The following is a 56,769-nucleotide window of genomic DNA, read 5'->3' as shown; positions in this document are numbered from 1 at the left end:
CGCCCGGAGGGCGGGTCCGGCGGCGTCTGGTGCGTGCGATCGCAAGGCGGAGGGTCGCCCCGATACTGGTGGTATCGGGGTGATCCCGACAACGCCGCGAGTGTGCGTGCCAGGCGTCGCCGGACAGGCGGGACTTTCGCAACACGCCCCAGGTCCCATGAGCCGTCCGCCGCCGCACGGGTACCGGCTTCCGCCGCCGTCACCGCCGCAGCAGCGTCACCACCGCCGCCCCGCCGAGCCCGATGTTGTGGGCGAGGCCGACCCGGGCGTCCGGCACCTGCCGGGCGCCCGCCTCGCCGCGGAGCTGCCCGACCAGTTCGGCGACCTGCGCGAGGCCCGTGGCGCCGAGCGGGTGGCCCTTGGAGATGAGGCCGCCCGAGGGGTTCACGACCCAGCGTCCGCCGTACGTCGTCGCGCCGCCCTCGACGAGCTTCCCCGACTCCCCGGCCGCGCACATGCCGAGCGCCTCGTAGGTGAGGAGCTCGTTGACGGAGAAGCAGTCGTGCAGCTCGATGACGTCCACGTCCTCGATGCCGAGCCCGGAGCTCTCGTACACCCGGCGGGCCGCCTCCCGTGACATCGGCTGTCCGACGACGTCGATGCACGATCCCGAGGCGAAGGACTCCGCGGTGTCGGTGGTCATGGCCTGCGCGGCGATCTCCACGGCCCGGCCGGCGAGGCCGTGCCGCCGGACGAACCGCTCGGAGACGACGACGGCCGCGGCCGAACCGTCCGACGTCGGCGAGCACTGGAGCTTGGTGAGCGGCCGGTGCACGGTCCGCGCGGCCAGGACCTCGTCGACGGTGTACTCGTCCCGGAACTGCGCGTACGGGTTGGCCGCCGAGTGCCGGTGGTTCTTGGCGCCGACGGCCGCGAGCTGCGCCTCGGTCGTGCCGTACCGCTCCATGTGCTCGCGGGCCGCGTTCCCGAAGATCTGCGCGGTCGGCGGGGTCGCCCCGAAGCCGTGCCGGGCGGCCATGACGCCGTAGTGGCGGGCCACGGGGGAGGCGGCGAGGTCTCCCCCGCCGCTGCCGCCGCCCAGGGCGCCGCGCGTCATCTTCTCGAAGCCGAGCGCGAGCACGCAGTCGTTGAGGCCGCCCTCGACGAACTGCCGCGCCAGCATCAGCGCGGTCGCCCCGGTCGCGCAGTTGTTGTCGACGTTGTAGACGGGGACGCCGGTCAGGCCCAGTTCGTAGACGGCGCGCTGCCCGGCCGTCGACGGCTGGAGGCAGTGGCCGACGGGAACCTGCTCGACCTGGTCGTACGAGATACCGGCGTCCGCGAGGGCCGCGGTGCCCGCCTCCTTCGCCATGTCCCAGTACTGCCGGTCGTGCGTCTCGGGCTTCTCGAACTTCGTCATGCCGACTCCGACGACGTAGCTCTTCATGAGGCACGTACTCCTTCGGTCGCGGGGGACGTCGAGGAACCGCCCCGCCTCGCCGGTGACAGCTGCCGGGGCGGGCGCCAGAGTAGAACACGTTTCAATCTGACGGAAGGTCAGGTGCGGGAGGGGCGGGGGCGGGCGCGGTGATGCCCCGGTCAACAAAGGGTCAAGAGTTCGCCTCGTACGACGCCTGTCGGAATAGTCGCCCGAGGTGACAAGTTCGAGCTACACGTAACTACCGCCCCCCGCTCCACCTCGCGCCCTTCGGAGGCCCCACGCAATGTCGATGACGACGGCCCAACCACGCGGCACCCGCGGAGTCGTCCCCGTACTCGCCTTCTCCGGCATCGTCGTCGCGGTGATGCAGACCCTGCTCGTGCCGGTCATCAAGGACCTGCCGGCCCTGCTGGACACCGCGCCGTCGAACGCCACCTGGGTCATGACCTCGACCTTGCTCGCGGGCGCCGTCGCCACGCCGATCATGGGCCGTCTCGGCGATCTCTTCGGCAAGCGGAAGATGCTGCTCTCCAGCCTCGCCGTGATGGTCGTCGGCTCGCTGGTCTGCGGTTTCACCGACGACCTGCTGATCATGATCGTGGGCCGCGCCCTCCAGGGCTTCGCCATGGGCGCCATTCCGCTCGGCATCGGCCTGATGCGGGACGAGCTGCCCCGCGAGAAGCTCGGCTCGGCGATGGCCCTGATGAGCTCCTCCATCGGCGTCGGCGGCGGTCTCGCGCTGCCGCTCGCCGCGCTCACCGCGCAGCACGCCGACTGGCACGCCCTGTTCTTCGGCTCCGCGGGCCTCGGCGTCCTCTCGATGCTGCTGACCGTGGCCTTCGTCCCGGAGAGCCCCATGCGCGCGGAGGGCACCTTCGACGTGCTCGGCGCGCTCGGCCTCTCCGCGGGGCTCGTGCTGTTCCTGCTGCCGATCACCAAGGGCAGTGACTGGGGCTGGTCGTCGGGGACCACGCTGGGCCTCTTCACCGCCGCCGCCGTCGTGCTCGTCCTGTGGGGCGTGATGGAGCTGCGCGTGAAGGCGCCGCTGGTGGACCTGCGCACCACGGCCCGCCGCGCGGTGCTCTTCACCAACCTCGCCTCGATCATGGTCGGCGTCGCCTTCTACGCCGTCTCGCTCGTCCTGCCCCAGCTCCTCCAGCTCCCCACGGCGACCGGCTACGGCCTCGGCCAGTCGATGGTCGTCGCGGGCCTGTGCGTGATGCCGCTCGGCCTGACGATGATGTTCACGGCCCCCGTCTACGCCCGCCTGTCCGCGAAGTACGGCCCGAAGACCACCCTGATCCTCGGCATGCTGATCATCGCGGTCGGCTACGGCGCCGGTCTCGGCCTGATGAGCGCCGCCTGGCAGACCATCGTCATCGCCGTCGTCCTCGGCGCGGGCATCGGCCTCGCCTACTCCTCGCTGCCCGCGCTCATCATCGGCTCGGTCGACGCCTCCGAGACGGGCGCGGCCAACGGCCTGAACACCCTGATGCGCTCGATCGGCACCTCCGTCTCCAGCGCCGTGATCGGCATGGTCCTCGCCAACACCGCCGACCACGTCGGCGGCGTCGCCGTGCCGACCATGCACGGCTTCCGGGTCTCGTTCCTCATCGCCACCGGCGCGGTCGTCATCGGCCTGGCCTTCGCCCTGCTGCTGCCCTCCGCGCGCCGCCCCGCCACGACGCAGCTGCGGGCGAGCAGCGAGGAGGACGCCAACCTGGAGCGCGCGACCAGGGCCCTGGCCGGCTTCCACGGCCGGGTGCACGGCGCGGACGGCGCGCCGCTGGCCCGCGCCAAGGTCACGCTGATCGACCGCCGCGGCAAGCAGGCGGGCGCCGCCCTCACCGACACCGACGGCCGCTACGCCCTCGACGTGCCCGGCGACGGCTCCTACGTCCTCGCCGCCACCGCTTCGGGACACGCGCCGCACGCCTCGGCCGCCGCACACCCGGGCGGCGAACGCCCCGTACGGGTCGACCTGGCCCTCGCGGGCTCGTCCGACGACAGCGACGTACCGGCCTGACCGCCGCGCCTTCCGCGCACCCCCGTCACCCCGGTGGCGGGGGCGCCGTGCATCATGGGGCGCCCGACACCCCGTACGACCTGGAGGAAGCCCCATGGCCGACGTGCCTGACCCGGCCGGGACGGCCGCCGTGCCCGAGCCGGAGATCCTCGCCGCCTTCGAGGCCGCCAAGGGCTTCATGCCCCGCACCGAGGGGCTCGCGCTGTACGCGGCGGCGACGGAGGCCGCCGCGCTCGGCCTGCCGCTCCTGGAAGTCGGCACCTACTGCGGACGCTCCACGATCCTGCTCGCCGACGCCGCCCGCCGGGCGGGGACGACCGCGATCACCGTGGACCACCACCGCGGCAGTGAGGAGCAGCAGCCGGGCTGGGAGTACCACGACCCCGAGACGGTGGACCCCGAGGTCGGCCTGATGGACACGCTGCCCACGTTCCGCCGGACCCTGCGCGGGGCGGGCCTGGAGGATCACGTGATCGCCGTGGTGGGCCGCTCGCCGCAGGTGGCGAAGGTCTGGGGCGGCGCGCTCGGCCTGGTCTTCATCGACGGGGGCCACACCGACGAGCACGCCACGGCCGACTACGAGGGCTGGGCGCCGCACGTGGCCGAGGGCGGACTGCTCGTCATCCACGACGTCTTCCCCGACCCGGTCGACATCATGACCGGGCAGGCTCCCTACCGCGTGTATCTCAGGGCCCTGGAGTCCGGGGCGTTCACCGAGGTCGCGGGGGTCGACTCGCTGCGCGTGCTGCGGCGAACGGGAGCGGGGACCCGACCGCGCGGATAGGCTCGCCCTCGTGTCGTACGTAGGTCCGGAATTCGATCCCACCCCGCCCCCCAAGCGCGGCGTCGGCCGCCCGCTCACCGTGGCGGTGGCCGCCCTTGTGCCCACCTGCCTGGCCGGGTGGCTCGTCTACCAGGCGACGAGCGGCCCCGGTGGCGATGACCCGGCGCGGTCGCTGCCCGCGTCACCGAGCGCGTCCACCGGGCAGAGCGCCCCCTCCGAGCCCGGCTCGGCCAAGCCCTCGGCGTCCGGCAAGGACGGCAAGGACGGCAGAGATGACAAGGGCGACGAGAAGGACGGGGAGGGCAGGGGCGACGGCGACGATTCGACCACGGAGCCGCCCGCGCGCCGCCCCGCCGCGAACGGCCCCCTCAAGGGCAAGACGGTCGTCATCGACCCCGGCCACAACCCCGGCAACTTCCGTCACACGACGGAGATCAACCGCAAGGTGGACATCGGGACGAACAGCAAGGAGTGCGACACCACCGGCACGTCGACCAACGACGGTTACACGGAGGCCGAGTTCACCCTGGACCTCGCCCACCGGCTGCGGGCCCTGCTCGAAAAGCAGGGCGCCACGGTGAAGTTGACGCAGGACGGCGACCGGCCCTGGGGGCCCTGCGTCGACGAGCGCGCCAGGATCGGCAACAAGGCCGGGGCCGACGCCGTGGTCTCCCTGCACGCCGACGGCTCGGGAGCGGGCAACCGCGGCTACCACGTGATCATGCCGGGCAAGGTGAGGTCGGGTGCGGCCGACACCTCCGCGATCGTGATCCCCTCCAAGGAGTTGGGCGAGCGCATCGCCGGAAAGTTCGTCGAGGTGACGGGCAGCGCCCCCTCCAACTACATCGGCGACGGCACGGGACTCGACACCCGCACGGACCTCGGCGGCCTCAACCTCTCCACCGTCCCCAAGGTCTTCGTCGAGTGCGGCAACATGCGGGACGCGAAGGACTCGGCGCTCCTCAAGAGCGGCGCATGGCGGCAGAAGGCGGCGCGGGGCATCTCCGAGGGGATCGAGGGATTCCTGCGGGGGTGATGCGTGAACGTCTTCCTTCTGTAATGTGGACGTCTTTATCCCGAGCAGACACCCCACACGTCCGGACGATATTGTCCCTCCTACGATGAGGGGCCACCCCCGCGCTTCGCGCCCCGCGACACGACCGCGAACACGGCGACAGCGACGCCTCCACTGACGAGACGACTGACGAAGGACCTGAAGTGAATTTCCGCTCCCTCACTCGAGGCGACGGCGTGGTGATCGGAGCAGCGGTGTTGCTCTTCATCGCGTCGTTCCTCGACACCCTTGACGTCGACGGCGTCGACAGCGACAAGCTGCCGAACGCCTGGGAAAACGGCAACCTCCTGCTCAGCGTGTACCTGCTCGGCATCATCGCCGCCGTGCTCGTCGTCGTGGGCCGCGCGCTGCCGCAGCAGCGCAAGGTCGCGGGCCTGGACCTCGGTCAGGTCGGTGTCGCCTTCGCCATCGCCTCCGCCTGGAGCGCGCTCGGCGCGATCTTCGACGCCGACCAGTCGTTCGGCTTCGTGTTCAACAGCGAGTTCGGCGGCGGTTCGGACAAGATCGACGCCGGCGTCGGCCTCATCCTCGGCCTGATCGGCGCGCTGGTCCTGGCCGCCGGCGCGATCGCCGGTCTGGTCGTCCCCGCCCTCAAGGCCCCCCTCATGGGCGCCCCCCGTCCGGCCGCCCCCGGCCCCTACGGCGGTCAGCCGCAGGGTGGCTACGGCTACCCGGGCGCCGGCGCGGGCCAGCCGCAGCCGGGCTCGCCCTACGGCGCCCAGCCGGGCCAGCCGCAGGGCGGCCAGTCCTTCGGCGGGCAGCCGCAGCCGCAGGCCGGGCAGACCCCGCCGCCCGCGCAGGCACAGCCCGCGGGGGACTTCTCGCCGTTCTGGTTCGCCGTGCCGGTGCCGCGTCCGCTGTACGCGGAGGACGGCTCGCCCACGCCGATCGCCGAACTGGCCCCCGGCACCTGGTACCTCGCCGTCGAGCAGCGCGGCCCCGGCCTGGTGGCCCAGACGCAGGACGGCCGCCGCGGCGTCCTCCAGGACACCACGGGCATCCAGCGCGGCTGATCCGCGCCCGGCGGTCCCGCGGCCCCTCGCCCTTCCGGGCGGGGGGCCGTTGTCGTACAGTCGGCCCGGCCAGTGGCTGACGCCCCGTCAGGCACGCTCCGGCGACCGGGAGGGCGTATGCGGCTCGGGCTCGCACTCGGCTACTGGGGGCGCGGCCCCGACCCCGGCCACCTCGCCCTCGCCCAGGAGGCCGAGCGGCTCGGCTACGACTCGGTGTGGACCGCCGAGGCCTGGGGCTCGGACGCCTTCACACCGCTGACCTGGATCGCCGCCCACACCTCACGCATCAGGCTCGGCACCGCCGTCGCGCAGATGGCGGCCCGCTCCCCCACCGCCACCGCCATGCACGCGCTCACCCTCGACCACCTCTCCGGCGGGCGGATGATGCTCGGCCTCGGCCTCTCGGGGCCGCAGGTCGTGGAGGGCTGGTACGGGCGGCCCTTCCCGACGTCGCCGCTCACCGCGACCCGGGAGTACGTCGAGGTCATACGGCAGGTCCTGCGCCGCGAGGGCCCGGTGGAGGTGCGGGGCCGCTTCCATCCGCATCCCTACGCGGGTGACGACGGCACCGGTCTCGGCAAGCCGCTCAAGCCGATCACCCATCCGCTCCGGGCCGGCCTGCCGGTCCTGCTCGGCGCGGAGGGGCCGAGGAACGTCGAGCAGACGACGCGGATCGCGGACGGCTGGCTGCCGCTGTACTGGTCGCCGCTGCGCACGGACGTGTACGGGGCCTCCCTCGCCGGGCTGCGGGAGGGTTTCACCGTCGCCCCGATGGCCCGCGCGAGGATCTGCGACGACGTCGCCGAAGGGCTGCTCCCCGTCAAGGCGATGCTGGGCTTCTACATCGGCGGCATGGGGCACGCCGCCCGCAACTTCCACGCCGATCTCATGGCGCGCATGGGGTACGAGGAAGAGGCGCGGCGCGTCCAGGAGCTGTTCCTGGCGGGCCGCAGGGAGGAGGCCGTCCTCGCCGTGCCGGACGCCTTCGCCGACGATGTCTCCCTGGTCGGTCCGCGCGCGCGGGTCGCCGAGCGCCTCGCCGCGTGGCGCGAGGGGCCGGTCACCGACCTGCTGGTCCTCGCCCCCGACCCGCACACCCTGCGCGTCCTCGCCGAGCTGAACTCCTGAGAGCGCCCGGTCAGCCGTTGCCGAGTTCGCCGGCGGACGGCACCTTGTCCTTGACCTCGGCCCCGGCGTCCTTGCCCGCGCCCTTCACGGAGTTGATGATGCCGTCGAAGTCCTTCACGATCGAGTCCGTCGAGTCCCCCTTGCGGAGCTTGGACGGCAGGTCCTTCAGCTTCTCGATGCCCTCGGACAGCGGCGCCACGGCCTTGGAGAGGGCCGGGTCGCCCTTGGCGTTCTTCGTCGCGGCCTTCAGCCTGTTGTACGTGAACGCGCCCGCGAGGCCCGCCTTGATGAGGGCGAACTTGCGGCCGTCGGCGCCCTTCTTGAACTTGCCCGCGCGCCACGGCTTCACGATCCACTGGTAGGTGGCCCCGGCGGCGAGCCCCGCGTTGGCGACGAAGCGGGTCTTGGCGAACTTCTGCTTCTCGGCGCTGCTGCTCTCGGACGGCGCCGACGCCTTCGTCTCCTTGGCGTCGTCGTTGCCGCAGGCCGTCGCTCCGACGAGCAGACTGCAGCACAGGGTGAGTGAGACTCCGGCATTGCGGACGGGTACGGAGCTGAGCACGGCAGCGGCCTCCAGAGGTGAGCGGTCCTCCGGGCAGCGTCACCCCGGCCCCCGGGCCCCGCCACCCGGGCGGGCCCGTACGGGTTCTCGGAGGGCGCGCTGTTTCAACGCGCGCATCGCAGGTAAACGGTTGCCATGTCCCCAGTGCGACGCTCAAGTGGAAGCACCGCAGCGAACATCGTCATGGTCATCGCGGACGTCATGGCCCTCATCCTCGGGCTGTGGATCCTGATGTACCTCCTGGACGCCAATCGCGCGAACGAGCTCGTCCAGTTCATCCACGACGTGGCCCGATTCCTCGCCGGCTGGTCCCACGACCTGTTCACCTTCGACGAGACCTGGGCCAGGGTCGTCGCGGGCTACGGCCTCGCGGCGGTCGTGTACCTGCTCATCGGCCACGCGCTCGCGGGCCGTCTGCGCCGCTACTGACCCACCGGCGCCACGGACCCGCCGAGGCTACGGAGTGCTCCGGCAGCACTCCGGGGCCAGGCCGTTCGGCAGCCGCTCCCCGGAGAAGACGGCGCAGGTCGCCTCGTCACCGCCGAGCGCTGCCACCGCGAGGAGCAGCGAGCCCGCCGTCCAGGTGGTCAGCTCCTCGGGCCAGCGGGCCCGGTCCTCGAAGACGTAGCCCGTCCAGTACAGGCCGCTCTCCGGATCGCGCAGGTGCTGGATGGACTGGAGGATCTCCAGGGCGCGGTCGGACTCCCCGAGCACCCACAGGGCGAGGGCGAGTTCGGCGCTCTCGCCCCCGGTGACCCAGGGGTTGGGCACGACGCAGCGCACCCCGAGGCCCGGCACGACGAAGCGGTCCCAGCCCTCCTCGATCCGCTCCTTGGCCTCCGGTCCCGTCAGCGCGCCGCCGAGGACCGGGTAGTACCAGTCCATGGAGTAGCGGGCCTTGTCGAGGAAGCGCTCGGGGTGGCGGCGGATCGCGTGGGCGAGGGCGCCGGTGGCCAGCTCCCAGTCGGGCTGCGGCTCCTCGCGCTGCTCGGCGATGGCGAGGGCGCAGCGCAGCGCCTGGTGGATCGAGGACGAGCCGGTGAGCAGCGCGTCGGTGACGGGCGTGCCGTCCGCCTCCCGCTTCCAGCCGATCTGCCCGCCGGGCTGCTGGAGGGCGAGGACGAACTCGACGGCGGCGACGACGACGGGCCACATGCGGTCGACGAAGGCGTCGTCGCCGGTGGCGAGGTAGTGGTGCCAGACGCCGACCGCGATGTAGGCGCAGAAGTTGGTCTCACGGCCGTGGTCGGTGACGTCGTGCGGGTCCCCGTCGGCGTACGCGGCGTACCAGGAGCCGTCGGCGTTCTGGTGCCTGGCGAGCCAGTCGTAGGCGCGCTCGGCCGCCGCGTGTTCGCCTGCCGCGTCGAGCGCCATGGCGGCCTCGGTGTGGTCCCAGGGGTCGAGGTGGTGGCCGCGGAACCAGGGGATGGCGCCGTCCTCGCGCTGGACGGCGAGGATGCCGCGTACCGTCGCCGTGGCCTGTTCGGCCGTCAGGACGCCGGGCAGGACGAGGTGTTCGGTCCGCTCCGGGCTCGTCACTTGGTGTCCGCCGCGGCGTCGTCGGCGGCGTCGGCCGAGAGGCCGGCCGCGGCCTTCGGCAGGTGCGGCTTGGTCGCGTACGCCACGAAGCTCTTGCCGACGACGGGGTTGAGGAGCTGCTCGGCCACACGGGTCGCCAGCGGCTTCTTCATGATGTCCCAGACGAGCAGCTTGTGGTAGGCGCGCACGGGCAGCGCCTTGTCGTTGTCGACGCCGAACGCGCACTTCAGCCACCAGTAGGGCGAGTGCAGCGCGTGCGCGTGGTGCGTGCCGTACGGCTTGAGGCCCGCCTCGCGCATCCTGCCGAGGAGTTCGTCCGCCTTGTAGATGCGGATGTGGCCGCCCTCGACCTCGTGGTAGGCGTCACTGAGCGCCCAGCAGACCTTCTCGGGGCCGTAGCGCGGGACGGTGACGGCGATGCGGCCGCCGGGCTTGAGGACCCGGACCATCTCGGCGAGTACGCCCTTGTCGTCGGGGATGTGCTCCATGACCTCGGAGATGATCACGACGTCGAAGGACGCGTCGGGGAAGGGCAGGTTGAGCGCGTCGCCCTCCATCGCGGTGGCCGTGGCTCCCGCCGGGGCCTCGCCCGCCTCCTTCATCGCGGCGAACCACTTGGCGACCTCGCGGATCTCCTCGCCGTTCTGGTCGAGGGCCACCACCCGCGCCCCGCGCCGGTAGCACTCGAAGGCGTGCCGGCCCGCGCCGCAGCCCAGGTCGAGGACGCGGTCGCCCGCGGCGAGCGGGAAGCGGGTGAAGTCGACGGTCAGCATCAGCGATGGCTCCCGGAGTACGTCGCGGTGGCCGCGGGGCGGCCGGGGTTCGTGGCGGCGGATCGGCTCATGGCCTCGCGGTAGCGCTCCGCCGTGCCCTTGGCTGCCTGCGCCCAGGTGAACTTGCGCAGGACCCTCTGGCGGCCCGCCGCGCCGAGGCGGGCCCGCAGCTCCGCGTCGCCGAGCAGCCGGTCGAGTCCGGCGGCGAGCGCGCCCGCGTCGCCGGGCGGCACCGCGAGGCAGGTCTCGCCGTCGTCCCCCGCGACCTCGGGGATCGCGCCGCCGGTGGTGGCGAGGAGCGGAGTGCCGGTCGCCATGGCCTCCGCCGCGGGGAGCGAGAACCCCTCGTACAGCGAGGGCACGCAGGCGACCTGCGCGGAGCGGACGAGGTCGACGAGTTCGGCGTCGGTGATGCCCTTGACGAACTCGACGCAGCCTTCGAGGCCGTAGCGCTCGATGGCCTGGGCGACGGGGCCGTCCTCGGCGCGCTTGCCGACGACGACGAGGTGGGCGCCGGGGTGCTCGGTGCGCGTCTTGGCGAGCGCTTCGACGAGGTGGACGAGGCCCTTGAGCGGGACGTCGGCGCTGGAGGTCGTCACGATGCGGCCGGGCACCTCGGGCACGGCCGGGTCGGGCGAGAAGAGACCGGTGTCGGCGCCGATGTGGACGACGTCGATGCGGTCCTCACGGACGCCGAGGTGGTCGATGATCTCCTGCCGCGAGGTGCCCGAGACGGTGAGGACGGAGGGCAGCCGGCGCGCCACGCGCTTCTGCATGCGCGTGAAGGCGTACCAGCGGCGGACGGAGAGGCGGCGCTTGAGGTCGGGCGCGGCGTCCAGTTCGAGCTGCCGGTCGACGGTGATGGGGTGGTGGATCGTGGTGACGAGCGGCGCGCCCAGGTCGCCGAGGAGGCCGTAGCCGAGGGTCTGGTTGTCGTGCACCACGTCGAAGTCGCCGCGCCGGGCCCGCAGATGGCGCCTGGCGCGCAGGCTGAAGGTGACGGGCTCGGGGAAGCCGCCGGTCCACATGGTCGCCACTTCGAGGGCGTCGATCCAGTCGCGGTACTCGTCGCGCTTCGGGGTGCGGAAGGGGTCGGGCGAGCGGTAGAGGTCCAGGCTCGGCAGTTCGGTGAGCCTCGGGTTCTCCCGGCCCGCGCCCTCGTCCAGGACGGGGTAGGGCTGGGCGCCGATGACCTCGACGCTGTGGCCGAGCCGTGCCAGCTCACGTGAGAGGTGGCGTACGTAGACGCCCTGGCCGCCGCAGAACGGGTTCCCCTTGTACGTCAGGAGGGCGATGCGCAGCGGTCGGTCGCCGTCAACGCCGGAGCCCTTGCGGGGGCCCGCTTCCATGGCCTCAGCGGTCACTCTCGGCCCCCTTCTCCGTGCAGTTGTCCGCGAGATTACGCCGGGACTGTAATCTAGAACAAGTTACAGACTTGATCGTCGGGTGATCGACGGAAGATCGCTGATCGAACTTCGAATCTACCGGCAGGTAGCCGGGGGTGCAGGGCCCGGATCAGGTGATTCGCGCCACGACCGGCTCCCTGCCATGCTGTGCGATCTCGCGAGGCGATTTCCGGAGGGGGGCATCCATATGACAGCGGAAGCCAGAGTGGCGGACCCCGCGACGCCGCCCCTGACCGAGCGCCAGGAGGCGCGCCGCCGCCGCATCCTGCACGCGAGCGCGCAACTGGCCGGCCGGGGCGGCTTCGACGCCGTGCAGATGCGGGAGGTCGCCGAGGCGGCGGGCGTCGCCCTCGGCACGCTGTACCGCTACTTCCCCTCCAAGGTCCATCTGCTGGTCGCCACCATGCAGGACCAGCTCCAGCGCATGCACGGCACGCTCAGGAAGCGCCCGCCCGCCGGGGAGACGCCCGCGGAGCGCGTCGCGGAGACGCTGATGCGGGCCTTCCGCGCGCTCCAGCGCGAGCCGCACCTGGCGGACGCGATGGTGCGGGCCCTCACCTTCGCCGACCGGTCGGTCAGCCCGGAGGTCGACACCGTCTCCCGGCTCACCACGGCGATCATCCTGGACGCGATGGCCCTGCCGGAGCCGCCGAGCGCGCGCCAGCTCTCCGCCGTGCGGGTGATCGAGCACACCTGGCACTCGGCACTGATCACCTGGCTCTCGGGGCGGGCCTCGATCGCCCAGGTCAAGATCGACATCGAGACGGTCTGCCGGCTCATCGACCTGACGGCCGAGCCCAGGCCGTAAGGGCCCGTCTCACGGCCCCGGCCGGGGCGGCGGCGCGGGCGCTCAGTCCTCCGGCGGGCGCTCAGTCCTCCGGCGGGAACACGGTCTCGCCGCTCTGGGCGAGCGTGATCGTGATCGCCTCCACGGGGCAGCTCTCCGCCGCCTCCAGGATCTTCTCGTCGGCGTCGGACTCGGGCGCCGCGGCGTGCGACTGCCGGGCGGTGTCGAGGACGAAGCCGCCGGGCGCGGTGAGGACGCACATGCCCGAGCCGACGCAGAGGGAGCGGTCGACCTCGACGTGCCAGCGGTCGCCCATCAGGCACCCGCCCCCGGGCCCGCCGCGTCGGCCGCCGGTGTGTACGCCGGGGGGAGGTGGATCATCTTGTGCTCGAAGTACTCGCCGTACCCCTCGGGCCCGAACTCCCGCCCCAGGCCGGAGTCCTTGTAGCCGCCGAAGGGACCGAGCATGTCGAGGCTGAAGGTGTTCACGGAGTACGTGCCGGTGCGCACCCGGCGGGCGACGTCGATGCCGCGCTCGACGTCCGCCGTCCAGACGCTGCCGCTGAGCCCGTAGTCGGAGTCGTCGGCGATCCGCACGGCCTCGTCCTCGTCGCCGTACGGCAGCAGGCAGATGACGGGCCCGAAGATCTCCTCGCGGGCGACGCGCATCGAGTTGTCGACGCCGCCGAGAAGGGTCGGCTCGACGTACCAGCCCCGGTCGAGCCCCGCGGGACGGCCGCCGCCCGCGAGGACCTTCGCGCCCTCCTCCTGGCCGATGCGGATGTAGTCGAGGGAGCGCCGCTGCTGGCGCTCGGCGACCAGCGGGCCGAGTTCGGTCGCGGGGTCCATGGGGTCGCCGACGGTGAGTCCGGAGGCGGCGGCGGCGAAGGCCTCGGCGAACTCGTCGTAGCGGGTGCGGGGCACCAGGATGCGGGTCTGGGCCACGCACGCCTGGCCGTTGATCATCCAGGCGAAGGGGGTGATGCCCGCGACGGCGCTCGCCGCGTCGGCGTCGGGCAGCACGATCGCGGCGGACTTGCCGCCGAGTTCCAGGGTGACGCGCGTGAGGTTGCGGGCGGCGACCTCCATGACGCGCTTGCCGGCCGCGACGGAGCCGGTGAAGGACACCTTGTCGACGCCGGGGTGCCCGACGAGGTACTCGCTGACCTCGCGGTCGGCGCAGACGACCGAGAGCACGCCGGCGGGCAGGCCCGCCTCCGCGGCGATCTCCGCGAGGACGTACGCGTCGAGGGGCGCTTCCGGCGACGTCTTGAGGATCACCGGGCAGCCGGCGAGCAGCGCGGGCGCGAGCTTGGCGGCGGCGGTGAACTGCGGGACGTTCCACGGCACGACGGCCGCGACGACGCCCACGGGCTCGCGGCGGACGAGGAGCCTGCCGAGCACCCCGTCGCGCGGCTCCTCGTAGGGGAAGTCGCGGGCGACGGTGAGCGCCGCGTCCCAGACCATCATGGCGGCGAGGGCCTGCACCATCACGCTTGAGGTGTACGGGGTGCCGTTCTCGGAGCTGATGATGCGGGCGATCTCCTCGTGCCGCACCGCGAAGCCGTCCTTGATCCTGGTGACGACCTCGATCCGCTCGTCCACGGTCATGCGCGGCCAGGGCCCTTCGTCGAACGCCTTGCGCGCGGTGGCGACGGCGCGGTCCACGTCGGCGGGGGCCGCGTGCGGGACGCGGGCGAAGACCTGGCCGGTGTGCGGCGAGACGACGTCGATGACGCCCTTGCCGAGCGGGTCGACCAGCTCCCCGCCGATGACCAGCTGTCCGTGTTCCACGAGCTCCGTCATGGCTGACTGCCTCCTGCGGGGCGGCTGCGGGGTGGCTGCGCGTCGGTACCTGACTGCCTATCAGAACTGATACCAGTTCTACTTGCAGGAGTCCACGGGGAGCGCGCGGCCACCGACGGCCCCCAACGCCCGTGCCGGTCGGCCGACTTGGGCAACGACTGAAACCGGTTCTCGTTATAGTGGCGGTGGCCGCATCGCGGACCGCGAGCGGCACGGAGCGAGCAGAGACGAGGGCGCCCATGACGCGGGTGAGCGGCGCACGGCCGAGCGGTCCGCCCGTGACCGGGCACGGCGGAGGCGTCTGGAGCATCAAGGTCCCGATCCCCGACAACCCCCTCGGCTTCACCCTCGTCCACCTCCTGGACACCGACGGCGGCCCCGTCCTGATCGACACCGGCTGGGACGACCCCGCGTCCTGGTCCACCCTCACCGCGGGGCTCGGCGCGTGCGGCGCCGCCGTCGAGGACGTGACCGGGGTCGTCATCACCCACCACCACCCCGACCACCACGGCCTCTCCGCGCGGGTCCGCGAGGTCTCCGGGGCCTGGATCGCCCTGCACGAGGCGGACGCGGCCGTGGTGCGCCGCACCCGCTCCACCCCCGCCGAGCACTGGTACGGCTACATGGCCGCGAAGCTCACCGCCGCCGGCGCCCCCGCCGAGCACGTCGCCCCACTGCTCCGCGCCGCCGCCGACGGCCGCCCCCGCCGGCTGCCCGGCCTCCGCCCCGCGCTCCCCGACCGGACCATCACCCCCGGCGAGCTCCTGGACCTGCCGGGAAGGAGGCTGCGCGCGATCTGGACCCCGGGACACACCCCCGGCCACGTCTGCCTCCACCTGGAGGAGGACCACCCGGCGGGGCTCCCCGGCAACGGCCGCCTCTTCTCCGGCGACCACCTGCTGCCCGGCATCACCCCGCACATCGGCCTCTACGAGGACCCGGACGACGACACCGTCACCGACCCCCTCTCCGACTACCTGGACTCCCTGGAGCGGGTCGCCCGCCTCGGCCCCGCCGAGGTGCTCCCCGCCCACCAGCACGCCTTCACCGGCGCCCCGGCCCGCGTCCGCGAACTCCTCGCCCACCACGAGGACCGCCTGGCCGGGCTGCTGGCCCTGCTCCGCGAGCCGCTCACTCCCTGGCGGCTCGCGGAGCGCATGGAGTGGAACCGGCCGTGGGCGGAGATCCCCGCCGGCAGCCGCGGCATCGCGGTCTCGGAGGCGGAGGCGCACGTGCGGCGCCTGGTCGGGCTCGGGCGCGTGGAGGCGGTGGCGGGGAGCGATCCGGTCACCTACGTGGCGGTGTGACCGGAAGGGGCACGGCCCCGGCCGGTAGAGTGGGCGGGTCGTCCTCACGTCCGCGCGAGGGGAAGCCGGTGCGAATCCGGCGCTGAGCCCGTGTCGTGACCCCGGTGGCTCTGCCCCTCTGCCCCGCAGCCGTCAGCCACGGGGTCCGTGGTGAGCCGGAATGCCCGGCGCGGAGCGTGACCGGCTCGCTTCACCGGACCCCGGTGAGCGGCACCGTCGAGGTATACGGAGCCGGAGCCGCCCGGAGGCCGTGCTCGCACGGCGCCGCGCCGCCCCGCTCCCCGCAGGGAGAGGCAACCCGCCGCATCATGAACGTTCGCCGCAGCGCAGCGGTCCTGGCCGCCGTGGCCGTGTTCGGCTCGGCCGCCGCACCGGCGGCCTTCGCGGACGACCCGAAGCCGTCGCCGTCGGCCGCGCTCCCCTCGGGCCTCTACGGCAAGACCGACCCGAAGTTCGACGGCGTCTTCCGCCAGTCGTACGCCCTGCTCGCCCAGCACACCGCGGGCGTCGAGCCCGCTCCCAAGGCCGTCGGCTGGCTGACCGGCCAGCAGTGCGCGAGCGGCGGCTTCGCGGCGTACCGCGCGGACGCCGGCCGGCCGTGCGACGCCAAGACGCCCGTGGACAGCAACTCCACCGCCGCCGCCGTCCAGGCCCTCGCCGCGCTCGCGAAGAAGGACAAGAGCCTGGCGGCGACGGTCGACAAGAGCGTCGGCTGGCTGAAGTCCGTGCAGAACAAGGACGGCGGCTGGGGCTACAACCCCGGCCTGCCCTCCGACGCCAACTCCACCGGCATCGCCGTCGGCGCGCTCGCCGCCGCGGGCGAGAACCCCGCGGGCGTGCGGAAGTCCGGCAAGTCCGCCTACGACGCGCTGCCGAAGCTCGCCATGGACTGCGGCAAGGGCGACGGCGCCTTCGGCCTCGCCGACGCCAAGTCCGGCAAGCTCTCCCCGAACGCCGACGCCACCGCCGCCGGTGTGCTCGGCAGCCTCGGCAGGGGCCTCGTCGTGGAGCCCGCGAAGAAGGCCGCTTCCGGCACCCCGGAGTGCGCGGAGCCGGACTCCGCGTCGCAGGCCGCGAGCAACGGCACGGCCTACCTCCTGAAGACCCTCGGCGAGACCGACGACCACCTGATGTCCTCGATGCCGGGCGCCGACGACCAGCCCGACCAGGGCAACACCGCCGACTCCGTGCTCGCGCTCGCCGCCGCCGGGCAGCGGGAGCAGGCCCGCAAGTCCGCCGAGTGGCTCGCGGAGAACTCCGCGGACTGGGCGGAGCAGTCGGGACCCGCCGCCTACGCCCAGCTGGTCCTCGCCGCGCACGCCGCGGGCATGGACCCGCGGGACTTCGGCGGCGCGAACCTGGTCGAGCAGCTCAACGCCCAGGGCCCGGCGCCCAGGACCGCGTCCGCGTCACCGTCCGCGGCCGACGCGGACGAGGAGAAGGACGACGACGGCGGCGTCAGCATCTGGTGGATCATCGGCGTCGGCATGGTCGCCGGCATCGGCATCGGCTTCCTGTACAGCGGCAACCGCAAGAAGCAGCCGTGACGCGGGGCCGTTCCCGGCGCGGGCGCCCGGCGGCCGTGGCGCTCGTCGCCGCCCTGCTCGGCCTCCTCGCCGCCGCGCCCGCCTCGGCCGCCGGCTACCGCTACTGGTCGTTCTGGGACCGCGACGGCGACGCGTGGACGTACGCGACCCAGGGCCCGGGCACCGCCCGGCCCGACGACGGTGATGTGCAGGGGTTCCGCTTCGCGGTCTCCGAGGACTCGAAGGACGCCGCCCGGCCGCGCGGCCCCGCCCGCTTCCGGGACATCTGCGCGGACACGCCCGCCGAGGACGGCCGCAAGCGCGTCGCCCTCGTCATCGACTACGGCCGCGCGCAGGACGCCCCCGGCGGCGAGCAGCCGCCAGGGCGGCGGACCGCCTGCGCGCACGTCGCCGCGGACGCCACCAGCGCCGAGGCGCTGGCCTCGGTCGCGAAGCCGCTGCGCTACGACAGCAAGGCGCTGCTCTGCGCCATCGACGGCTACCCGAGGACGGGCTGCGGCGAGCAGGTCTCCGGCGACGGCGGACGGAAGAAGTCCGCGGCGGACACCGCCGCCGACTCCGAGGCCGGTTCGGACGACGGCGGGCCCTCCGTGGGCCTGATCGCCGGGGTCGCCGCCGTGGCGCTGCTGGGCGGCGCCGCGCTCTGGCAGACCCGGCGCCGCCGCGGCTGACGCGGCACCGGACACGGACGGCACCATGACGCACCACGGCAGCGGCGCGCCCGGCCGCATCGGGCGCCGCCTCGCCCCCGAGGCGCACCGGAGCAACGCGTTGCACCCGGGCGCCTGGTGGGTGTGGGCCCTCGGCCTCGGCACCGCCGCGTCCCGCACGACCAACCCGCTCCTGATCGGCCTGCTGATCGGCGTCGCGGGGTACGTCGTGGCGGCGCGCAGGACGTCCGCGCCCTGGGCGAAGTCGTACGGCGCCTTCGTGAAGCTGGGCCTGGTCGTGATCGGCATCCGCCTGGTCTTCGCGGTGGTGCTCGGTTCGCCGGTCCCCGGCACGCACACCGTCGTGACGCTCCCCGAGGTCCCGCTGCCCGACTGGGCCAGGGGCGTGCGGATCGGCGGCCGGGTGACGGCGGAGGGCCTGCTCTTCGCGCTCTACGACGGGATCAGGCTGGCGGGCCTGCTGATCTGCGTCGGCGCCGCCAACGCCCTGGCCAGCCCGTCCCGGCTGCTCAAGTCGCTGCCGGGCGCGCTGTACGAGGCGGGGGTCGCCGTCGTCGTGGCGATGACCTTCGCGCCGAACCTCATCTCCGACGTGCGGCGGCTGCGGGCCGCCCGCCGCCTGCGTGGACGCCCCGACCGCGGGGTGCGGGGGCTGCTCCAGGTCGGGCTCCCGGTCCTCGAAGGCGCCCTTGAGCGGTCGGTCGCGCTGGCCGCCGCGATGGACGCGCGGGGGTTCGGGCGCAGCGCCGCCGTCTCCCGCCGGGTGCGCGGGGCGACGGCCGTGCTGACCCTCGGCGGCCTGATGGGCGTGTGCGTCGGTACGTACGGGCTGCTCACCGCGGAGGGCGCCTCCTACGGGCTGCCCGTCCTGGCCTGCGGTCTGCTCGCGGCCCTCGCCGGGCTGCGGCTCGGCGGTCGCCGCTCGGTGCGCACCCGCTACCGGCCCGACCGCTGGGGCGTGCGCGCCTGGCTGGTCGCCGGGTCCGGCCTCACCGTGGCGGCCCTGACGGTCTGGGCTGCCGCCTCCGACCCGGCGGCCCTGAACCCCGGCGTCGTACCGCTTCTCGCGCCGACGCTGCCGCTGTGGCCCGCGGCGGCGGCCCTGATCGGCCTCCTGCCGGGCTTCGTGGCCCCCGTCCCCACGGGCGAACAGGCCCCCGCGCCGCCCCGCGGAAAGCCCCCCGTCCAGCTCCGCAAGCCGCCCCCGCCCCTTCCCGAGGAGACCTCATGATCCGCTTCGAGGACGTCTCGGTGACGTACGAGGGAGCCGCGGGGCCCACCGTGCGGGGCGTCGATCTCGCCGTGCCCGAGGGCGAGCTGGTGCTGCTGGTCGGCCCGTCCGGGGTCGGCAAGTCGACGCTGCTCGGCACCGTGAGCGGCCTGGTGCCGCACTTCACCGGCGGCACACTGCGCGGCCGGGTGACCGTGGCGGGCCGCGACACCCGTACCCACAAGCCCCGCGAACTCGCCGACGTCGTCGGCACCGTCGGCCAGGACCCCCTCGCGCACTTCGTGACGGACACGGTCGAGGACGAGCTGGCGTACGGCATGGAGTCGCTCGGCCTCGCCCCCGACGTGATGCGCCGCAGGGTCGAGGAGACGCTGGACCTCCTCGGCCTCGCCGGCCTGCGCGACCGGCCCATCGCCACGCTCTCCGGCGGCCAGCGGCAGCGGGTCGCGATCGGCTCGGTCCTCACCCCGCACCCCCGCGTCCTCGTCCTCGACGAGCCGACCTCCGCGCTCGACCCGGCCGCCGCCGAAGAGGTCCTCGCGGTGCTCCAGCGGCTCGTGCACGACCTCGGCACGACGGTCCTGATGGCCGAGCACCGCCTTGAGCGGGTCGTGCAGTACGCGGACCAGGTGCTGCTGCTCGCGGCGCCCGGCGAGCCGCCGGTGCTCGGCGACCCGGCGGAGCTGATGGCCCGCTCGCCCGTCTACCCCCCGGTGGTGGCGCTGGGCCGCCTCGCGGGCTGGTCGCCGCTGCCGCTGACCGTGCGGGACGCGCGGCGCCGTGCGGGCGCGCTGCGGGACCGGCTCGCGGACGTGCCGTGCCGGGAGGAGGCGGCTGCCCGGCGGCCGGAGCGTGCCGAGCGCAGGAGCCGCTGGACGCGCCGGGACCGCACCGCCGAGGGGGCGCCCGCCGAGGCGGCACCGGCGGCTTCGGTGGCAGCTCTCGCCGTCCGGCGCGGGCGGGTCGAGGCGCTGCGCCGCGTCGACCTGACCGTCACGCCCGGCGAGACCGTCGCCCTGATGGGCCGCAACGGCGCGGGGAAGTCGACCCTGCTCGCCACCCTGGTCGGCCTGCTCGAACCCACGTCGGGCACGGTCCGCGTCGGCGGCGCCGTCCCCCACCGCACCGCCCCGCGCCAACTGATCGGGCACGTCGGCCTCGTCCCCCAGGAGCCGCGCGACCTCCTCTACGCGGACACCGTCGCCGCCGAGTGCACGGCGGCCGACCGTGACGCGGACGCGGCGCCGGGGACCTGCCGCGCCCTGGTGGGCGAGCTGCTGCCCGGCATCGCGGACGACACCCACCCCCGCGACCTCTCCGAGGGCCAGCGCCTCGCGCTCGCCCTGGCGGTCATCCTGACCGCGCGCCCGCCGCTGCTCCTGCTCGACGAGCCGACCCGCGGCCTCGACTACGCGGCCAAGGCCCGGCTCGTCGCGATCCTGCGCTCGCTCGCGGCCGAGGGGCACGCGATCGTCCTCGCCACGCACGACGTGGAACTCGCCGCGGAGATCGCCCACCGCGTGGTGATCCTCGCGGACGGCGAGGTCGTCGCGGACGGGCCGACCCCGCGGGTCGTGGTCTCCTCCCCCTCCTTCGCGCCGCAGGTGACCAAGATCCTGGCGCCGCGGGAGTGGCTGACGGTGGCGCAGGTGCGCGAGGCGCTGACCGTGGCGGAGGGCACGCCGTGAGCACTCCTCCCGCGCGGGGCCGGTCCCGCCCCATCCGTCTCGGCGGCCGCTCGGTCGCCGCGCTCGTGCTGGTCAGCGCCGTGGGCGTGGCCGCCTTCGGATGGCCGCTCCTCGCGGACGGCGGGTCGGGCCTCGCCGACCACGCGCAGGACGCGCCCTGGCTGTTCGCGGCGCTGCTGCCGCTGCTGCTCGCCGTGGCCGTGGCGACCATCGCGGACGTCGGCCTGGACGCCAAGGCCATCGCGATGCTGGGCGTCCTCGCCGCCGCGGGCGCCGCGCTGCGGCCGCTGGGCGCGGGCACGGCGGGCATCGAGCCGATGTTCTTCCTGATGGTGCTGAGCGGCCGGGTGCTCGGGCCCGGCTTCGGGTTCGTGCTGGGTGCGGTGTCGATGTTCGCGTCGGCGCTGCTCACCGGCGGGGTGGGGCCGTGGATGCCGTTCCAGATGCTGTCGATGGGCTGGGTCTGCATGGGCGCGGGCCTGCTGCCGGGCCCCGACCGGCTGCGGGGCCGGGGCGAGCTGTGGATGCTGGCGGCGTACGGGGCGGTGTCGTCGGTCGCCTACGGCACGGCGATGAACCTCCAGGGCTGGCCCTACCTCGGCGGCCTCGCCACCGGCGTCTCCTTCGTCCCCGGCGACCCGCTGCCGGACAACCTGGGCCGCTTCCTCGCGTACTGCCTGGCCACGTCGATGGGCTGGGACCTGCCGCGGGCGGTCGTCACGGTCCTGCTGAGCCTCGCGCTCGGACCGGCGGTGCTCAAGGCCCTGCGGCGGGCCACGCGGCGGGCGGCCTTCGAGGCACCGGTCACCTTCGAGGCGCCCGGTCCGTAGGCGCATCCGCACGCTCGGTCATCCCGGGGCGGTGAATTCGTGAGGCGGCCCACAGGACGTTGGTCCTCTACGAGGCGGGGCCGTAGCGCGCGGCGTTGACGCGGACGCCTCAAAACTGCGCCTGACCTGGCGATGGAGACCCAGCTCACACACGGCAGAAAGCCACTGATTCCGGCGTCCACTAGTAAAGGGGGCCATTGCGGCAGGGCGGCACCCCTGTTTCTCTGGGTGAGTCGCAAGGCACCGATCCCTCACCAAGGGCCCCCGGTCGCCGCCCCACCCCGCGTGCCCCCGCACTCCACGGCACGCACCGCGACCCCCCGTCCCCCACCGGAAGGTCCTCCGTGCCCGCCTCGCTCGTCCGCCGCATCGCTTCCCCGAAGAAGGCCCTCACCGGCGGCCTCGTCGCCGCTGCCGCGTCCGGCATGGTCTTCGCCGCGGCCCCCGCCCAGGCAGCCACCCCGACCGTCACGAAGACCCCGGCCCCGGCCGCCGCTCCCGCCGCCGCGCCGGCGTCCGCGAAGGCCATCGCGAAGCAGAAGATCAAGGACCCCGCGCAGTTCGCGGCCTTCGACAAGATCGTCTCGCACGAGAGCGGCTGGAACCCCAGCGCGACGAACTCCTCCTCGGGCGCGTACGGCCTGGTCCAGGCCCTCCCCGGCTCCAAGATGGCGTCGGCGGGCGCGGACTGGAAGACCAACCCCGAGACGCAGATCGAGTGGGGCCTCACGTACATGAACGACCGCTACGGCAGCCCGGCCGGCGCGTGGGCGCACTGGCAGGCGAACGGCTGGTACTGACGCGCTGCCGCTGTGCCCGAGCGGTGAGAGGCGGCACCCCTGGGCGGGGTGCCGCCTCTGCCTGCTGCCACCCGCAGAGCCAGGCAGCCGCCCGGCGCACCCACAAAAGCCCGCCCGGCACACCACAGAAGCCCGTCCGGCGCGCCACAGAAGCCCGTCCGGCGCTTGAGGACGAACCCGGCGGAGCCGGTGATGACGGGGCGCGAAGCCACCCTCAAGAACCCGCCCGTCGCACCCATAAGAGCCCGTCCGGCGCTTGAGGACGAACACGGCGGAGCCGGTGATGACAGGGCGCGAAGCCACCCTCAAGAACCCGCCCGTCGCACCCACAAAAGCCCGTCCGGCGTTTGAGGACGAACCCGGCGGAGCCGGTGATGACGGGGCGCGAAGCCACCCTCAAGGACCCGCCCGTCGCACCCATGAGAGCCCGTCCGGCGCTTGAGGACGAACTCGGCGGAGCCGGTGACGGCGGCACACGGAGCCAGGCAGGGGGAGAGCCCTCCGCCCACTACAGCCGCTGCAAGATCGTCCCCGTAGCCACCGCACCCCCCGCACACATCGTGACCAGCGCGAACTCCTTGTCGCGCCGCTCAAGCTCATGCAGGGCCGTCGTGATGAGCCGCGCCCCGGTCGCCCCGACGGGGTGGCCGAGGGCGATCGCGCCCCCGTTGACGTTCACCTTCTCCAGGTCCTGCCCGAAGACCTGCGCCCAGCTCAGCACCACCGAGGCGAACGCCTCGTTGACCTCCACGATGTCGATGTCCTTCAGGGACATCCCCGCCTTGCCGAGCACGGCCCGCGTCGCGTCGACCGGCCCGTCGAGGTGGAAGTGCGGATCGGCGCCCACCAGCGCCTGGGCCACGATCCGCGCCCGCGGCTTCAGCTTGAGCGCCCGGGCCATCCGCTTGGACGCCCACATGAGGGCCGCCGCCCCGTCGGAGATCTGCGAGGAGTTGCCCGCCGTGTGCACGGCGGTCGGCATCACCGGCTTCAGACCGCCGAGCGCCTCCATCGTCGTGTCGCGCAGCCCCTCGTCCCGGTCGACGAGCCGCCACATGCCCTGCCCGGCCGCCTGCTCCTCCTCGGTGGTGGGCACCTGGACGGCGAACGTCTCGCGCTTGAAGCGCTCCTCCGACCACGCCTCGGCCGCCCGCTCCTGCGAGATGAGCCCGAGGGAGTCCACGTTCTCGCGGGTGAGGCCCCGCTTGCGGGCGATCCGCTCGGCGGCCTCGAACTGGTTGGGCAGGTCCACGTTCCACTCGTCGGGGAACGGCTTCCCCGGGCCGTGCTTGGACCCGGACCCCAGCGGCACCCGCGACATCGCCTCCACGCCGCAGCTGATCCCCACGTCGATGACCCCGGCGGCGACCATGTTGGCGACCATGTGGCTCGCCTGCTGCGAGGAGCCGCACTGGCAGTCCACCGTCGTCGCCGCCGTCTCGTACGGGAGCCCCATGGCGAGCCAGGCCGTGCGCGCCGGGTTCATGGACTGCTCCCCGGCGTGCGTCACGGTGCCGCCGACGATCTGCTCGACGCAGTCCGCGTGGATGCCGGTGCGGCCGAGGAGTTCGCGGTAGGTCTCCCCGAGCAGATAGGCGGGGTGGAGGTTGGCGAGCGCGCCCGCGCGCTTGCCGATGGGGGTGCGTACGGCTTCGACGATGACAGGTTCCGCGGCCATGGGGCTGGTCCTCTCCGTCCACGTCCCGCGAGCCGTCCCGGCGGCTCGCGGGGGCAACTAGTACGCGTTCTAGTTCTGCACAGCAGTCTGCTGAGCCGGACCCCGGCGCCGCAAGGGTCTTGCCACTTGTAGAACCCGTTACTACCTTGCGAGCACATCTCCTGATACCCCGTCAGAACTGAGCGCCACCCCGCCAGATCTGGAGTTGCCGATGCCCTGTCCAGCGCTGCCCGACGGGTTCGACCTCACCGACCCCGACCTGCTCCACACGCGCGTACCGCTGCCGGAGTTCGCGACCCTGCGGCAGACGGACCCGGTGCGCTGGATCGACCAGCCGCCCCGCGTCTCCGGCTTCGACGACGCGGGGTACTGGGCGGTCACCCGGCACGAGGACGTCAAGTACGTCTCCACGCGCCCCGAGCTGTTCTCCTCCTACCTGAACACCGCGATCATCCGCTTCAACGAGTCGATCAGCCGCGACGCGATCGACGCCCAGCGGCTGATCATGCTCAACATGGACCCGCCCGAGCACACCCGCGTACGGCAGATCGTGCAGCGCGGCTTCACGCCCCGTGCCATCCGCTCGCTGGAGGACGCGTTGCGCGCCCGCGCCCGCTCCGTCGTCGCGGCGGCCCTGGGGAACGCGGGCCCCGACGGCTCCTTCGACTTCGTCACGAACGTCGCCGTCGAGCTGCCGCTCCAGGCCATCGCCGAGCTGATCGGCGTCCCCCAGGGCGACCGCTCCAAGCTCTTCGACTGGTCCAACAAGATGGCCGCCTACGACGACCCCGAGTACGCCGTCACCGCGGAGGCCGGCGAAGAGGCCGCGATGGAGATCGTCTCCTACGCCATGACCCTCGCCACCGCCCGCAAGGAGTGCCCCGCCGACGACATCGTCAGCCGGCTGGTGGCGGCGGAGGACGAGGGCAACCTCTCCTCCGACGAGTTCGGCTTCTTCGTGATCCTGCTCGCGGTCGCCGGCAACGAGACCACCCGCAACGCCATCACCCACGGCATGCACGCCTTCCTCACCCACCCGGACCAGTGGGAGCTGTTCAAGCGCGAGCGCCCCGCGACCACCGCGGAGGAGATCGTGCGCTGGGCGACCCCCGTGGTCTCCTTCCAGCGCACGGCGACGCAGGACACGGAGCTGGGCGGCGCGAAGATCAAGGCGGGCGACCGCGTCGGCGTCTTCTACTCCTCCGCCAACCACGACCCCGAGGTCTTCGAGGACCCCGGCACGTTCGACATCACCCGCGACCCCAACCCCCACCTCGGCTTCGGCGGCGGAGGCCCGCACTTCTGCCTCGGCAAGTCCCTTGCGGTCCTGGAGATCGACCTCATCTTCGACGCGGTCGCCGACACCCTGCCGGACCTGCGTCTGACGGGCGACCCGCGCAGGCTCCGGTCCGCCTGGCTGAACGGTGTGAAGGAGCTGCGGGTCAGCACCGGCTGACCGGCCGCTTCCGGCCGACCCCTTTACGGAACCAACGTTTCCGTTGCGTGCCGCGTCCTGGGAGGTGAACCTTGCCTTTCAGGACGACAGGACGACAGGACGTCAGGAAGACAGGACGACAGGACGTCAGGACGGAAACGGTGGCCGTGGTCTCTGCCGACTTCTCGATCGCCCCGTCCGGCAGCGCGCCCAGCGAGCGGAACTCCCCGTTCCGTGCGTTCTGCCGCAGACACCGCGTCCCGCTGCTCGCCACCGCCCCCACCCTTCCCCTGTACGCGGTGTGGGCGGTGTTCCTCGCCACGGGAGGCGGTGACCTGGCGGCGCAGGAAGCGTGGGCGCGGTTCGCCTCGCAGCACGGGACGGCCGCGTACAGCCTCTTCTGGTACGGAGGCATGCACACCGCCAACTACAGCCTCATCTCGCCCTACCTGATGGCCGCCGCCGGCGTGAAGACCGTGACGGTGCTCTCCGGGATCGCGGGCGCCTGGCTGGTCGCCGCCCTCATCGTGCGCACCGGCGTCCGCAGGCCCCTGTGGCCCGCCGTCCTCGCCTCGCTCGGCATCTGGTGCAACGTCGCCTCCGGCCGCACGACGTTCGCGCTCGGCCTGGCCTTCGGCCTCGCGGCCTGTCTGGCCCTCGTACGGGAGCGGCGCGCGGCCGTGGCCGCCGGGTGCGCGACGCTCGCCACCATGGGCTCCCCCGTGGCCGGCCTCTTCCTGGTGGTGGCGGGCGCGGGCCACTTCCTCGCACGCGACCGGGTGCGCGCCGCGGCCCTGATCGTGCCGCCCTTCCTGGTCGTGGCGGCCACCACGCTGCTCTTCCCCTTCAGCGGCGAGCACCTGATGCCGGCCGGCCGGATCTACCCGCCGGCGCTCTTCGCTCTGGCCCTGGTGGCGGCGGCACCGCGCGAGTGGCGGGTGCTGCGGCGGGGCGCGGCCGTGTACGCGGCCGGGACCGTCCTCACGTACCTCATCCCCTCCCCCATCGGCACGAACGTCGAGCGCCTCGCGGAGCTCGTCGGCCCCGCCGCGCTGCTCGCCGCCCTGCTCGCGCCGGGGCTCGGCCGGCCGCGGCGGGCCGTACTCGCCGTGGCCCTGGTGCTCTCCTCCGCGTGGGTCGTCCAGAAGACCTACGACGACCTGGCCGTCTCCACGAAGGTCCCCGCCTGGGCGGCCGACACCCAGGGCGTGGTGCGCGCGCTGGAGCGGCTCGGCGCCGACCGGACCCGTGTCGAGGTCGTCCCGGCCCGCAACCACCGCGAGGCCACCGCGCTCGCCCCGTACGTGAACATGGCGCGCGGCTGGAACCGCCAGCTCGACATCGAGCGCGGGCGCCTCTTCTACGACGGCACGTTCTCCGCGGCCACCTACCGCGCCTGGCTGGACAGGTGGGCCGTCGGGTACGTGGTGCTGCCCTCGGGCAAGCCGGACGGGTTCGCCGAGGACGAGGCGGCGCTGGTGGCGAGCGGCCCGAGGTGGCTGGAACCGGTGTGGCGGGACGCGCACTGGCGGATCTTCCGCGTGCAGGACCCGGTGCCGCTGGTCTCGCGGCCCGCGTCCGTCGTCCGCACCACGGGCTCCGACGTGGTGGTCCGCGTCCCCGAGCGGGCCTCGGTGACGGTCCGCCTGGTGTACTCGCCGTGGCTGCGGGCGCCGGGCGCCTGTCTCGACCGCCAGGGCGAGTTCACCCGCCTCTCGGTGCCCGGGCCCGGCACCTACCGGATCAGCTCGGGGTACGGTCCTCCGCGCGGTCGCCCGTCGGCGTGCCGCTGAGGGGCCTGCGCACCCGGGGACCGGAGAGCAGGCAGGTCAGGCCGAAGCCCGCGCCGACCACGGCCGCGCCGCCCGCCGCGTCGAGCACCCAGTGGTTGCCGGTCGCCACGATCGCGGAGAACGTCAGCAGCGGGTGCAGCAGCCCGAGGGCCTTCAGCCACCACCGCGGCGCGAGGACCGCGATGACCAGGCCGCACCACAGGGCCCAGCCGAAGTGCAGCGAGGGCATCGCCGCGTACTGGTTGGTGAGGTCGGTCAGGGTGCCGTAGTTCGGCTTGGTGAAGTCCTGCGCGCCGTGCACCGTGTCGATGAAGCCGAGGTCCGGCATGAGGCGTGGCGGGGCGAGCGGGTAGGCCCAGAAGCCGACGAGGGCGAGGACCGTCGCGAAGCCGAGCGCGGAGCGGGCCCAGCGGTAGTCGGCGGGGCGCCGCACGTACAGGACGGCGAGGACGCCCAGCGGCACCACGAAGTGGAACGACGTGTAGTAGAAGTCGAAGAACGCCTCCAGGCGGCCCCCCGTCGCCACCGCGTGGTTGACCCAGTGCTCGACGTCGATGTGCAGGAACTTCTCGGTCGCGTGGATCTGCTCGCCGTGCTGCTCGGCCGTGGCCCGGCCCCCGGAGATGGTCCCGCCGGTCGCCGCGAGCCTGACCTGCTGGTACGCGGAGTAGCCGACGCGGATCAGGAGCAGTTCGAGGAGCAGGTTCGGGCGGGTGAGGACACGCCGCCAGAACGGCACGAGGGGCACCCGGGACCAGCGGGCGGGCGCGGTCTCCGCGTACTCCGTCGGGATCGGGCGGCGGTACTGCGGGTGCGCGCGGGGCAGGAACGGCACGACCGTGGCGGCTGCGAGCGCCGCGATCAGCACGATGTTGTCGCGGACCGGCTCGGTGACCGGCATGTTCGGCAGCATCATCGTGGCCGGCAGCGTGGAGACGAGGACGACGGCGACCGGCCACACGTACCGGTCGGACCGGCGCCTGCCGACCCGGCCCACCACCGCGAAGAGCACCCAGAGCAGCTGGTGCCGCCAGGTCGTCGGCGACACCGCGACGACGACGCAGCCGGTGATCGCGACGGCGAGGAGGAGCTGCCCGTCCTCGGCGTAGCGCACCGCGCGGCGCAGGCCGACGACGGCGACGGCCGCGCCCAGGGCCAGGAAGAGGCCGATCTCCACCGGACCGGTGAGGCCGAGGCGGAGCAGCAGGCCGTGCAGCGACTGGTTGGCGTCGGCGTCCGGGCTCGCGCCGAGGCCCGCTCCCGCGAGGTGGTGGACCCAGTACGTCCACGAGTCGTGCGGCATGGCGGCCCAGGCGAGCGCCGTGCAGGCGGCGAAGCCCGCTCCGGCGGACACGGCGGCCTTCCTGCGCCCCGTGCACCAGAGCAGGGCGGCGAAGAGCAGCATGGTCGGCTGCAGCGCGGCTCCGACGCCGATCAGGACGCCGCCGGCCCGCTCGCCGCGCACGGCGAAGAGGCCGAGGAACACGAGCAGCACCGGGAGGATGCTGGTCTGGCCGAGGTGGAGGGCGTTGCGGACCGGCAGCGACAGGATGAGCAGGCTGATCGCCACGGGGGCGGCGAGCAGCGAGGTGCGCCGGGAGACCGGCCGCGGCAGGGCGCGGGCCGCGACCAGGCCGAGGGCGATCACCAGGCCGAGGGTGCCGAAGGTCCACACCCAGCCGAGCGCCTGCTCGCCGGAGCGGGCGAGCGGCTTGAGGACGAGGCCGGCGAAGGGGGTCCCGGTGAATCTGTCCGCGTCGTAGAGGGAGCCCTTCACCCGGAGGACGCCCTCCGGCCCGATCCAGGTCTCCAGGTCGGTGAGGCGTTCACCCCTGGGAGCGCTCAGGACGGCGGCCACCTGCCGGATCGCCAGGACCGCCGCGATCAGCCAGAGGGCGGCACGGGCCGCTCCGATCCGTCCCCCGGGGCCGCCGGAGCCCTCGGCTCCCAGGGCGTTGCCCGGTCCCCTGTGCTCGACGTCCGCCACGCCCCGTCGGCCCTCCGTCCGAATCGTCCTGCCTTCGGCCCTGTCTTCTGAGACGCGCGCGGCCGCCGGTCCACCTGACGGCCATATCCGCTTTCTATCGGCTTTCCGGACACACCGCCCGCCCAAAACGCGAAGGACCACTCCTTACGAGACAGCAGGGGCCGTTACGGGCTGTCACGGACTGTTACCGCGAAAAGGATCATCCGGGGCAGAAGGAGTGGTTCCCGGCCGGAGCCGCGACATAGATCACAGCGGGAGCGCGTCGGCACGGCCTGAAGAAAGGCCGTTTGACCTGCATAGGAGCAGTTTTGCGGCGCTACGCGGCCGAGTGGCCACCGCACGTAATGATGGCCGATGCACCTATGGTCGATCGCGGGCCGCCCCGGTTTCCGCGGGCGGCCCCGCCTATGTCGTCGACCGAAAGCAGGCGAGCGAACCCTTGGCGAGTGCCACCCCCGTCGCCCTCCGGAAGCCCGAGCCCGTACCGGGGACCGTCCCCCGGCCCGCGGGCGTAGCCCCGGACGCCGCAGCAGGCGTCACCGTCACCGACCCCGCGATGGTCAAGCGCGCGGTGAAGGCGGCCGCCCTCGGCAACGCGATGGAGTGGTTCGACTTCGGCGTCTACAGCTACATCGCCGTGACCCTGGGCAAGGTCTTCTTCCCCTCGGGCAACCCGACGGCCCAGCTCCTGTCCACCTTCGGCGCCTTCGCCGCGGCCTTCCTGATCCGGCCGCTCGGCGGCATGGTCTTCGGGCCGCTCGGAGACCGCGTGGGCCGCCAGAAGGTCCTGGCGCTGACCATGATCATGATGGCCGCGGGCACGTTCGCGATCGGCCTGATCCCGTCGTACGCGTCGATCGGCGTGGGCGCCCCGGTCCTGCTCCTCCTCGCCCGGCTGGTGCAGGGGTTCTCCACGGGCGGCGAGTACGCGGGCGCCGCGACGTTCATCGCCGAGTACGCCCCCGACAAGAAGCGGGGCTTCCTCGGGAGCTGGCTGGAGTTCGGCACGCTGGCCGGCTACATCGGCGGCGCCGGTCTCGTCACCCTGATGACCGCGCTCCTCTCCACCGACGACCTGCTCTCCTGGGGCTGGCGCATCCCGTTCCTGATCGCGGGACCGATGGGTCTGATCGGCCTGTACCTGCGGATGCGCCTGGAGGAGACCCCGGCGTTCGCCGCCGAGCTGGAGAAGGCCCACAAGGACGAGCAGGCCCGCTCGAAGGTCCGGCTGCGCGACATGGTCACGGGTCAGTGGAAGGCGCTGCTCCTGTGCATGGGCCTGGTCCTGGTCTTCAACGTCACGGACTACATGCTCCTCTCCTACATGCCCAGCTACCTCACCAGTGAGCTGGAGTACGACGAGACGCACGGCCTCCTCGTCATCCTGGCCGTCATGGCCCTGATGATGTGCGTCCAGCCGTTCGTGGGCGCGCTGACGGACCGGGTGGGCCGCCGTCCGGTGATCGCCGCGGGCTGCGCGGGCTTCCTCGTCCTTTCGGTCCCGGCCCTCCTCCTGATCCGCGAGGGCTCCCTCTGGGCGATCGGCCTGGGCCTCGGGGCGCTGGGTCTGCTCCTGGTCTGCTTCACGGCCTCGATGCCGGCCACCCTCCCCGCCCTCTTCCCGACGAAGGTCCGCTACGGCTCGCTCTCCATCGGCTTCAACATCTCCGTCTCGATCTTCGGCGGCACGACTCCGCTGGTGGTGACGGCGCTGATCGGCGCGACGGGCGACAAGATGATGCCCGCGTACTACATGATGGCGGCGGCGGTCGTGGGCGGCATCGCGGTCTGGTACATGACGGAGTCGGCCCGCAAGCCCCTGCCGGGCTCGCCGCCGGCGGTGGAACGCCGAGCCTGAGCCCGCCCCGGGCTCCGGCGGCTCAACCCTCGTGGTAGAAGCCGACGTTCACGCTCCGCGGCCCCGACCGGTCCTGGATGACCACCTCGCCCGAGCCGCCCCGGCCGAGCGGCGCCGTCCCTCCGTAGGCGAGCGGACGCGCCGCTCCCCCGGAGACGATCCGGACCTCCGACGCGGGGTCCGGGTTCGAGCCGCGCAGCCAGGTCACCGACCAGGTCCCGTCGGGGCCGCAGCGGAATTCCAGATGCGTACGGGACACGAACAGCCAGTCGTCCGGGGTCGCCAGACGGCAGACGCTCCGGTCGCGCCCCACGCGCAGGACCGCACCCGGCTCGCTCGGCGCGTCGGCCATGAGCATGCCCGCGGTGGCGCCCGCGTCCGCCCCGGACACGGAGGCCATCGTCAGCTCAAGCACGTAACCACGCTCCTTCAACTCGGTGCCGCGAGAGCGTGATTGCGGCTCACGCGCTGCCGCATCTTAGGTCGCTCCGCCGGGCGGACGCAGGGCCTCCCCGGGACAGCGGCCCGGCCCCGGCGGTGGCGGGAGCGCCATCCGTCCTGAACCCGCGCCCCTGACGGGGCCGCACGGGACAGGGTGCCTCTCCGGGCCCGTTTGGCGGGCGACTTCCGGGCAACTCGTCTGGGGGACAGTCGTCGAGGCGGTACGCCGAGTTCGCCCCGGCGCCTCAAGGCCCACCCCCCGGGAAGGCACCCATCCATGTCCACAGTCATGATCATCGTTCTGATCGCGGTCGTCGTCGTCATCGCCGCCGCCGTGCTCGCCGTGCTGAACCGCGGGCGGCTGCGTGCGGGCGGCGGGCAGAGCCTCAAGCGCCGGTTCGGCCCCGAGTACGACCACGCGGTCGCACGCCACGACGGCGACACGAAAGCCGCCGAGCGCGATCTCGGAGAGCGCGTGAAGCGCCACGGCGACCTGCGCACGCGGCCGCTGGAGCCCACGGAGCACGAGCAGTTCTCCGCCCGCTGGAACCTCGCCCAGGAGCGCTTCGTCGACTCCCCGCGCCAGGCCGTCGCCGAGGCGGACCGCCTCATCGCCGAGCTGGCCGGCGCCCGCGGGTTCCCGGCCGACGGCCACTACGAGGAGCAGATCGACGCGCTGTCCGTGCACCACGCCCACCACGTCCACGGCTACCGCAGGGTGCACCGCGCGGCGCTCGACACGACGGGCACCGAGGAGAGCGCGGCGGGCACCGAGGAGATGCGCGCCGCCATGGTCGACGCGCGGGCGCTCTTCGACGCCCTCATGACGGAGGGCCACGACCACCGCTCCACCGCACGCTCCGACAAGCACCTGAGCGAGAAGCGCTCGACCGGCATCACCCGAAGGGGAGTACAGCATGGCTGACACCGCTCTGTTCCCGTCCGATGAGCGCGACAAGCTGACCCTGCGCCTCCAGAACGCCGTCAACGGCTTCGTCGACGCCCCGCGCGGCGCGGTCGAGGAGGTCGACAGCGTCCTGGAGGACGCGATCGCCCGCCTCACGGACGCTCTGGCGCAGCGCCGCCGCACCCTGCGCACGTCCTGGCAGTCGACCCCGGCCGACGGCACCCGGCCCCCGGCGGCCGGCACGGCACCGGGCGAGGCGTCCGGCAGCGGCGTCGCGCCGGGCGGCACCCCGGCCGTCGGGCTCACCCCCGGCGAGACGGCGGCCCACGGCGAGACGGCGGCCCACGGCGGCACCGCGGCCCCCGCGCACGGCGGTGCCGCGGGCGTGGCCCCGGGCGGCGCGCTGCCCACCGAGGGCGGCCACCACGCCGAACCGGCGACCACCGACACCGAACAGCTCCGCCTGGCCCTGCGCGACTACCGCGAGACGGCCGAGCGCCTGCTGCGGCTCTGACGGCCTGAACGCGACGGACGCCCCCGGGGAGCACCTGCCTCGGGGGCGTCCGTCGTGTGGCCGTGCGGCAGGATGGACCGCATGAGCATCGTGAAGATCAACGCCCTCACCGTCCCCGAGGAACAGCGCGAGGTCCTGGAGAAGCGCTTCGCGTCCCGCGCGGGCACGGTGGAGAACTCCGACGGCTTCGAGTGGTTCGAGCTGCTCCGCCCGATCGAAGGCACGGACCAGTATCTCGTCTACACCCGCTGGCGCGACGAGGCGTCCTTCCAGGCATGGATGGAGGGTCCCATGAAGGCCGCGCACCAGGGCGGTGGCGAAGGCGGCGGCGAACGGCCGAAGCCGGCCGCCTCCGGGTCGACCGTGTGGTCCTTCGAGGTCGTGCAGCAGGCGGCGCCCAAGAGCTGAACCGGGCCGCGTCCTCGGGCTGGACCGGGCCGTGCCCTTGCGCTGGACCGGGCCGTGCCCGAGAGCCGGGCCGGGCCGGGCCGGTCATGGCGGCGGTGTTCCGCGGGCAATTCGCTTGCGGTGCGCCGCCGTCGTCGTCTGGGATCGCCGTCATGACCACTGCTTCCGCCCGTGACACCGCCTCGGCCTCCGCCTCCTGGACCGTCGCTCCCGAGCCGTACGACTCCGCTGCCGCCGCCGCGCTCTGGCGCGCGTACTACACCGAGGTCAGCGACCGCTGGTACCTGCTGCACGAGGGACGGCCCACCGACCCCGCCGAGCTGGAGCGCGAGGTGGCCGCGGAGAGCGGGGCCGACCTCGCGCCGCCGGACGGGGTGCTGCTCGTCGCGCGGTACGGGGGCGAGCCCGGCGGCACGGCGGGGGTGCGGCTGCTCGACGCGGGGACCGCCGAGCTCAAGCGGGTCTTCGTGCGTGAGGAGCTGCGCGGGCTCGGCGGCGCTCCCGTGCTGCTCGCCGCTGCCGAGGACGCGGCCCGCGCGCTCGGCGCCGAGCGGATCATCCTCGACACCCGCACCGACCTCGTGGAGGCCCGCGCGCTGTACGCGCGCCACGGGTACGAGGAGACCGAGCCGTACACCGACCGCCCCTACGCCGAGCACTGGTACGGCAAGAAGCTCGGCTGAGGCGGGGTCCGGCCGGGGCCGGGCCTACGCCGCCCGGACCACCGTCGCGCCGTTGTGCGGCCGCTCCGACTCCGAGCCGCACAGTTCGGCGCTGAGCATCTCCACCAGCCGGGCCAGGTCGGTCGGGCGCTCCGGGCCCCACCAGTCGCCCAGCAGCTCGGCCAGGGACTCCTGCCGGGCCTTCGCCAGCCTGCCCGCGGCCTCGCGTCCGCCGTCGGTCAGGAACATCTCCAGGCCGCGCCGTTCGGCCAGGTGCCGCTCCTCGACCTGGCGGGCCGCCGCCGTGATCACGGACAGCGGGACCGTGGTCCGCTCGGCGAGCGTGCCGGGTTCGACCGAGCCGTGCCGGGCGATGCGCAGGAGCAGCCAGCTCGCCGCGGGCAGCAGGTCGTAGCCCGCGCGCTCGGTGATGCGCTCGTACACCTGCCTGCGGCCCTCGCGCGTACCGAGCACCGAGAGCGCCCGCGCCACCTCGTCGTACGACGAACGCTCGACGGGGTTGCTGGCAAGGGTCTGCGTGGGGTCGGGCGCGGTGACCGAACCCCGCAGCTTGTCCTCGCGCAGGAACCAGGCGAGGACGAAGGCGAGCAGGGCGACCGGCACCGCGTAGAGGAAGACGTCCGTGATCGAGGAGGCGTACGCGTGCAGGGCGTCGGGGCGCAGCGCCGCGGGGAGCCGCGCGATGCCGCGCGGGTCGGCCTCCAGGGCGGGCACGCTCACGCCGGGCGGCAGCGGCTGTCCCGCGAGGGCGTCGCTCAGGTGGGCGCCGAGCCGGTTGGTGAAGATGGTGCCGAAGATCGCGACGCCGAAGGAGGCGCCGATCGAGCGGAAGAAGGTCGCGCCGGAGGTGGCCACGCCCAGGTCCCGGTAGTCCACGGCGTTCTGCACGATGAGGACGAGCACCTGCATGACCAGGCCGAGGCCCAGGCCGAAGACGAAGAAGAAGGCGCTCATCACGCCCGTGCCGCTGTGCTCGTCCAGCTGGTGGAGGAGGAAGAGGCCGACCGCGGTGATCGCCGTGCCCGCCACGGGGAAGACCTTCCAGCGGCCCGTGCGGCTGACGATCTGCCCGGAGACCGTCGTCGACAGGAGCATGCCGATCACCATCGGCAGCATGTGCACGCCCGACATGGTCGGTGAGACCCCGTGGACGACCTGGAGGAACGTCGGCAGGTAGGTCATCGCCCCGAACATCGCGAAGCCCACGATGAAGCTGATGACCGCGGCGAGGGTGAAGGTGCGCACGCGGAACAGCTTGAGCGGCAGCACCGGTTCGGCCGCACCGCGCTCCACGGCCACGAACACCGCGGCGAGCAGTACGCCGAGGACGGCGAGGCCGATGATCTGCGGGGACGCCCAGGCCCAGGTCGTGCCGCCGAGCGAGGCGACGAGGACGAGACAGGTCGCGACCGAGGCGATCAGGAAGGTGCCCAGGTAGTCGATGGTGTGCTTGGTGTCGCGGACCGGGATGTGCAGTGCGGCGGCGATGACGAGCAGCGCGATCACGCCGACGGGCAGGTTGACGTAGAAGACCCAGCGCCAGCTCAGGTGCTCGGTGAAGAGGCCGCCGAGCAGCGGTCCGAGCACGCTGGTCGCGCCGAAGACCGCGCCGAACAGGCCCTGGTACTTGCCGCGCTCGCGCGGCGGGACCAGGTCGCCGACGATCGCCATGGAGAGCACCATGAGCCCGCCGCCGCCGAGGCCCTGGAGGGCGCGGAAGCCGATGAGCTGGGGCATGTTCTGCGCCATGCCGCACAGCGCGGAGCCGACGAGGAAGATGCCGATGGCGGTCTGAAACAGCTTCTTCCGGCCGTACTGGTCGCCGAGCTTGCCCCAGAGCGGGGTCGCGGCCGTCGCGGCCAGCATGTACGCGGTGACCACCCAGGACAGGTGGTCCATGCCGCCGAGTTCACTGACGATCGTGGGCAGGGCCGTGGAGACGATGGTCTGGTCGAGGGCGGCGAGCAGCATGCCGAGGAGGAGGGCCCCGATGGAGACCAGTACGCCGCTGGGCGGGTGCCCATTGCTGCCCCGACCGGGCACGGGGCCGCGCCCCGGCCCCGCGGGGCGGGCGCTGACGTCCTGCGTCATGGACACCTCCTGGGGGTCCGGGGATGCCGAGGGGCCTCTCTTCCCATCGTGGTCCGTGTGACCGGTTATGGCCTGTTGAAGCCTGGTTCCGCATAATCTCCTGGGTTCCCTGGGGAGGGACATTCGCTGTGGGGGAGGGGGAACGGCCGATGACGGGTCGGGACGGAGAGGAGCGGCGGGGCGAGCAGCGGTGCCCCGAGTGCGGGACGACGCGCCCACCGGACACGGCCCCGACCTGCGGCTGCGCCCGGCGCGCGACGGAGGCGGCCCGCCTCACACGCTCCGCGGAGGCAGCGGCCGCCGAGGACTTCGACCCGATACGGATACGCCCCTTCGTCTCCTTGACGGGCGGCACCGGCACACACGCCTCGCCGGGACTCGTGGAAGCAGTCGACGGACGCCGGGCCGCGGAGGCAGCCTCGCGGGGGCTGCCGGGGGCGGGCGACGCCGGTACGCACGCCTCGTCGGAGCCGCCGGGGGCGGGCGGGGGACGCGGGCCCGCGGAGGCGGGCTCGCCAAGACAGCCGGGAACGGGTGGCACAGACCCACACGCCTCGCAGGGACTCGCGGAAGCAGTCGACGGATGCCGGGCCGCGAAGGCGGCCTCGCGGGGGCTGCCGGGAACGGGCGGCGCCGGTGCGCATGCCTCGCTGGGGCTGGCGGACGCAGTCGGCGGACGCCGGGCCGCGAAGGCAGCCTCGCGGGGGCTGCCGGGGGCGGGCGACGCCGGTACGCATGCCTCGCCGGAGCCGCCGGGAGCGGGCGGCGAGGGGGCCCGCTTCTTGCCGGGGGCGGTCGGTGCGGGTCCGCGGGGGCGCTTGGCCGGCGGGGGTACCCGGCCCCCGGTGGAGCCCCCGGGCGCGGCCGGGGCGCCCGGCCTCGGGGCGACGCGGCCCATCGACGTACGGGACGTTCCGCCGAAGCGCCGCCGGCCCTACGCCCTGCTCGCCGTGGGCGGTGCCTTCGCCGCGGTCGTCGCCGCCGGCGTGCTGGCGGCCGGAATGCTCTCCTCGGCCGCCGACCAGCCGAACCGGCACCACGCGCTGCCCCTCGCGCCGACCCCGGCGCCCGCGGACCCGACGAAGCCCGTCCCGCCCTCGGCCAAGGCGTCCACGCGGCCCTCGGCGACGGCGCCCGTGAAGCCGCGCCTCGCCCCGCCCCCGGCGTCGCCCACGCGCTCGTCCGCGCCGTCGTCGTCCTCGCCGCCGCCGCCCACGGCACGCGCCACCGGCTCGGTCCGCACGACGCCGCCCCCGCGCCACGAGCCCACGGTCCGCGCGGCCCTGGCCGAGGGCGACAAGGGCCCCGAGGTCGCGGAGCTGCAGGAGCGCCTGGCCCAGCTGCACCTGTACCCGGGCAAGCCGGACGGCGCGTACACCCGCCTGGTCAGCGACGCGGTGACCCGCTACCAGTGGGCCCGCGGCCTCACCGACGACCCCCGGGGCGAGTACGGCCGCGAGACGCGGCGGAGCCTTGAGGCGGAGACGGCGCTCTGAGCGCCCCGGCGCCCCCGCGCCTCACGCGGACGGCGGCCGACGCTCAGCCGATCGTCAGCCGGATGCGCCCGTCCCCGGCGTCGGAGACCCGTACCCGCGTCAGGTCGTCGACGTGCACGGTGGGGCCGAACCGCGCGGCCCTCGCGCCGACGCCCACCACGCGCATCCCGGCCGCGAGGCCCGCGCGGATGCCCGCCTCGGAGTCCTCGAAGACCACGCAGTCGGCGGGGTCGAAGCCGAGCGCCGCCGCGCCCTTGAGGAACCCCTCGGGGTCGGGCTTGCTCGCGCCCACGCTCTCGGCGGTGACCCGCACCTCGGGCAGGTCCAGCCCGGCGGCGGCCATCCGCCCGGTGGACAGCGGCACGTCGGCGGAGGTCACGAGCGCGTGCGGCAGCCGGAGCCGGGCGAGCGCGGCCATGAAGGCGGGGGCGCCGGGCACGGGCACGACGCCGTCCATGTCGGCGGTCTCGGCGGCGAGCATCTCGCGGTTCTCGGCGTGGTTCTCCGCCATGGGCCGCTCCGGCAGCAGCACCGCCATGGACGCGTAGCCCTGCCGTCCGTGGACGACCTCGATGACCTCGTCGAAGTCGAGGCCGTGCCGCTCGGCCCAGCGCCGCCAGCAGCGTTCGACGACGGCGTCGGAGTTGACGAGGGTGCCGTCCATGTCGAGGAGGACCGCTCCCGCGGTCATGTCGAGGGCGGCGGGGGCGGCTGAGTCGGCGGACGTGGCCGTCATCGGTGAGCTCCAGAGCGCAGAGGGGACGTCCGCGCGCTCCGGCGGGAGGCCCCGGAGGCACGGAGCGAGAATCAAGGCGGCTCCGCCCGCCGGTCAGGGAATACGGGCGGAGCCACTTTGTTCTCGCACGGTACAAAACATGGGCGCCAAACGCCAACGCCGCAGGTCACACGGTCAAACCCACAGCGCCCGGCCGTAAGCCACCCAAAAAGAACAGCCGTGGGCCGGGACGGGGCGGTCACCCGGCTCAGGCGATGGCCTCGTACAGGCTCCACACGCCGAGCCCCAGCATCAGCAGCGCCGCGATCTTCGTGATCAGCGCCAGCGGCACCCGCCGCATGAGGGCCTTTCCGCCGACGATGCCGAGGCCCGCGACCGCCCAGAGCGCGAGGACGGCGCCGAGGCCGACGGAGAGCGGGTCGTCGTAGCGGGCGGCCAGGTTCGCGGTCATGATCTGCGTCAGATCGCCGAACTCGGCGACCAGGATGAGCATGAAGCCCGCCCCCGAGACCTTCCAGAAGCTCTGGTTCTCGGGCTGCTTGACCTCCTCCTCGTCCCCGCCGCCCTTCATGAGCAGCATCGCCGCTCCGGCCAGGAAGAGGACGCCGGTCAGGGCGTGGACCAGCTGCTGCGGAAGGAGGGTGAGGACGCTGCCCGCCGCGACGGCGAGCACCACGTGCACGGTGAAGGCCGCCGCGACGCCCGCGAAGACGTAGGAGGCGCGGTAGCGCGTGCCGAGGACGAGCCCGGCGAGCGCCGTCTTGTCCGGCAGCTCGGCCAGGAAGACGACGCCGAAGACGAGCGCCGTCACGCTGATGCTGATCAAGGTTCCTCAATCGGTCGGGGCCGCCCCACCGAGAGTGTTCCACCGCTTCGCGTACGACACCTCGGCACGGCAGCACACAGATACGCACGCGGACGCGCACGCCATGCACTGCTTGCCGAAGGTCTCGCTGGCCTGCCCTGGACGGGCCTGCCTCCGGGCGCCGGCTCAGACGAGCTGAGCAGTATGTCGACGGTCCGGCGAAGAGCTACTCCCCTTCTGCGCCGTCCATCGTACGGGACGCCCGGCCCTCCCCGGCCAGGGACTTTCCGCCCGGGCCCCGCGTGAGGCGGGTCACCCACACGGGGGCGCGACATTGGGCCATTCGAGCGACTCGCCGCGAAGGGGCCGGCCGGCAGGCGGGCACCCTCGCCGGGACCTCTCGGGCCCGAAAGAGGGACACATGGGGCCACGAGTGGGCCACAAAAGCGTACCTATGCTCCCAAATGGTCGAGCACAGTGGCCGCTTCGCCGCCAACTCGCGTCCCTTGATGCGCATATGACACCGCGCCAGACCCTTGAACTCCGCCCCTGATTGACGCGACCCTGTCACTAGCTGCACACCCCCGGGTAACCCGGGGCCGCGAGCATGGCCGCCCCACCGGCCGACCACCCCCCACACCAAGGGAGTTCGCATGTCCGTTGTCTACGCGCGTCGACGCACGGCACCCACGAGCCCGACGACCGCCGCCAGGCACCGCGTGGCCGCGCTCGGCGGCGCCGCGCTCCTGGCCACCGCCGCCACCCTCCTCACCGGCACCCCCGCCCAGGCCGCTCCCCCGGCCCCGGTCAGCGCCGCCACCGCCCGCGCCTACCTCGGCGAGCTGACGGTCAAGGCGGAAGGTTCCTCCGACGGCTACAGCCGCGACAAGTTCCCGCACTGGAGCACGCAGTCCGGCACGTGCAACACCCGCGAGGTCGTCCTCAAGCGCGACGGCACCGGCGTCCAGCAGGACGCGAGCTGCGCCGCCACCTCGGGCACCTGGAAGTCCCCCTACGACGGCGGCACCTGGACCGCCGCGTCCGACGTCGACATCGACCACGTCGTGCCCCTCTCCGAGGCATGGAAGTCCGGCGCGAACGGCTGGACCACCCCCCAGAGGCAAGGTTTCGCCAACGACCTGACCCGGCCCCAGCTCGTCGCCGTCACCGACAACGTCAACCAGTCCAAGGGCGACCAGGACCCGGCGGAGTGGATGCCGCCGGCCGAGTCGTACCACTGCTACTACACCCGCATGTGGGTGGACGTGAAGCACCACTACAAGCTCACCGTGGACGCCGAGGAGAAGGCCGCCCTGGCCTCGGTGCTCAACGGCTGCTGAGCCGTCGCGGCGCGCCATCCCGGCGGGAATGGACGGAACCGCCCCGCCCTCTTCCGTCGTTCCGTACCGTACGGGGCGACGGAGGAGGGTGATCATCTGTGGCACGGCTGCGCCTTGGTCCACTGCTGAGGTACGTCGACGGTTCCACGGCGACCGTCTGGGTCGAGACCGACCGGCCCTGCGCCGCCGAAGTGCGCTGCGCCGACGGCGCGCGCGGCTCGGCGCGCACCTTCCAGATCGCCGGGCACCACTACGCGCTGATCCCGGTCACCGGCCTGACCCCGGGCACCGAGACGGCGTACGAGGTGCTGCTGGACGGCGGCCCCGAAGAGCGCGGAACCGGCGAGGCCCACCTCGACGAAGACGGCATCGGCGAGGATGGCATGGGCGTTCTCGACGAAGACGGCATGGGCGTTGACGGCATCGGCGAGGACGAGGACCGGGGAGGGCCGCGCGACCGCGCCGCCCTCGTCTGGCCCGAGCCCGGTTCGCGGTTCCCCGCGAGCACCATCCGCACGCCCGCGCCGGACGGCGGCTCGGACTTCCGCGTGACGTTCGGCTCCTGCCGCTGGGCCGCACCGCCCTCCGGCGGGGACGACCCCGTGGGGCCCGACGCCCTGGACACGCTCGCCGCCCGCGTCGCCGCCGGCCCGGCCGCCGAGCGCCCCGACGTCCTGCTCCTCCTGGGCGACCAGGTGTACGCGGACCAGACCTCCCCGGCCACCCGCCGCTGGCTCGCGGCCCGCAGGGACACGTCGGAGCCGCCGTGGCACCAGGTCGCGGACTACGAGGAGTACACCCGCCTGTACCACGAGTCATGGCTCGACCCCGAGGTCCGCTGGCTGCTCTCGACCGTGCCGAGCTGCATGATCTTCGACGATCACGACGTCATAGACGACTGGAACACGAGCGCGGCCTGGCTCGCCGAGATGCGGGCCACGCCCTGGTGGCGCGAGCGCGTCCTGAGCGGCCTCATGTCGTACTGGGTCCACCAGCACATCGGCAACCTCCGCCCCGACGAGCTGGAGAGCGACGCGGTCTACGCCTCCGTGCGCGCGAAGCCCGACGGCACGGAGGCGCTGCGCGCCTTCGCCGCCGCCTCCGACGCGGACGCCGCGGCGGTGCGCTGGAGCTACCGGCGGGACTTCGGCCGCGTACGCCTGCTGATGATCGACACCCGCGCGGCCCGCGTCCTCACCGAGGGCGAGCGCGCCATGGTCGACCCGAAGGAGGCCCGCTGGCTGCGGGAGCAAGCGCTCGAAAACCCGGGCGGCTACGACCACCTGCTCATCGGCAGCTCCCTGCCCTGGCTGCTCCCCCACCTCATCCACGACGCCGAGGGGTGGAACGCCGCGCTGTGCCGGGGCGAGCGCGGCGAGCGCTGGGCCCGGTTCGGCGAGAACCTGCGCAGGCGCTCGGACCTGGAGCACTGGTCGGCGTTCCCCGCGTCCTTCGAGGCGCTCACCGCCCTGATCGAGGAGGCGGGCTCGGGCCCCGACGCGCCCGCCACGGTGTGCGTGCTCTCCGGCGACGTCCACCACGCCTACATCGCCGAGCCGAGCTGGCCCGTGGGCGGCGGTCCCGACGCCCGGGTCCTCCAGCTCACCTGCTCGCCGGTCCACAACTCGATCCCGTCCGCGCTCAAGCTCGGCTTCCGCTTCGGCTGGAGCCGCGTGGGCCGGGCCCTCGGCCGCAGCTTCGCGCGGCACGGCTCGGTGACGCAGGCGGGCATCGACTGGCGCAGGACGGGCGGCCCGTGGTTCGGCAACCAGCTCATGACCCTGACCCTCCACGGCCGCTCGGCCCACCTCCGTCTGGACCAGGCGCGGGCGGTGCGGGGCGGCGGGGCGCGGCTGGAGGTGGCGGAGGAGGGGCGGATCGTGTGAGCGCGGGGGCGCCGTGAGGGAGGCGGGCGTGCGGCTCCCGGGGCGGCGCCGGGCGGCGGCTCCCGGGAGCGGAGGCTCCGGGAGGGGCCCGGCGACGGTGGCCCCTGCGGTGTGAAGCGGCGGACACCGGTGCTCGCGGGGGCGGTTTCCGGCCACATGGCGGCGGAGCCTCGCGGGGGCGCCGATCCCGTACGCGTGGAGATCACTTACGCCGACCGACGCCGCCGGGTCCGGCCGGCCCGGCGGTGCTCTGCCGGGCCCGGGGCGCCACGAATCCCCCACCGCGCGCCCTCCGACGCCGTCGCCCCGACGCACCCGGCAGCCCGTGCCGTACGGGAACAAGGAACCGCTCACCCCCACGCCCGCCGTACCGTGTGACCTGCGAGAAGAGCCTCGCGGGACGGCCCGCCGCGGACCCGGCCCGCACCCGTGCGGCTCACGTCCCACAGCTTCGACGGCCGCCCCTCGACGCCGCTTGGCCGCCCGGCCGGCCACGCCACCGCACCCCTGGCGCCACCGCGTCGCGGAGACGGCCGCACCGGACGGGCCGGGCGCCCCGCCCGGTCCCGGCCCGTGGACCGGCGGCGCGGCGCGGAACGTGGGACGTACGTCACGATCTTCACCTCCCGGACGGCCCGGCGGCACGCGCGGGCCCCCTCGGCGAAGGCCACGGGCCACCCGAACCCCTCGCGCACCGCACGCGGGACGGACCGCTCGCGCGACGCACCGTGACGGTCCCCCGCCGCCCCTCCGCGACCGGCGGCCACGCCCCGGACCGGCCGGCCGCCACGGCACGCCCCCACCACCTGATAGATCATCAAGGTTGTTGCCATATGCGGTGGTTCAGGTCATCGACCGCACGGGTGCGGGGTGCGCTGGGTGACCGCCGCCGACACGTTTCCCGAGGCCGAACGGGCCGCGCCGCCGGACGCTGACGCGGCGGCGCGGGACCGCGCCGGGCACCGCCGCCCCGGCTAACGGGGCCCGCCCTCGGCCCCCAGCCGGGCCGGAAGCGGAAGGCCCGCATGACCGAATGTTGAACTTGCAAGCACTAATTAGGTGCGCCTAATCTTGGCCCCCCGCTCGGTTCCGTCCCCCTCGACCGAAGGAGTCCCCCACCATGACTGGACGTCTCAACAGCGCCCAGCCCTACGCCATCGGCCTGTTCCGCATAGTGGTCGGCCTGCTCTTCGCCTGCCACGGCGCCGCGTCCCTCTTCGGCGTGCTCGGCGGCGCCTCGGGCACCGGCGGCACCATCGACGCCGGTACGTGGCCCGGCTGGTACGCGGCGGTCATCCAGCTCGTCGGCGGCTCCCTGGTCCTCCTCGGCCTCGGCACCCGGGCCGCCGCGTTCATCGCGTCCGGCTCGATGGCCTACGCCTACTTCAAGGTCCACCAGCCGGAGGCCCTGTGGCCCATGGAGAACGGCGGCGAGGCCTCGGCGATGTTCTGCTGGGCGATGCTGCTGTTCGTCTTCACCGGCTCGGGCGCGTTCGGCCTCGACCGGCTCTTCGCCGGGCGCGGCGTGAGCGAGGACGACAAGGCCGCGGAGCGCACGCCGGTCGCCGCCTGACCGGTCCGACGGCGACTCGGCGGCGCCCCCTCCTCCCGTACGCCGGGAGGAGGGGGCGCCGCCGTCTTTCCGCTCCGCGGCGGGCACCCTGGCCCCAGTGGATCACCGGCGGCGCGCGCGGCGTACGCTGTACAGCTGTTATCAGGCCGCCCCTGCCGTTCCCCGCGACACAGCGGCAACCGCTGCCGTCCGGGGAGTCACGGGGAGTTGTGGTGCTTGAGAGTGTGGGCGCGCTGACCGGCAGTCCATGGATCTACGCGGTCGTGGCCCTGTCCGTCCTCTTCGACGTCTTCGTGCCCGTCCTGCCGAGCGGCGTCCTCGTCATCATGTCGGCGACGGCGGCGGCAGCGGCCGGCACCGGGCGGGTGCCGCACAACGTCCCCGACATCCTGCTCCTGACCCTCAGCGCGGCGACGGCGTCCGTACTCGGTGACATGGCGGCGTTCCGTCTGGCGTGGCGCGGCGGCGAACGCCTGGAGCGCGCCATCGCCCGCTCGCGCCGGCTGACCGCCGCGCAGGCGAAGCTCGGGGCGGCGCTCTCGCGGGGCGGCGGCATCCTGTTCGTCATCGCCCGCTTCGCGCCCGCGGGCCGCTCGATCGTCTCCCTCGGCGCGGGCGCGGCCCACCGCAGACTGCGCGACTTCCTGCCGTGGTCCGTACTGGCGGGCCTGGCCTGGGCGGGCTACAGCGTGGCCCTCGGCTACTTCGGCGGCCAGTGGCTCGGCGCGACATGGCTGGCCACGGGCGTTTCGGTACTCGCGCTGGTCGCGGCGGGGGCGGGGGCGGCATTCCTGGTACGACGCCCGACGGCGAGCGCGGGGCACCCGACGGCAACGGCGGGGCGCTGACCGGGCGGCAACCGGGGGGGGAGCTGACCCGACGGCGGCCGGGGGGAGCCGGCTGCCCCGGCGACGGCCGGAGGCACCGGCCGACGGCGAGCGCGGAAGCTGAGCGGACGACAACCGCGGGGAGCTGACCCGATGGCGAGCGCGAGGCACCGGCCCGGCGGCGACCACGGGAAGCCGAGCGGACGGCGAGCGCGGGGAGCTGGCCCGACGGTGACCGCGAGGCACCGGCCCGGCGGCGACCACGGGAAGCCGAGCGGACGACAACCGCGGGGAGCTGACCCGACGGCGGCCGCGAGGAGCCAGCTGACCCAGCGGCGGCCGGGCGCACCGGCCGACGGCGAGCGCGGGGGCCTGACCCGACGGCGACCGCAGGAAGCTGACCGGGCGGCGAGCGCGGGGAGCTGACCCGACGGCGAGCGCGGGGCACCCGGCGGGGCATCGGCCCGCGGCGAACCGGGGATCGCGCCCCCCGGCCCGGCCGACCCGGGATCACCCTCCGGGGCCCCGGCTCAAGAGGCCCGCGCCCCCCGCACCTCAAGGCCGGCGAGCAGTTCGGCGGTCGCCGCGGTGACGGCGTCGACGGCCCGGTCGAAGACCTCGCGGTTGTGCGCGGCGGGGGCGCGGAACCCGGAGACCTTGCGCACGTACTGCAGCGCCGCGGCCCGGATCTCCTCCTCGGTGGCGTCTTCGGGGATGGCGGGCGGACGCAGCGTCTTGATGCTTCGGCACATGCCCCCAGCTTGCCACCGCGCCCGTCCCGGCACCCGCCGCTCCACGGAGCGCCGAGGACGAGGCGGCCCCGCCTGAAGCCGGCCCTCGTACCACTCGCACACCCAATTCGAACAGGAGTACCATTACGGCGTGCCTCCCTCCCCATCCCATGACTTCCCCGGCGACCTCCTCGCCGCCCAGGAGGAACTGCACCAGGTCCGCTCCGAGCTCCTGGCGCTGCTCAAACGCCTCCCCTGGTCGGTGCAGCCCCTCGACGGCTTCAGCGACACCGGCGGCTGGCGCAGCGTGGAGCGGCCCGCGTCGCCCGGCTGGACCGCGGACGAACAGGCCGAGGTCGAGAAACTGCGCGCGCGGGAGCGGGAGTTGGCGGTCTTCGTGACCTGCCACCGCTACTGGGAACAGATCTCGGGCCCCGACGCGGTCGCCGCGAGGGCCCGCCTCAAGCACGCCCACGAGACGCGGGACGACTCCGCGCCGCCAAGCCATTGACAGGGGGGAACGGCGGGCGTTGACTCCCCCTGACCGAGCTCGCCCAGGCTCGTCGGCCGCGGAGGTGCAGCCGTGAACGTCCTGATCCTCATCGCGATACTGGCCCTGATCGGCCTCGGCTTCGACCAGCCCATCCTGTGGCTCGGCGCGGCGGCGCTCGCCTTCTACGTGCTGAGGTCCTACGAGGGCGGCGGCGCGTCCGGAAAGCCCCCCAAGAACAAGCCCACGGGCTCGGGCAGCGGCGGAGGGGGCGGCGGAGGCGGCGGCCTCCCGAAGACGTACCGCGACTACCGCCTCCGCAAGGAACGCCAGGAACGCTGGGACCGCAGATACCGCAGGACGCATCCGAACAGCGGCCGCTGAGCGCCCTCTCCTCGGGACCGGCTCGCCCGGCGCCCGTGCCGTACCCCGAAACGCGGAAACGGCGGAGCCCCGTACCGATCACTCGGTACGGGGCTCCGCCGTTCTGACCCGGTGGGCGCGGACGGTTTCGAACCGCCGACATCCTCCTTGTAAGGGAGGCGCTCTACCCCTGAGCTACGCGCCCGGGAACGAGTGGACAGCCTACCCTGCCGCAGGTGGTGCCCCGCAAACCCGTTGCGGGGGTGCGGCGGCGACGGCGGATTCACCGTGCGCGGAGCGAACCGACCGGCCCGTGTGTTCGTCTCCGACCGGTGGGAGAATGTGACTCCGGGGCAGGGCCGACAGCAGCACGGGAGAGGGATTGTGACGGCGACACCGTGGCAGCCGTACACACCGGACCAGGCGGGGAGCGAGAGCGGGGCGACAGGGCGGACGGGAGCGGCCGGGACCGGCGCGGGACGCGCCCCGCGCACCACCGGGGGCGTTCGGCGGGGCCGTGGCGGGCGGCACGGACGGGGGCGCTTCGCGGCGGGCGTGCGTGACGTCCTCGCCCTCGTGCTCCTTCCGCTGCCCCTGCTCGCCGTCACCGCCCCGGCCGCGTTCGCCGGCGGCGGCACCCGGCGGTGGTTCGGCGGGCGCGGTGAGAGCGTGCGCGCGGAGGCGCAGGCCGCCAAGGACGCCGCTGCCGCCGCCTTCTACGAGTTGGACACCGCCCAGCGCGACCTGCGGATCTCCATCGAGACGATCGTCGCCGTGGACTCCACGCCCGCGGCCCGGCGCGCCGTCTCCGACTTCGAGGCGCTCGGGCGGCGCATCGACGAGGTCAGCCACCAGTACATCGGCGCGGTGGACGCCCACGACCTGGACCGCGACGACCTCGACACGTCCGTGGCGGCCCGCGCGCGGACCGAGCTGACCGGCGCCAAGGACGAGCTGACCAGGGTCAAGCAGGACCTGGAGCGCTTCCGGCAGGGGCTCGGCCCGCTGCTCGACAAGGCGGAGACCCAGCTCGCCCGGCTCGCCCCGGCCGTGGAGCGGGCCCGCCGGACGCTGCTCGCCGCGAGCAACGCCCTGGACGCGGTCCGCGCGGCGGGCCTGCGGGCCGACGACCTGGCGGCCCGGCTCGCCGCCCTCGCCCCCGAGCTGACCAAGCTGAACCAGGGCGCGGGACAGCACGGCGTACCGGAGACGCTCCAGCGCGCCGACCGCGTGCTGCGCGACGCCGAGGCCGTGCGCGCCGAGGCCGAGCGGCTGCCCGAGCGCGCCTCCGAGATCGACCGGCGGCTGGTGTCGCTGCGGACCCGGGCACAGGCCCTGACCACCCGCAGTGGCCAGGTGGAGCCGATCCTCAGCGAGCTGCGCCGCCGGTTCACGCTCGCGTGCTGGGAGGACCTGCAACGCGTCCCCGACCAGGCCGCGGAGAGCGTGCGCCAGGCGGAGACGAGGCTGAAGGAGGCCCAGCGGGCCCGCGACGAGCAGCGCTGGCCGGACGCCACGGCCCTGCTCTCCACGGTCCGCGCCCTGCTGAACAACACGGACGAGGCGGTCTCGGCCGCCGGTGACCGGCTGCGGCGGCTCAACGCCGTCGCGAAGGACCCGCAGCAGGAGATCGAGCGCACCCGCTTCGCGATCCGGGACGCGCAGCGCCTGGCGATGGCGGGCCGCCAGACGCCCGAGCCGCGGCACGCCCGCCCCCTCGACGACTCCGTGGCCCGCCTGGACCGCGCGGTCTCCGCCCTGGAGGGCCGCCACCCCGACTACTGGCACTTCCTCACCGAGACCGAGGAGGTCCGCTCGACGGTGGCCCGCGTGGTGGCGCTCATCCGGGAGGAGCGGGGGCAGGGCGCCTGAGCCCTCCCGTCGGGGCGGTCGCACGCCCCGGCGGTTTCCGGCCCGTCCCCCTGTGCGAGCCTGGGGCCATGTTCGACGCGCTCGATTTCCCCGCCGCTCTCCGGTCGGAACGCCTCGTCGCCATCGTGCGCGGCAGCGACCCTGACGCCTCCTTCCGTACGGTCATGACGCTCGCCGAAGCCGGGGTCCCGCTCGTCGAGGTCTCCCTCAGCGGTGCCGACGCGCTGGGCGTGCTCCGCAGGGCCCGCGCCGAACTCGGCCCCGGCGCGTGGCTCGGCGCGGGCACCGTGCTCACCGCGCGGGACGCCCGCCTGGCGGCCGACGCGGGCGCCAACCTCATCGTGACGCCCGGCCTCGGCGCGGGCTCCGAGGAGGCGGCTCGCCTCGGCCTGCCGGTACTCGGCGGTGTCCTCACCCCCACCGACGTGATCGCGGCGGAGGCCGCGGGCGTCACCGCGCTGAAGATCTTCCCCGCGTCCGCGATGGGCGGCCCCGCCTACCTCAAGGCGCTGCGCGGCCCCTTCCCCCGTACGCCGTTCGTGCCGGTCGGCGGCGTGGACGCGGCGGCGGCCGAGGCGTACCTGGGGCTCGGGGCCGTCGCGGTGGGCGTGGGCTCCCCGCTGGTCGGCGACGCCGCGGACGGCGGCGATCTGGCGGGGCTGCGCGCCCGGGCCGCGGAGTTCGTGAAGGTCGCGGCGGCGGCGGAGGCCGGCCGATGAGCGCGCCCGACGTCCTCACCTTCGGCGAGACGATGATGGCGCTGCGCGGCGGCGGCCCCCTCAAGCTGGGCGGCTCGATGGACGTGTCCGTCGCGGGCGCCGAGTCCAACGTGGCGATCGGCCTCGCCCGCCTCGGCCACACCGTCCGCTGGGCGGGCGCGGTCGGCGCCGACGAGGCCGGCGAACTGGTCCTGCGGACGCTGCGCGCCGAGGGCGTCGACGTGACCGCGGCGACGCGGGACGAGGGGGCGCCGACGGGCCTGATCCTCTTCGAGCCGCGGCTGCCGGAGGTGACCCGCGTGCACTACTACCGCGCGGGCTCCGCGGGGTCCCGGCTCTCCCCCGCGGCGGTCGAGGCCGCGTTCGCGTCGGCCGCGCCGCGCGTGCTGCACCTGACGGGCATCACCCCGGCGCTCGGCCCCTCGGCGGCGGCGGCCTGCCGCACGGCGCTGCGCCTGGCCCGCGAGCACGGCACGGAGGTCTGCCTCGACGTCAACCACCGCTCACGCCTGTGGTCAGCGGAGGAGGCCACGGCGGAGCTGCGGGAGTGGCTGCCGTACGTCGACGTGCTCATCGCCTCGGACGACGAACTCCCCCTGTGCCTGCCGGGGGCCACGCCGAAGCGCCTCCTGGCCGAGGGGGTACGCGACGTCGTGGTCAAGCTGGGCGCGTCCGGCGCGACGCTGCACACCGTGCGCGGCGAACGGCACTCCCCCGCGCGTGAGGTGCGCCCGGTGGACGCGGTGGGCGCGGGCGACGCGTTCGTGGCGGGCTACCTGTCCGCGCTCCTGGACGGCGCGGACGCGGCGGCCCGCCTGGACCGTGCGGTGACCACGGGCGCCTTCGCCGTGGCCTCCCACGGCGACTGGGAGGGCGCGCCGACACGGGCGGAACTGGACCTGCTCGGCGCGGGGCCGGGCACGGTGGTCCGCTGACCGCGGCCGCCCCCGTCAGGGGCGCGGGGAACCGCGCGCCCGGCCGCGACCGGGCCCGCAGCCGACGGCCGGAGCCCGGGCCCCGGCCCGGTCACCCGCAGCAGCCCCCACCACAGCACCCGCCGCCCCCGCCGCCGCCGCCCTGCGGACCCGCGGGGGCCGAGGACTGGCCCCCCACGGCCACCGTGGAGAGCAACCGCACCGTGTCCCCGTGCCCGGCAGGGCACTCCGCGGGATCGGCGGACCGCGCCATGGGTCGGCTGACTTCGAACGTGTCCCCACAGGACCGGCACCGGAATTCATAACGAGGCATGGCCACAGGCTAGCGCCGCGGCCCCGCCCGGAGGAACGCCCGGAGGATCTCCTCCCCCGCGGCGACGCCCCGCTCGGGGAGCACCGTGAGCCCGGGAGCCGTGAACCCCGTGTCGGCCAGCTCCCCGTGGCCGGGCCGCCAGGAGCGGTCACCGGCGAGCAGCAGGTCCGTGTCCAGCAGGGAGTCCCCCGCGGTGAGGACCTCCGAGGCACCGACCCGCCGCGCGACCTCCCGGACGGCCGCGCTCTTGGTGAGCGGCGCCGGCACGACGTACAGCTTGCGGCCCTGGAGGGAGACCGTCCAGCCGCGCCCGTCCGCCCACTGTGCGAGTTCCTTGACCCACTGGTCCGGCAGCAGCGCGCGCTCGACGACGAGGTAGGCGAAGAGGTCCTCGGCCACGCGCTCCTTGAGCAGCCAGGCCGGGTCGGCGGTCCGCACGAGGTGCGCGCGCACCTCGTCGAGCGAGGCGCACTCGTCGGCGAGGCGGCGGGTGACCCGCGCCTGCCAGTCCCGGTCGGAGACCCCGTCGACGAGGATGTGCCCGCCGTTGGCGCAGATGGCGAACCGGGGCGCGGGGCCGGGCAGGTGCACCCGCCGGTACTGCTCGCGCGTCCGTGTGGTGGTCGGTACGAAGACCGAGGCCCCGCCCAGCTCCGCGAGGAGCCCGGCGGCGGTCTCCGTGACGTACGACAGGGGCTTGCCCTCGTACACCTCGACGCAGAGCAGTCGCGGTGCCTCGGCGTCGGGCATGGTCAGGCCCAGCGCCGCGGCGGAGTAGATGAGCGTGCGGTCGAGGTCGCTGGCGACGAGCTTCGTCACGGGGAGACCACCGCCTTGCCGTCGGCGCCGGTCGCGCCGCGCGTGTACTGGGGGTGGATCAGTCCCACGCAGCTGTACGGCAGTCCGTCGACCTCCTCGACCGGCACGCCCCGCTGCCCGGCGAGCAGCCGCACGTGGTCGAGGTCGGCTCCGGCGCCCGCGCGGGCCAGGATCTTCCAGGGGACGCGGCGCAGCAGCACCCGGGTCGTCTCGCCGACGCCCGGCTTGACGAGGTTCACGTCGTGGATGCCGTACTCCTCGCTGATCCGTTCGACGGCGGCCCAGCCCTCCCAGGTCGGCGCGCGGTCGGCGGAGAGGAGTTCCTTGACGCGTACGTCCACGGCGTCGGCGACCTCGTCGAAGCGGGCGGCGACGGCGTCGACGAAGTGGCGGGACAGGTCGGCTCCGGCGAGTTCGCGGTAGAACTTCGCGCCGTGGAAGTCGTCGGGGCCGACCAGGTCCGCGCGCAGCACGGTGCGGGATATGAGCCCGGAGACCGTGGAGTTCAGGCAGGCGGAGGGGATGAGGAAGTCCTCGCGGGTGCCGTAGGTGCGCACGCACGAGCCGGGGTCGGCGAGCACGGCGATCTCGGGGCTGAAGCCCGCGGCGCCGCCGGACGCCTCGTACGCCCGTATCGCGTCGGACAGTTCGCGGGTGATCGCGCCCTTGCCCGTCCAGCCGTCGACGAAGACGACGTCCGCGGGGTCGTGGTGGGCGGCGAGCCAGCGCAGGGCATTGGCGTCGATGCCCCGGCCGCGCACGATGGAGACGGCGTAGTGCGGCAGGTCGAGCCCGTGCCGGTGCGCGGCCCAGCGGCGCATCAGGACCCCGACGGGGGTGCCGGCGCGGGCGAGGGAGACCAGGACGGGGCGGGTCGGCCGCTCCGCCATGACGGTCTCCGTGACGGTGCCGACGGCCCGGGCGACGCGGGCGGCGGAGGTGTCGAGCGCGGCGTGGAACAGCTCTTGGTAGCGCTCGCTCGGCTGGTACTCGACCGGCAGCGATTCCGCGTAGTGCGCGCCGCCGCTCTGGATCGCCTCCTCGCGCTCCTCGGTGGGCGCTTCGAGCGTCACGTCCGAGAGGTCCTGGAGCAGCCAGCCGACGTCGTCGGGAGCGTACGAGGAGAAGGCGGGACCGCGGAGGGGTTCGGGCAGCAAAGGGGGCCTTTCGGATGGGGCAGGCGCGGGGACGTACGAGGGGACGACGGCCAGCAGGACGTGCGGGACGTGCGCGGAGAGCTGCGCGAGGAGCCCGTCGGCGGCGTGCAGCTCCGGGGTGTCGGCCACGGAGTCCACGACCGCGAGGACCGCGTCGAAGCCGCCGCCCGCGACGTTGTGGGCGAACCGGGGCCCGGGTCCGTCGGCGGGCGCGTCGTGGGCGGGGAAGACGAGGCGGGTGCGGATCGCGTAGCCGGGGTCGTCGACGGCGAGGACGGGCGACCGGGTCGTGGTGGAGAACCGCACCTCGGCGCCGATGGTCCGCTCCAGCTCCACGCCGAGCGCGAGCGGTGCGTACATCAGTTCCTCGAAGCCCAGGACGAGGACGCGGCGCGCGCCGGCCGGCAGCTCACGGGCGATCCGCTGGGCCATGCCGGGCAGCGCCTCCTGGAGCCCGGCCCGGTGGGCGGGCGTGAAGCCGTGCCTGCCGCCGTCGGGCACCCCTTCGGGCCAGCCCAGCTCGACGCGGCCGGCCGGGCGCCGCTCCCCGCGCGGTCCGGGGACGGCGGCCGTCTCGTGCTCCGCTACCAGCGCCTGCCCCTTCTCCAGGACCCCTTCGGGCAGCCGGACCGTCCCCGCGGCCCGCGCGATCAGGTCGACGCGCGCGCCGATCTCGCGGGCGAACGCGGCGAGGCGTCCGCGGTCCTCCGGTGAGCGCATGTCGACCAGGGCCACGATCACGTACCGCTCGCGCGGGAAGCGCTCGTGCAGGGCGCGGACGGTGTTCAGGACCGTGTTGCCGGTGGAGAACTCGTCGTCGACGAGGACCAGCGGTCCCTGCCCGGCGAGGAGCCGGGGGTCCTCGGGGAGCAGCAGGTGGGAGGTGGCGTGCGAGTGGGACTCCTCGAAGCCGCCCGCGCGCTCGACGCCCTCGACGGGCCGCCGGGTGGAGTGCAGGTAGGGCGCGAGGCCCACGCCGTCGGCGACCGCGTGGCCGAGGCCGGTGGCGGTCTCCGCGTAGCCGAGGACGACGGCGCGGCCCGCCTCGTCGTCGCCGAGCAGTTCCCGCACCCGGACGCCGAGGCCGTGCCCGGCGGCGTGGACCACGGAGGGGCGCTGCGGCACGTGCTTGCCGAGCACGTTGGAGACCAGGAGGTGGGCCCGCTTGGGGTTGCGGCGCAGGGCGAGGCCGAGGAGTCCGTGCAGCGTCTCGTCGCCGTCGAGCCCGACCCCGAGCCGCTCGGCCACCCAGCTGCCCGACCACACCGCGTCTTCCGTCACGTACGTCATGTTCCTTGCGTTCGACCGGCCGCCCTGGCCGGTGGGGGGAGGGGTCACGGGGCGGGGATGCCGGCCGTGAGCAGTTCCACGAAGCCGACGTCCTCCCTGGCGACGCCGAAGACCTCGGCCCGCCGCAGGGTCCGCTCGGCCCAGGCGCGGTGCGGCTTCACCTCGTTCATCTTGTTCGTGTACGAGGAGCGCAGCACCCCGCCGCCGTCGCGCTCGGGGCGCAGGATGTCCTGCGCGTCGCTGAACTCCTCGTGGCTGACGACGGAGAGGGCGTGCACGGGCAGGACGTGGGAGGGGTGGATGCAGGTCTTGCCGAGCAGGCCGTTGGCGCGGTCGAGCTCGATCTCGCGGAGCAGACCGTCCATGTCGTGCTCGATGAGGGCCTGCCGCAGCTCGTCGGCGCGGCCCTCCAGGAAGGGGCTGCGGCGCAGCTGCGGCTTGAACATGCGCTCCTGGACCCGGAAGTACTCCCAGACGGGACCGGTCACGATGTGGCCCGTGCCGTCGGCCCTGCCGAGGACGTTCACCACGTCGGCGATGACCGAGGCGACGATCTGCACGTCGTAGGCGGTCATGTCGGGCGGTCTGCGCAGTCCGTACGCGGAGCAGAAGTCGGTGACGCCGAGGCGCAGCGCGAGCACCCGGTCGCGGTACTTGTCGACGGTGCGGGCTATCCCCGCGAGCGTCTCGGCGCGGCTCTCCAGGTGCAGCAGCTCGGGCGATTCGAGGACGGGCATGGCGAAGAGCCGCCGGCCGGGGCCCGTCGGGGTGTCCGCCTCGGCGGCCGTCAGCGCCTCCAGGAACGGAACGCCCCGCTCCTCGGTGAACTTGGGCAGCACGAATCCGGACAGCAGCCGCCCGCTCGGACCGAGCCTGCGGACCAGGTCGGGTATCTGCCCGGCGGCGCGGACCCGGATGAACAGCAGCGGGGGCTCCACGCCCCGTGCCGCGAGGTCGGCGAACTGCCGGACCAGGTTCTCCTCGGCGTCGTCCACCTCGGAGTCGTCGATGGAGTCCTCCAGGCAGAGCACCATGGAGGTCACGCCGCGTCCGCCCTGCTTGAGGACGTCGTCGGCGAGGCGGGGGCGGGTGGCCGGGCTGTAGAGCGTGGCCCCCAGGGCGGACGCGAGCAGGTGGGGCGGGGAGTCCGCGGTGAAGGCACACGGCTCCCGGTGGAAGAGGCGCTGCCGCACCTCTGGGGCGATGTGCCCGAAATGACGCATGAAATTCCCCTGCTATCGCCTGTTCCGTCGGGCGTTGTCGTCTGTTCCATCGACATGGACGGTTGTGATGTGGCCGGTAATAGTACGTAGGAACGGGTCCTCAGGGTTCCCGGCGGGCATGAACTCCAGGTAACCCGGCCATGTCGCACACGCACACCACACAACCGTCGCACGCTCCGGCCGCCCGCAGGTCAGGCGCCTGCCGACGCGGCCGGGCCCGCAGGTCGGGCGCCCGCCCGGCATGGCCGGACCGGCGGCCCCCGCGTTGTGACGCCCGTGTGGAAGAAGGCAGGATGACCGCATGACGCACGCGATGTTGAAGGGGTCGAACGTCCCGCTCGAAGCCTCGGCGGTCCGCGCCGTGCTGCGCTGGGCGCCCGGGCAGGGTGTCCCCGACGTCGACGCGTCGGCGCTGCTCCTCGGCGGGGACGGCCGGGTCCGCTCGGACGAGGACTTCGTCTTCTACAACCAGCCGCGCCACCCCGGCGGCAAGGTCTGGCGGCTCGGCAAGAAGCGGGTCGCCGAGGGGCTCACCGACACGATCCAGACAGATCTCGCGGGCATGGACCCCGCCGTGAGCCGCGTCCTCCTTGCCGCGTCCGCCGAGGGCGTCGCCTTCGAGAACGTACCGGCGCTGCGCATCCTGCTCTACGACGCCCTGGTCACCGACGGCGAACCCCTCGCCTACTTCGACATCACCCCGCAGACCGGCGAGGAGACGGCGCTGATCTGCGGCGAGCTCTACCGCCGCGGCGAGGGCTGGAAGTTCCGCGCGCTCGGCGAGGGCTACTCCAACGGTCTTGAGGGGCTGGCCTCGGACTTCGGGATCTCCGTGGACGACACGGAGTCCGCCCCGCCTCCCGAGCCCATGCCGTCCGTGCCGGGGCCCTCCACGTCCTTCCCGCTGCCGCCCGCGCAGCCCATGCCGCAGCCGGCCCTGGCCCAGCCGCAGCCGTCCGCGGCGCAGCCCGCCCCGCAGTCGCCGCCCTCGTACGGCTATCCGCCCGAGCCGCCCCGGCAACCGGCGCCCCAGCCCTCGTACGGCTACCCTCCCGCGGCGCCCACGCAGCCCACGCCGATCGCCCGCCCGGCCCCGGTCGCGCAGCCCTCGTACGGCTATCCGCAGCCGGTGGCGCCGATGCCGGACCCGAACTTCGCGCTGCCGCCGCAGGGGCCGCAGTTCCTGCCCCGTTGAGGCGCCGGGGCTCAGCCGACCTTGGTCTTGTAGCCGCGGCCCCACTGGAGGCCCCAGCCGTAGAGCCGGTCGAGTTCGGCCTGGAAGCCGTAGACGAACTTCACCTCGCGGCGCACGATCAGCTCGTCCTTGACGTTCTCGATCGTGAACACCGCGCAGGAGCGGGCCTGCGGCTGCCGCTCGTCCAGGTCGATCTCGATCCGCGGGCCGTTGCTGGGGTAGAGCGTCACCTTGGCGTGCGTACGGTCGAAGGCGGGCGTCTGGTCGTAGATGTACGCGAAGACGAGCAGCCGCTTGATGGACTCGCGGTGGTCGAGGTTGACGTAGATCGTCTCGCCGGACGGTGAGCCGAACCGGTCGTCGCCGCTGAGCTTCACGTACGGGGGTGCGTTGAGGCTTCCGAAGAAGCTGCCGAGCGGCTGCACGACCCCCTTGGCGCCGTCGGTCAGCTCGTACAGGCAGCCGATGTCGAGGTCCACGTTGACCACGCCCTGGGTGTGGGCCTGCACCACGTCCGGCTGGAACATCTTGAACGGATGCCGCAGCAGGCTGCCGCCCGGCCGCTGCTTGCCCATGAAGTCCGAGGGCCGCATCTGCCAGGACAGGTTGACGCGCAGATTGCCGGTGGCGGCCCCCTGCTTGCTCAGCGAGACCGTCGGGTTCCGCTTGGTCAGTTCGATGGAATTGGTCGCGGAACTACCCGATTCGAAGTCCATCGAACGCCCGCGCCACAGTCCGTCCCAGAAGGACATGCCGCCCCCAATTGCCCTGGTGTCTCCTACGGATACGGGGCGGGGGGGGGGGGGGAGGTGTACGACGGCGCCCCCCCCCCCACCCAGAAAGCGCCCCC

51 protein-coding genes and 1 tRNA gene are annotated in these 56,769 nt (G+C 73.9%); 32 read left to right on the top strand and 20 right to left on the bottom strand.

Annotated elements, in window-relative coordinates; genetic code table 11:
* Positions 1-199: 199 nt before the first annotated feature.
* Positions 200-1,387 carry a lipid-transfer protein gene (locus AB0I16_RS29705; protein ID WP_363252703.1) on the bottom strand — a complete coding sequence of 396 codons (1,188 nt, stop codon included), beginning with the start codon at positions 1,385-1,387 and terminating at the stop codon, positions 200-202.
* 277 nt (positions 1,388-1,664) lie between these two features.
* On the opposite strand from AB0I16_RS29705, the gene AB0I16_RS29700 reads away from it, so the two are divergent.
* The 5 genes from AB0I16_RS29700 to AB0I16_RS29680 all read left to right on the top strand — a co-directional run bounded on the left by AB0I16_RS29700 (position 1,665) and on the right by AB0I16_RS29680 (position 7,407).
* Positions 1,665-3,407: an MFS transporter gene (locus AB0I16_RS29700; RefSeq protein WP_363252702.1), complete on the top strand. Its 1,743-nt coding sequence runs from the start codon at positions 1,665-1,667 to the stop codon at positions 3,405-3,407.
* Between the two features lie 94 nt (positions 3,408-3,501).
* Entirely contained in the window at positions 3,502-4,191 is a 690-nt protein-coding gene (locus AB0I16_RS29695) for a class I SAM-dependent methyltransferase (RefSeq protein WP_363252701.1), read from the top strand.
* Positions 4,192-4,201: 10 nt separating this feature from the next.
* A complete protein-coding gene (locus AB0I16_RS29690) occupies positions 4,202-5,227 on the top strand; it encodes an N-acetylmuramoyl-L-alanine amidase (RefSeq protein ID WP_363252700.1) in 1,026 nt (341 codons plus the stop codon).
* A 182-nt stretch (positions 5,228-5,409) separates the two neighbouring features.
* Positions 5,410-6,279 (top strand): hypothetical protein, encoded by an 870-nt coding sequence (locus AB0I16_RS29685; protein WP_363252699.1) that lies wholly within the window; start codon positions 5,410-5,412, stop codon positions 6,277-6,279.
* Positions 6,280-6,396: 117 nt separating this feature from the next.
* On the top strand, positions 6,397-7,407 hold the full coding sequence (locus tag AB0I16_RS29680) for an LLM class F420-dependent oxidoreductase (protein WP_363252698.1): 1,011 nt from the start codon (positions 6,397-6,399) through the stop codon (positions 7,405-7,407).
* Between the two features lie 10 nt (positions 7,408-7,417).
* On the opposite strand, the gene AB0I16_RS29675 is transcribed toward AB0I16_RS29680, so the two are convergent.
* Complete coding sequence (locus AB0I16_RS29675) at positions 7,418-7,969, bottom strand: hypothetical protein (protein ID WP_363252697.1); 552 nt, start codon at positions 7,967-7,969, stop codon at positions 7,418-7,420.
* 135 nt (positions 7,970-8,104) lie between these two features.
* On the opposite strand from AB0I16_RS29675, the gene AB0I16_RS29670 reads away from it, so the two are divergent.
* The gene (locus tag AB0I16_RS29670) at positions 8,105-8,398 is read left to right on the top strand and encodes a hypothetical protein (RefSeq protein WP_363252696.1); all 294 of its coding nucleotides are present in this window, start codon (positions 8,105-8,107) and stop codon (positions 8,396-8,398) included.
* 27 nt (positions 8,399-8,425) lie between these two features.
* Here the strand turns inward: AB0I16_RS29670 and AB0I16_RS29665 are convergent, their stop codons facing one another.
* From AB0I16_RS29665 to AB0I16_RS29655, 3 genes are read right to left on the bottom strand one after another with little or no spacing between them, the layout of a single operon-like run.
* The gene (locus tag AB0I16_RS29665) at positions 8,426-9,508 is read right to left on the bottom strand and encodes a prenyltransferase/squalene oxidase repeat-containing protein (RefSeq protein WP_363252695.1); all 1,083 of its coding nucleotides are present in this window, start codon (positions 9,506-9,508) and stop codon (positions 8,426-8,428) included.
* The gene (locus AB0I16_RS29660) at positions 9,505-10,281 is read right to left on the bottom strand and encodes a class I SAM-dependent methyltransferase (RefSeq protein ID WP_363252694.1); all 777 of its coding nucleotides are present in this window, start codon (positions 10,279-10,281) and stop codon (positions 9,505-9,507) included. Before AB0I16_RS29660 ends, AB0I16_RS29665 begins: the two co-directional genes overlap by 4 nt.
* Positions 10,281-11,645: a glycosyltransferase family 4 protein gene (locus tag AB0I16_RS29655; protein ID WP_363252693.1), complete on the bottom strand. Its 1,365-nt coding sequence runs from the start codon at positions 11,643-11,645 to the stop codon at positions 10,281-10,283. The genes AB0I16_RS29660 and AB0I16_RS29655 overlap by 1 nt, the downstream gene beginning before the upstream one ends.
* A gap of 229 nt (positions 11,646-11,874) precedes the next feature.
* Here AB0I16_RS29655 and AB0I16_RS29650 point away from each other — a divergent pair, with 229 nt between their 5' ends.
* Positions 11,875-12,495 (top strand): TetR family transcriptional regulator, encoded by a 621-nt coding sequence (locus AB0I16_RS29650; protein ID WP_363252692.1) that lies wholly within the window; start codon positions 11,875-11,877, stop codon positions 12,493-12,495.
* A gap of 61 nt (positions 12,496-12,556) precedes the next feature.
* On the opposite strand, the gene AB0I16_RS29645 is transcribed toward AB0I16_RS29650, so the two are convergent.
* Together AB0I16_RS29645 and AB0I16_RS29640 are read right to left on the bottom strand one after the other, a co-directional pair.
* Entirely contained in the window at positions 12,557-12,790 is a 234-nt protein-coding gene (locus AB0I16_RS29645; protein WP_363252690.1) for a ferredoxin, read from the bottom strand.
* Positions 12,790-14,280, bottom strand: coding sequence for an aldehyde dehydrogenase (locus AB0I16_RS29640; protein ID WP_363252689.1), 1,491 nt, complete (start codon positions 14,278-14,280; stop codon positions 12,790-12,792). The genes AB0I16_RS29645 and AB0I16_RS29640 overlap by 1 nt, the downstream gene beginning before the upstream one ends.
* Before the next feature lie 239 nt (positions 14,281-14,519).
* Between AB0I16_RS29640 and AB0I16_RS29635 the strand changes: the two genes are divergently transcribed.
* The 7 genes from AB0I16_RS29635 (at position 14,520) to AB0I16_RS29605 (ending at position 22,354) form a co-directional block, all read left to right on the top strand.
* Complete coding sequence (locus tag AB0I16_RS29635) at positions 14,520-15,587, top strand: MBL fold metallo-hydrolase (RefSeq protein ID WP_363252687.1); 1,068 nt, start codon at positions 14,520-14,522, stop codon at positions 15,585-15,587.
* 308 nt (positions 15,588-15,895) lie between these two features.
* Positions 15,896-17,134 carry a prenyltransferase/squalene oxidase repeat-containing protein gene (locus tag AB0I16_RS29630; protein ID WP_363252686.1) on the top strand — a complete coding sequence of 413 codons (1,239 nt, stop codon included), beginning with the start codon at positions 15,896-15,898 and terminating at the stop codon, positions 17,132-17,134.
* Positions 17,131-17,805, top strand: coding sequence for an SCO2322 family protein (locus AB0I16_RS29625; protein WP_363252685.1), 675 nt, complete (start codon positions 17,131-17,133; stop codon positions 17,803-17,805). The genes AB0I16_RS29630 and AB0I16_RS29625 overlap by 4 nt, the downstream gene beginning before the upstream one ends.
* 25 nt (positions 17,806-17,830) lie before the next feature.
* A complete protein-coding gene (locus tag AB0I16_RS29620) occupies positions 17,831-19,036 on the top strand; it encodes an energy-coupling factor transporter transmembrane component T (protein ID WP_363252684.1) in 1,206 nt (401 codons plus the stop codon).
* The gene (locus tag AB0I16_RS29615) at positions 19,033-20,724 is read left to right on the top strand and encodes an ATP-binding cassette domain-containing protein (protein ID WP_363252683.1); all 1,692 of its coding nucleotides are present in this window, start codon (positions 19,033-19,035) and stop codon (positions 20,722-20,724) included. The genes AB0I16_RS29620 and AB0I16_RS29615 overlap by 4 nt, the downstream gene beginning before the upstream one ends.
* Positions 20,721-21,554, top strand: a complete 834-nt coding sequence (locus AB0I16_RS29610) for an ECF transporter S component (RefSeq protein ID WP_363252682.1) — start codon at positions 20,721-20,723, stop codon at positions 21,552-21,554. Before AB0I16_RS29615 ends, AB0I16_RS29610 begins: the two co-directional genes overlap by 4 nt.
* A 344-nt stretch (positions 21,555-21,898) precedes the next feature.
* Positions 21,899-22,354, top strand: coding sequence for a transglycosylase SLT domain-containing protein (locus tag AB0I16_RS29605; RefSeq protein WP_363252681.1), 456 nt, complete (start codon positions 21,899-21,901; stop codon positions 22,352-22,354).
* A gap of 508 nt (positions 22,355-22,862) precedes the next feature.
* On the opposite strand, the gene AB0I16_RS29600 is transcribed toward AB0I16_RS29605, so the two are convergent.
* Complete coding sequence (locus AB0I16_RS29600; protein WP_062780201.1) at positions 22,863-24,032, bottom strand: steroid 3-ketoacyl-CoA thiolase; 1,170 nt, start codon at positions 24,030-24,032, stop codon at positions 22,863-22,865.
* Positions 24,033-24,243: 211 nt separating this feature from the next.
* Here AB0I16_RS29600 and AB0I16_RS29595 point away from each other — a divergent pair, with 211 nt between their 5' ends.
* Positions 24,244-25,488, top strand: a complete 1,245-nt coding sequence (locus tag AB0I16_RS29595; protein WP_363252680.1) for a cytochrome P450 — start codon at positions 24,244-24,246, stop codon at positions 25,486-25,488.
* Positions 25,489-25,655: 167 nt separating this feature from the next.
* Entirely contained in the window at positions 25,656-27,260 is a 1,605-nt protein-coding gene (locus AB0I16_RS29590) for a hypothetical protein (RefSeq protein WP_363252705.1), read from the top strand.
* On the opposite strand, the gene AB0I16_RS29585 is transcribed toward AB0I16_RS29590, so the two are convergent.
* Positions 27,211-29,247 (bottom strand): bifunctional glycosyltransferase 87/phosphatase PAP2 family protein, encoded by a 2,037-nt coding sequence (locus AB0I16_RS29585; RefSeq protein WP_363252679.1) that lies wholly within the window; start codon positions 29,245-29,247, stop codon positions 27,211-27,213. The two genes, AB0I16_RS29590 and AB0I16_RS29585, sit on opposite strands and share 50 nt — an antisense overlap.
* A gap of 439 nt (positions 29,248-29,686) precedes the next feature.
* On the opposite strand from AB0I16_RS29585, the gene proP reads away from it, so the two are divergent.
* Positions 29,687-31,105: a glycine betaine/L-proline transporter ProP gene (gene proP / locus AB0I16_RS29580; RefSeq protein WP_363252678.1), complete on the top strand. Its 1,419-nt coding sequence runs from the start codon at positions 29,687-29,689 to the stop codon at positions 31,103-31,105.
* 22 nt (positions 31,106-31,127) lie between these two features.
* Here proP and AB0I16_RS29575 read toward each other — a convergent pair whose 3' ends face one another.
* Positions 31,128-31,520, bottom strand: a complete 393-nt coding sequence (locus AB0I16_RS29575; RefSeq protein ID WP_363252677.1) for a hypothetical protein — start codon at positions 31,518-31,520, stop codon at positions 31,128-31,130.
* A 303-nt stretch (positions 31,521-31,823) separates the two neighbouring features.
* Between AB0I16_RS29575 and AB0I16_RS29570 the strand changes: the two genes are divergently transcribed.
* The 4 genes from AB0I16_RS29570 (at position 31,824) to AB0I16_RS29555 (ending at position 34,058) form a co-directional block, all read left to right on the top strand.
* The gene (locus AB0I16_RS29570) at positions 31,824-32,471 is read left to right on the top strand and encodes a hypothetical protein (protein ID WP_363252676.1); all 648 of its coding nucleotides are present in this window, start codon (positions 31,824-31,826) and stop codon (positions 32,469-32,471) included.
* Positions 32,464-32,967, top strand: coding sequence for a hypothetical protein (locus tag AB0I16_RS29565; protein WP_363252675.1), 504 nt, complete (start codon positions 32,464-32,466; stop codon positions 32,965-32,967). Before AB0I16_RS29570 ends, AB0I16_RS29565 begins: the two co-directional genes overlap by 8 nt.
* Before the next feature lie 81 nt (positions 32,968-33,048).
* Complete coding sequence (locus tag AB0I16_RS29560) at positions 33,049-33,375, top strand: antibiotic biosynthesis monooxygenase (protein ID WP_363252674.1); 327 nt, start codon at positions 33,049-33,051, stop codon at positions 33,373-33,375.
* Positions 33,376-33,527: 152 nt separating this feature from the next.
* Positions 33,528-34,058, top strand: a complete 531-nt coding sequence (locus tag AB0I16_RS29555; RefSeq protein WP_363252673.1) for a GNAT family N-acetyltransferase — start codon at positions 33,528-33,530, stop codon at positions 34,056-34,058.
* Positions 34,059-34,082: 24 nt separating this feature from the next.
* Here the strand turns inward: AB0I16_RS29555 and AB0I16_RS29550 are convergent, their stop codons facing one another.
* A complete protein-coding gene (locus AB0I16_RS29550) occupies positions 34,083-36,149 on the bottom strand; it encodes an MFS transporter (protein WP_363252672.1) in 2,067 nt (688 codons plus the stop codon).
* An 845-nt stretch (positions 36,150-36,994) separates the two neighbouring features.
* Here AB0I16_RS29550 and AB0I16_RS29545 point away from each other — a divergent pair.
* Positions 36,995-37,645 carry a peptidoglycan-binding protein gene (locus tag AB0I16_RS29545; protein WP_363252671.1) on the top strand — a complete coding sequence of 217 codons (651 nt, stop codon included), beginning with the start codon at positions 36,995-36,997 and terminating at the stop codon, positions 37,643-37,645.
* A 43-nt stretch (positions 37,646-37,688) separates the two neighbouring features.
* On the opposite strand, the gene AB0I16_RS29540 is transcribed toward AB0I16_RS29545, so the two are convergent.
* Both AB0I16_RS29540 and AB0I16_RS29535 read right to left on the bottom strand, forming a co-directional pair.
* Complete coding sequence (locus tag AB0I16_RS29540; protein WP_363252670.1) at positions 37,689-38,381, bottom strand: HAD-IA family hydrolase; 693 nt, start codon at positions 38,379-38,381, stop codon at positions 37,689-37,691.
* A gap of 247 nt (positions 38,382-38,628) precedes the next feature.
* Positions 38,629-39,207 carry a TMEM165/GDT1 family protein gene (locus AB0I16_RS29535; RefSeq protein WP_062769596.1) on the bottom strand — a complete coding sequence of 193 codons (579 nt, stop codon included), beginning with the start codon at positions 39,205-39,207 and terminating at the stop codon, positions 38,629-38,631.
* Between the two features lie 632 nt (positions 39,208-39,839).
* Here AB0I16_RS29535 and AB0I16_RS29530 point away from each other — a divergent pair.
* The 4 genes from AB0I16_RS29530 to AB0I16_RS29515 all read left to right on the top strand — a co-directional run bounded on the left by AB0I16_RS29530 (position 39,840) and on the right by AB0I16_RS29515 (position 44,833).
* Complete coding sequence (locus AB0I16_RS29530) at positions 39,840-40,526, top strand: HNH endonuclease family protein (protein WP_363252669.1); 687 nt, start codon at positions 39,840-39,842, stop codon at positions 40,524-40,526.
* 98 nt (positions 40,527-40,624) lie between these two features.
* Entirely contained in the window at positions 40,625-42,412 is a 1,788-nt protein-coding gene (locus AB0I16_RS29525; RefSeq protein ID WP_363252668.1) for an alkaline phosphatase D family protein, read from the top strand.
* A 1,120-nt stretch (positions 42,413-43,532) separates the two neighbouring features.
* Entirely contained in the window at positions 43,533-43,985 is a 453-nt protein-coding gene (locus AB0I16_RS29520; protein ID WP_363252667.1) for a DoxX family protein, read from the top strand.
* Positions 43,986-44,197: 212 nt separating this feature from the next.
* Entirely contained in the window at positions 44,198-44,833 is a 636-nt protein-coding gene (locus AB0I16_RS29515) for a VTT domain-containing protein (protein ID WP_363252666.1), read from the top strand.
* A gap of 509 nt (positions 44,834-45,342) precedes the next feature.
* Here the strand turns inward: AB0I16_RS29515 and AB0I16_RS29510 are convergent.
* On the bottom strand, positions 45,343-45,564 hold the full coding sequence (locus AB0I16_RS29510) for a DUF2277 domain-containing protein (RefSeq protein ID WP_363252665.1): 222 nt from the start codon (positions 45,562-45,564) through the stop codon (positions 45,343-45,345).
* Between the two features lie 130 nt (positions 45,565-45,694).
* Here AB0I16_RS29510 and AB0I16_RS29505 point away from each other — a divergent pair, with 130 nt between their 5' ends.
* Entirely contained in the window at positions 45,695-46,054 is a 360-nt protein-coding gene (locus tag AB0I16_RS29505) for a hypothetical protein (protein ID WP_363252664.1), read from the top strand.
* A 72-nt stretch (positions 46,055-46,126) separates the two neighbouring features.
* Complete coding sequence (locus AB0I16_RS29500; protein ID WP_363252663.1) at positions 46,127-46,417, top strand: hypothetical protein; 291 nt, start codon at positions 46,127-46,129, stop codon at positions 46,415-46,417.
* A gap of 112 nt (positions 46,418-46,529) precedes the next feature.
* Here AB0I16_RS29500 and AB0I16_RS29495 read toward each other — a convergent pair.
* Positions 46,530-46,601 (bottom strand) — tRNA-Val (locus tag AB0I16_RS29495).
* A 350-nt stretch (positions 46,602-46,951) separates the two neighbouring features.
* Between AB0I16_RS29495 and AB0I16_RS29490 the strand changes: the two genes are divergently transcribed.
* The 3 genes from AB0I16_RS29490 to AB0I16_RS29480 all read left to right on the top strand — a co-directional run bounded on the left by AB0I16_RS29490 (position 46,952) and on the right by AB0I16_RS29480 (position 49,922).
* Positions 46,952-48,268: a hypothetical protein gene (locus tag AB0I16_RS29490; protein ID WP_363252704.1), complete on the top strand. Its 1,317-nt coding sequence runs from the start codon at positions 46,952-46,954 to the stop codon at positions 48,266-48,268.
* 68 nt (positions 48,269-48,336) lie between these two features.
* On the top strand, positions 48,337-48,987 hold the full coding sequence (locus tag AB0I16_RS29485; RefSeq protein ID WP_363252662.1) for a bifunctional 4-hydroxy-2-oxoglutarate aldolase/2-dehydro-3-deoxy-phosphogluconate aldolase: 651 nt from the start codon (positions 48,337-48,339) through the stop codon (positions 48,985-48,987).
* Positions 48,984-49,922 (top strand): sugar kinase, encoded by a 939-nt coding sequence (locus AB0I16_RS29480; protein WP_363252661.1) that lies wholly within the window; start codon positions 48,984-48,986, stop codon positions 49,920-49,922. The genes AB0I16_RS29485 and AB0I16_RS29480 overlap by 4 nt, the downstream gene beginning before the upstream one ends.
* 91 nt (positions 49,923-50,013) lie before the next feature.
* On the opposite strand, the gene AB0I16_RS29475 is transcribed toward AB0I16_RS29480, so the two are convergent.
* Genes AB0I16_RS29475 through AB0I16_RS29460 form a run of 4 tightly spaced genes read right to left on the bottom strand, consistent with a single transcriptional unit; the run spans position 50,014 to position 54,724 of the window.
* Positions 50,014-50,235, bottom strand: a complete 222-nt coding sequence (locus tag AB0I16_RS29475) for a zinc ribbon domain-containing protein (protein WP_363252660.1) — start codon at positions 50,233-50,235, stop codon at positions 50,014-50,016.
* 9 nt (positions 50,236-50,244) lie between these two features.
* Positions 50,245-51,054, bottom strand: coding sequence for an HAD family hydrolase (locus tag AB0I16_RS29470; protein WP_363252659.1), 810 nt, complete (start codon positions 51,052-51,054; stop codon positions 50,245-50,247).
* Entirely contained in the window at positions 51,051-53,492 is a 2,442-nt protein-coding gene (locus tag AB0I16_RS29465; protein ID WP_363252658.1) for a phosphoribosyltransferase, read from the bottom strand. Before AB0I16_RS29465 ends, AB0I16_RS29470 begins: the two co-directional genes overlap by 4 nt.
* 53 nt (positions 53,493-53,545) lie before the next feature.
* Positions 53,546-54,724: an HpcH/HpaI aldolase/citrate lyase family protein gene (locus AB0I16_RS29460; protein WP_363252657.1), complete on the bottom strand. Its 1,179-nt coding sequence runs from the start codon at positions 54,722-54,724 to the stop codon at positions 53,546-53,548.
* Between the two features lie 301 nt (positions 54,725-55,025).
* Here AB0I16_RS29460 and AB0I16_RS29455 point away from each other — a divergent pair, with 301 nt between their 5' ends.
* The gene (locus tag AB0I16_RS29455; RefSeq protein ID WP_363252656.1) at positions 55,026-55,919 is read left to right on the top strand and encodes a TerD family protein; all 894 of its coding nucleotides are present in this window, start codon (positions 55,026-55,028) and stop codon (positions 55,917-55,919) included.
* Positions 55,920-55,930: 11 nt separating this feature from the next.
* On the opposite strand, the gene AB0I16_RS29450 is transcribed toward AB0I16_RS29455, so the two are convergent.
* Complete coding sequence (locus AB0I16_RS29450) at positions 55,931-56,671, bottom strand: Tellurium resistance (protein ID WP_363252655.1); 741 nt, start codon at positions 56,669-56,671, stop codon at positions 55,931-55,933.
* Between the last annotated feature and the right edge of the window lie 98 nt (positions 56,672-56,769).

This window comes from Streptomyces sp. NPDC050703 (assembly GCF_040654435.1).
Taxonomy (GTDB): domain Bacteria; phylum Actinomycetota; class Actinomycetes; order Streptomycetales; family Streptomycetaceae; genus Streptomyces.
Note: the sequence above shows the minus strand (reverse complement) of the source record. Positions and strands in the feature narration are given on the sequence as shown.

Coding starts and splice junctions, on each gene's coding strand:
- AB0I16_RS29660 (WP_363252694.1), bottom strand. CDS start 10,281: ATGCTGACCGTCGACTTCACCCGCTTCCCGCTCGCCGCGGGCGACCGC.
- AB0I16_RS29615 (WP_363252683.1), top strand. CDS start 19,033: ATGATCCGCTTCGAGGACGTCTCGGTGACGTACGAGGGAGCCGCGGGG.
- AB0I16_RS29540 (WP_363252670.1), bottom strand. CDS start 38,381: ATGACGGCCACGTCCGCCGACTCAGCCGCCCCCGCCGCCCTCGACATG.
- AB0I16_RS29570 (WP_363252676.1), top strand. CDS start 31,824: ATGTCCACAGTCATGATCATCGTTCTGATCGCGGTCGTCGTCGTCATC.
- AB0I16_RS29455 (WP_363252656.1), top strand. CDS start 55,026: ATGACGCACGCGATGTTGAAGGGGTCGAACGTCCCGCTCGAAGCCTCG.
- AB0I16_RS29670 (WP_363252696.1), top strand. CDS start 8,105: ATGTCCCCAGTGCGACGCTCAAGTGGAAGCACCGCAGCGAACATCGTC.
- AB0I16_RS29550 (WP_363252672.1), bottom strand. CDS start 36,149: ATGACGCAGGACGTCAGCGCCCGCCCCGCGGGGCCGGGGCGCGGCCCC.
- AB0I16_RS29640 (WP_363252689.1), bottom strand. CDS start 14,280: ATGACGGAGCTCGTGGAACACGGACAGCTGGTCATCGGCGGGGAGCTG.
- AB0I16_RS29645 (WP_363252690.1), bottom strand. CDS start 12,790: ATGGGCGACCGCTGGCACGTCGAGGTCGACCGCTCCCTCTGCGTCGGC.
- AB0I16_RS29510 (WP_363252665.1), bottom strand. CDS start 45,564: ATGTGCCGAAGCATCAAGACGCTGCGTCCGCCCGCCATCCCCGAAGAC.
- AB0I16_RS29460 (WP_363252657.1), bottom strand. CDS start 54,724: ATGCGTCATTTCGGGCACATCGCCCCAGAGGTGCGGCAGCGCCTCTTC.
- AB0I16_RS29530 (WP_363252669.1), top strand. CDS start 39,840: ATGTCCGTTGTCTACGCGCGTCGACGCACGGCACCCACGAGCCCGACG.
- AB0I16_RS29595 (WP_363252680.1), top strand. CDS start 24,244: ATGCCCTGTCCAGCGCTGCCCGACGGGTTCGACCTCACCGACCCCGAC.
- AB0I16_RS29565 (WP_363252675.1), top strand. CDS start 32,464: ATGGCTGACACCGCTCTGTTCCCGTCCGATGAGCGCGACAAGCTGACC.
- AB0I16_RS29630 (WP_363252686.1), top strand. CDS start 15,896: ATGAACGTTCGCCGCAGCGCAGCGGTCCTGGCCGCCGTGGCCGTGTTC.
- AB0I16_RS29555 (WP_363252673.1), top strand. CDS start 33,528: ATGACCACTGCTTCCGCCCGTGACACCGCCTCGGCCTCCGCCTCCTGG.
- AB0I16_RS29700 (WP_363252702.1), top strand. CDS start 1,665: ATGTCGATGACGACGGCCCAACCACGCGGCACCCGCGGAGTCGTCCCC.
- AB0I16_RS29695 (WP_363252701.1), top strand. CDS start 3,502: ATGGCCGACGTGCCTGACCCGGCCGGGACGGCCGCCGTGCCCGAGCCG.
- AB0I16_RS29520 (WP_363252667.1), top strand. CDS start 43,533: ATGACTGGACGTCTCAACAGCGCCCAGCCCTACGCCATCGGCCTGTTC.
- AB0I16_RS29620 (WP_363252684.1), top strand. CDS start 17,831: ATGACGCACCACGGCAGCGGCGCGCCCGGCCGCATCGGGCGCCGCCTC.
- AB0I16_RS29650 (WP_363252692.1), top strand. CDS start 11,875: ATGACAGCGGAAGCCAGAGTGGCGGACCCCGCGACGCCGCCCCTGACC.
- AB0I16_RS29480 (WP_363252661.1), top strand. CDS start 48,984: ATGAGCGCGCCCGACGTCCTCACCTTCGGCGAGACGATGATGGCGCTG.
- AB0I16_RS29450 (WP_363252655.1), bottom strand. CDS start 56,671: ATGTCCTTCTGGGACGGACTGTGGCGCGGGCGTTCGATGGACTTCGAA.
- AB0I16_RS29635 (WP_363252687.1), top strand. CDS start 14,520: ATGACGCGGGTGAGCGGCGCACGGCCGAGCGGTCCGCCCGTGACCGGG.
- AB0I16_RS29475 (WP_363252660.1), bottom strand. CDS start 50,235: ATGCCTCGTTATGAATTCCGGTGCCGGTCCTGTGGGGACACGTTCGAA.
- AB0I16_RS29680 (WP_363252698.1), top strand. CDS start 6,397: ATGCGGCTCGGGCTCGCACTCGGCTACTGGGGGCGCGGCCCCGACCCC.
- AB0I16_RS29600 (WP_062780201.1), bottom strand. CDS start 24,032: ATGGCCGCGGAACCTGTCATCGTCGAAGCCGTACGCACCCCCATCGGC.
- AB0I16_RS29560 (WP_363252674.1), top strand. CDS start 33,049: ATGAGCATCGTGAAGATCAACGCCCTCACCGTCCCCGAGGAACAGCGC.
- AB0I16_RS29705 (WP_363252703.1), bottom strand. CDS start 1,387: ATGAAGAGCTACGTCGTCGGAGTCGGCATGACGAAGTTCGAGAAGCCC.
- AB0I16_RS29485 (WP_363252662.1), top strand. CDS start 48,337: ATGTTCGACGCGCTCGATTTCCCCGCCGCTCTCCGGTCGGAACGCCTC.